Raw genomic sequence first — 57671 nt, forward strand, 5'->3', positions numbered from 1 at the left:
ACCACCTGCAACGGCATGTCCGGCGCACTGGACCCGGTGATCCAGCAAGAGATCATCGACCGCGACCTGTACGCCACTGCCGTGTTGTCCGGCAACCGTAACTTCGACGGCCGGATTCATCCGTACGCCAAGCAAGCGTTCCTCGCTTCGCCGCCACTGGTGGTCGCTTACGCCATCGCCGGCACCATCCGTTTCGACATCGAAAAAGACGTGCTGGGCGTGGTCGACGGCAAGGAAATCCGCCTGAAAGACATCTGGCCGAGCGACGAAGAAATCGACTCGGTGGTGAAGGCCTCGGTCAAACCTGAGCAGTTCCGCCAGGTCTACATCCCGATGTTCGCCATCCACGAAGACACCGGCCCGAAAGTCGCGCCGCTGTACGACTGGCGTGAAATGAGCACCTACATCCGCCGTCCGCCGTACTGGGAAGGCGCGCTGGCCGGCGCTCGTCCGCTCAAGGGCATGCGCCCGCTGGCGGTACTGCCGGACAACATCACCACCGATCACCTGTCGCCATCCAACGCCATCATGCTCGACAGCGCCGCCGGCGAATACCTGGCGAAAATGGGCCTGCCGGAAGAGGACTTCAACTCTTACGCGACTCACCGTGGTGACCACCTGACCGCGCAGCGTGCGACCTTCGCCAACCCGAAACTGTTCAACGAAATGGTTCAGGAAGACGGCAAGGTCAAGCAAGGTTCGCTGGCCCGCGTCGAGCCGGAAGGCAAAGTGATGCGCATGTGGGAAGCCATCGAGACCTACATGGATCGCAAGCAGCCGCTGATCATCATTGCCGGTGCCGACTACGGTCAGGGTTCGTCCCGCGACTGGGCAGCAAAAGGCGTGCGTCTGGCCGGTGTCGAAGCGATTGCCGCCGAAGGCTTCGAGCGCATTCACCGCACCAACCTGGTGGGCATGGGCGTGTTGCCGCTGGAGTTCAAACCAGGCACCAACCGCCATACCCTGGCGATTGATGGCAGCGAAACCTACGACGTCATCGGTGAGCGCACCCCGCGTGCCGAGCTGACGCTGGTGATCCATCGCAAGAACGGCGAGCGCGTCGATGTGCCGGTGACCTGCCGCCTCGACACCGCTGAAGAAGTGTCGATCTACGAGGCCGGCGGCGTGTTGCAACGCTTCGCCCAGGACTTCCTCGAAGAATCGGCGGTTGCCGTCTAAAACGCTGCACAGGCATGGGACTTTGAGTCCCATGTCTGTTTCTGGATTAGGAGTAACGAGCACCATGGTTCACGCACCGCAGATCAAAATTCCCGCCACCTACATGCGCGGCGGCACCAGCAAAGGCGTGTTTTTCAGTCTCAAGGATTTGCCTGAAGCGGCCCAGGTTCCAGGCCCGGCCCGCGATGCCTTGTTGCTGCGCGTGATCGGCAGCCCCGATCCGTACGACAAGCAAATCGACGGCATGGGCGGCGCGACCTCCAGCACCAGCAAAACGGTGATCCTGTCGAAAAGCACCCAGGCTGATCACGACGTCGATTACCTGTTCGGCCAGGTTTCCATCGACAAGCCTTTCGTGGACTGGAGTGGCAACTGCGGCAACCTGACCGCGGCAGTCGGTTCGTTCGCCGTCAGCAACGGTCTGGTCGATGCCAGCCGCATCCCGCACAACGGCGTGGCCGTGGTTCGCGTGTGGCAGGCCAACATCAGCAAGACCATCATCGCCCACGTGCCGATCACCAACGGTGAAGTGCAGGAAACCGGTGACTTCGAGCTCGACGGCGTAACCTTTCCGGCCGCCGAAGTACAGGTTGAATTCCTCGATCCAGCAGCGGATGAAGAGGGCGGTGGCGGTTCGATGTTCCCGACCGGCAACCTCGTGGATGACCTCGAAGTACCTGGCGTCGGCACCTTCAAGGCGACCCTGATCAACGCCGGCATCCCGACGATTTTCGTTAATGCCGAAGACATCGGCTACAAAGGCACTGAGCTGCAAGGCGCCATCAACGGCGATCCGAAAGCCCTGCTGATGTTCGAAACCATCCGCGCTTACGGCGCGCTGCGCATGGGCCTGATCTCGAACGTCGACGAAGCGGCCAAGCGGCAGCACACGCCGAAGGTGGCCTTCGTCGCCAAGCCGGCGGATTACGTATCGTCCAGTGGCAAAGCCATTGCGGCGGGTGATGTCGACCTGCTGGTGCGTGCGCTGTCGATGGGCAAGTTGCACCACGCGATGATGGGGACTGCGGCGGTGGCAATCGGCACGGCGGCAGCGATCACCGGCACGCTGGTTAACCTCGCGGCAGGCGGTATCGAACGCAACGCGGTGCGCTTCGGCCATCCGTCCGGCACTTTGCGCGTCGGCGCAGAGGCCAGCCAGGTCAATGGCGAATGGACCGTGAACAAGGCGATCATGAGCCGCAGTGCGCGGGTGTTGATGGAAGGGTACGTTCGTGTACCGGGTGATTCTTTCTAACCAACACAAACCCTGTAGGAGCTGCCGAAGGCTGCGATCTTTTGATCTTGATTCTAAAAAACAAAGTCAAAAGATCGCAGCCTTCGGCAGCTCCTACAGTTGATCTGATTTCAAAACAAGAAAGCAGTGATACACCGAGATTCCTGAGCCGAGGTCCCATCAACGACCCACTTCATAGAGTGAATCGAACATGAGTGCCAACGTCGACCTGAACAACCGCCCCGACTACGACAAGGTCCTGCAGGACATTGCCGATTACGTCCTCAACTACAGGATCGAGTCAATTGAGGCGCTGGATACCGCGCGCAACTGCCTGATCGATACCTTGGGTTGCGGTCTGCTGGCCCTGCGTTTTCCCGAGTGCACCAAGCATTTGGGGCCAGTGGTAGAAGGCACTGTCGTGCCGTTTGGCGCCCGGGTGCCGGGGACCAGTTATCGACTCGATCCGGTGAAGGCGGCGTGGGACATCGGCTGCATCGTGCGCTGGCTCGACTACAACGACACATGGCTCGCGGCGGAGTGGGGGCATCCGTCGGACAACCTCGGCGGTATTCTCGCGGTAGCCGACCATTTATCACAAAAGCACCTGGCGAATGGCGTAGCACCGCTGACCATGCGTACAGTGCTTGAAGCGATGATCATGGCCCACGAGATTCAAGGCGTGATTGCCCTGGAAAACTCGTTCAACCGTGTCGGCCTCGATCACGTCATTCTGGTGAAAGTGGCCTCGGCCGCAGTCACCGCCAAGCTGATGGGGGCCAATCGCGAGCAGTTGTTGTCGGCGTTGTCTCACGCCTTTGCTGACGGTCAGGCATTGCGCACGTATCGGCATGCACCGAATGCCGGTTCGCGTAAATCCTGGGCGGCGGGGGATGCGTCCAGTCGTGGCGTGCGTTTGGCGGACATGGCGATGCGCGGCGAAATGGGTATACCCGGTGTGTTGAGTGCCAGGCAGTGGGGGTTTTACGACGTATTGTTCAGCCACAACAACAATGATCTGGCGCTCAAGCCTGAAGACAAACGTGCGTTCAGTTTCTCGCGACCGTACGGCAGTTATGTGATGGAAAACGTGTTGTTCAAGATCAGTTTTCCGGCCGAGTTCCATGCACAAACGGCCTGTGAGGCGGCGGTGATCCTGCACCCGCAGGTGCGCAATCGCCTGCATGAAATCGACAGGATCGTCATCACCACTCACGAGTCAGCGATTCGCATCATTTCCAAGGTCGGCCCACTGGCCAATGCTGCTGATCGCGATCACTGCATCCAGTACATGACTGCTGTACCGCTGGCTTTCGGCAATCTGGTTGCCGAGTACTACGAGGATGATTTTCACAAGGCGCATCCGATCATCGATGTGCTGCGCGACAAAATGGTGATTGTTGAGGAATCGCGGTTCACCCGTGAGTATCTGGAGCCCGATAAACGCTCCATTGCCAACGCGGTGCAGGTGTTTTTCAAGGATGGTTCGAGCACGGAAAACGTCGTCGTGGAATACCCGATTGGGCATCGTCGGCGTCGGGCTGAAGGTATTCCGTTGCTGGAGGAGAAATTCAGGGCGAACTTGCTGACACGATTCGCGGGGCAGCGCAGCGAGGAGATTTTCGCGCTGTGCAAGGATCAGCAGAGGCTTGAAGCGACAGCGGTGAACCGGTTTGTGGATTTGTTTGTGATCTAGGAGACCGCGTTATCGTTCTTCGCGAGCAAGCCCGCTCCCACAGGGGATCTGCTGTGAACACAAAATTTGTGTATGACAGAAATCCAATGTGGGAGCGGGCTTGCTCGCGAAAGCAGTAGATCAGGCGCCGGAGAGCTACTTGAACCGCCGCTCGACGCCTTTCTCCACAAGTATTTTCGCGGAGATTTCTTCCACCGAAAAATGCGTGGAGTTGATGTGCGGGATGTTTGCGCGGCGGAACAGGTTCTCGACCTCACGCACTTCGAACTCGCACTGGGCGTAGCTCGAATAGCGGCTGTTGGGCTTGCGCTCGTTGCGGATCGCGGTGAGGCGGTCGGGGTCGATGGTCAGGCCGAACAGCTTGTGCTGGTGGGCGCGCAGGGCGGAAGGCAGTTGCAGGCGTTCCATGTCGTCTTCGGTCAGCGGGTAGTTGGCTGCGCGGATGCCGAACTGCATCGCCATGTACAGGCACGTCGGCGTCTTACCGCATCGCGACACGCCCACTAGTATCAGGTCGGCCTTATCGTAATAGTGCGTGCGGGCGCCGTCGTCGTTGTCGAGGGCGAAGTTAACGGCCTCGATACGCTCCATGTAATTGGTGTTGGCGCCGATGGAGTGGGACTTGCCCACGGTGTAGGAAGAATGCTCGGTCAGTTCCTGTTCAAGCGGCGCCAGGAACGTCGAGAAAATGTCGATCATGAAACCATTCGAGGTTGCGAGAATCTCACGAATGTCCTGATTGACGATGGTGTCGAAGATAATCGGACGGAAGCCGTCGGTTTCGGCGGCTTTGTTGATTTGTTGTACCATGGCCCGCGCTTTGTCCACGTTGTCGATGTACGGCCGCGTGACTTTGCTGAAGGTAATGTTTTCGAACTGCGCCAGAAGGCTTTGACCCAGGGTTTCGGCGGTAATGCCGGTACCATCGGAGATAAAGAAAGCAGATCGTTTCATTTGCACCTTGGGCCTTAAGCTAGTGACGAATCTTGGATATGATAGGCGCGATTTGCCGGCCGCCATTGGCCCGCATTCTCACTTATTTTCCAGGTCCAGGCCATATAACCGGCAAATGCTCACTTAAGCAGCCGGTTTCTGAGCTTTTCCAACACAGTTAGTGGAGAGATCACCTTGGTAGAGTACGTAGTTTCCCTCGATAAGCTCGGCGTCCATGATGTAGAGCATGTGGGGGGCAAGAACGCATCCCTGGGCGAGATGATCAGCAACCTTGCAGGTGCCGGTGTATCGGTGCCCGGCGGCTTCGCCACAACCGCTCAGGCTTATCGTGATTTCCTGGAACTGAGCGGCCTGAATCAGCAGATTCACGATGCGCTCGATGCCCTGGACGTCGATGACGTGAATGCCCTGGCCAAGACCGGTGCCCAGATCCGCAAATGGATCATGGAAGCCGAGTTCCCTGAAAAATTGAATGCCGAAATCCGTACCGCGTTCGCCACGCTGTCCGCCGGCAACCCTGAGATGGCCGTGGCCGTGCGTTCTTCCGCCACCGCCGAAGACTTGCCGGACGCATCCTTTGCCGGCCAGCAGGAAACCTTCCTGAACATCCGTGGTGTCGAAAACGTCATTCGCGCCGCCAAAGAGGTGTTCGCCTCGCTGTTTAACGACCGTGCCATTTCCTATCGCGTGCATCAGGGCTTCGACCACAAGCTGGTGGCCCTGTCCGCTGGCGTGCAGCGCATGGTCCGCTCCGAAACCGGCACCGCCGGCGTGATGTTCACCCTCGATACCGAATCGGGCTTCCGTGACGTGGTGTTCATCACCGGCGCCTACGGCCTGGGTGAAACCGTCGTACAAGGCGCGGTGAACCCGGATGAGTTCTACGTCCACAAGGGTACGCTGGCTGCCGGTCGTCCGGCCATCCTGCGTCGCAACCTGGGCAGCAAGGCCATCAAGATGATCTACGGCGACGAGGCCAAGGCCGGTCGTTCGGTCAAGACCGTCGACGTGGACAAGGCTGAACGCGCACGTTTCTGCCTGACCGACGCCGAAGTCAGCGAGTTGGCCAAGCAGGCGATGATCATCGAGAAGCACTACAAGTGCCCGATGGACATCGAGTGGGCCAAGGACGGTGACGACGGCAAGCTGTACATCGTGCAGGCCCGTCCGGAAACCGTGAAGAGCCGCACCCAGGCCAACGTCATGGAACGCTACCTGTTGAAAGAGACGGGTACCGTGCTGGTGGAAGGTCGTGCCATTGGCCAGCGCATCGGCGCCGGCAAGGTCCGCATCATCAAGGACGTGTCCGAGATGGACAAGGTCCAGCCAGGCGACGTACTGGTTTCCGACATGACCGACCCGGATTGGGAACCGGTCATGAAGCGCGCCAGCGCGATCGTCACCAACCGTGGTGGCCGTACCTGCCACGCGGCGATCATCGCCCGTGAGCTGGGTATTCCTGCGGTAGTGGGTTGCGGCAACGCCACCCAGCTGTTGAAAGACGGCCAGGGCGTGACCGTTTCCTGCGCTGAAGGCGACACCGGTTTCATCTTCGAAGGCGAACTGGGCTTCGACATCAAGAAGAACTCCGTGGACGCCATGCCGGAGCTGCCGTTCAAGATCATGATGAACGTCGGCAACCCGGACCGCGCCTTCGACTTCGCGCAGCTGCCGAACGCCGGTGTGGGCCTGGCCCGCCTGGAGTTCATCATCAACCGCATGATCGGCGTGCACCCCAAGGCATTGCTGAACTACGACGGCCTGCCGCAGGACATCAAGGACAGCGTCGACAAGCGCATCGCCGGTTACGACGATCCGGTCGGCTTCTATGTCGAGAAACTGGTTGAAGGCATCAGCACCCTGGCGGCTGCGTTCTGGCCGAAAAAGGTCATCGTGCGCCTGTCGGACTTCAAGTCCAACGAATACGCCAACCTGATCGGCGGCAAGCTGTACGAGCCGGAAGAAGAGAACCCGATGCTGGGCTTCCGCGGCGCCTCGCGTTACATCAGCGAATCGTTCCGCGACTGCTTCGAACTCGAATGCCGCGCTCTCAAGCGTGTGCGCAACGAGATGGGCCTGACCAACGTCGAAATCATGGTGCCGTTCGTCCGTACCCTGGGTGAAGCGAGCCAGGTGGTCGATCTGCTGGCGCAAAACGGTCTGGCCCGTGGCCAGAACGGCCTGCGTGTGATCATGATGTGCGAACTGCCGTCCAACGCCATCCTGGCTGAAGAGTTCCTAGAGTTCTTCGACGGTTTCTCCATCGGTTCCAACGACCTGACCCAGCTAACCCTGGGCCTGGACCGTGACTCCGGCATCATCGCCCACCTGTTCGACGAGCGTAATCCGGCGGTGAAGAAGCTGTTGGCCAATGCCATTGCCGCGTGCAACAAGGCCGGCAAATACATCGGCATCTGCGGTCAGGGTCCTTCGGACCACCCGGACCTGGCCAAGTGGCTGATGGAGCAGGGCATTGAAAGCGTATCGTTGAACCCGGACTCCGTACTGGAAACCTGGTTCTTCCTGGCAGAGGGTCAGGCGCAGGCTTGATCCTGTAGGAGCGACGGTGCGGCGATCTGACCTGCTCGCGATGGACTGCAGAACAGCGCGTTTTTTCAGCATGAACGCGTTATCGTTGGCGACCATCGCGAGCAGGCTCGCTCCTGCAATGATTGGCAGTGTGGTCGGTGAACGCTGCCTTTGAGATTCAAGCAGGGCGGGCTCCATCTGGATGCCGCCCTTTTTTGTGCAAGAGATTATGCAAAGCAGCAGCAACCTATTTCCTGTCGCCCTGATCAGTGCCGAACGGCGCGGTGATCTGAGCGAAGATGTCTATCGATTGAAACCCGGTAACAGCCCCGACTTCACTGTCGAACTGGCTGTGACACGCCTTGGCATGGCCGATGAGTCATCCTCCCGTGGCGTGCCGGTGATCCTGCTGCATGGCAGCTTTTCCAATCGCCGGTTCTGGTTCTCTCCCAAGGGCCTGGGATTGGGCGCTTACCTGGCTCGCCTGGGGTTCGACGTCTGGATTCCGGAAATGCGCGGTCACGGCCTGTCCCAGCGTAACCACGACTACCGCAAGAACCGTGTCGCCGACTACGCGCGCTATGACCTGCCGGCCATTGGCGCGTTCGTGCGCGAACAGAACGGGCAGGTGCCGCACTGGATCGGTCACTCGCTGGGCGGTACTACACTGGCCGCAGCGCTGGGTGGCGAGTACATCGGTGAGCCGGTCGTGGCCTCGGCGGCGTTTTTCGGTACACAAGTCAGCCGCACCTACTGGCCATTGAAGATTCCGCCAGTGGAGTGGAGTGGTCGCTTCATTCTCAAGCGCTTTGCCCAGTTGTCCGGCTCAAGGCTCAAGCGCGGTCCGGAGGACGAGCCTATCGGCCTGGCCCTGGAAAGCATGCGCTGGTTTGGCCTGTTCGGGCGCTTCGGTGATGCCGACAAGGACTGGTGGGCAGGCCTGGCCGAGGTCAAGTTGCCCGTGCTGGCGGTCAGTGCCGCGGGCGATCATCAGGACCCGGCGTGGGCGTGTCGCAAATTGTTCGAGCAGTTCGGCTCCGAGCACAAGCAATTCATCAACCTGGGGCGCGAGCAGGGCTTCGGCGACAATTTCGGTCACGTGGAAATGCTCGTCAGCAAGGCAGCCCAGGCTGAAGTCTGGCCTTTGGTGACGCGCTGGTTGGCTGATCAGCAGACACCTTTGCCAGGCGCGCAACAGGATTTGGCCGCGGCAATCTGAGCCTGACGCTCTAACAAGGGCATTTCGCTCCGGTCGGCTTGCGGCTAAGATATGACGCATTGAGCTGTTCCGGTCACAATGCGTGACTGAGCCATCACCGATGTTCGTGCTGTCTTCCTCTTCACAGGAGTTTCTCGATGATCCATTACCTCACGCCTGACCTGTGCGATGCCTATCCGGAACTGGTGCAGGTGCTGGAACCGATGTTCAGCAATTTCGGCGGCCGTGATTCCTTTGGTGGCGAAATCGTGACCATCAAGTGCTTCGAAGACAACTCGCGGGTCAAGGAGCAAGTCGAGCTCAAGGGGAATGGCAAAGTGCTGGTGGTAGACGGTGGCGGTTCCCTGCGTCATGCGTTGCTGGGTGACATGCTGGCCGAGAAAGCCGCGAAAAACGGTTGGGAAGGGCTGGTGATCTACGGTTGCATCCGTGACGTCGATATCATCGCACAGACCGATCTGGGCGTTCAGGCCCTCGCCAGCCACCCGAGGAAATCCGACAGGCGCGGGCTCGGCGATCTCAACGTTGCCGTGACCTTCGCCGGCGTGACTTTTCACCCGGGCCATTACATCTATGCGGACAACAACGGCGTGATCATCTCGCCCAGCCCGCTGCAAATGCCTGAATAAAGCGCTGGTCGACCAAAGGAGTGCGGATGTTCGAGGAAGAAAACGCGCAATGGGGGCTGGTGCATGCCCTGGTGCTGGACGGTAAAGGCGGCGCGCGTTCGATTGCCCGGACTGAACTCGATGACTTGCAGCTGCAGGCCCATGAAAGCCTGTGGCTGCACTGGGATCGCAGTCATCCGCAAACCCGGACCTGGTTACGCAAATCCAGCGGTCTGAGCGAATTCAGCTGTGACCTGTTACTCGAAGAAAACACTCGTCCGCGACTTTTACAGCTTTCCGACAGCGAACTGCTGCTATTTTTGCGCGGGGTCAATCTGAACCCCGGTGCTGAGCCGGAAGACATGGTGTCGGTGCGGATCTTCGGCTCTGCCCAGCGTGTCATTTCCCTGCGTTTGCGTCCGTTGCGTGCCACTGACGAGTTGTTGGTGCAACTGTCCGAGGGCAAGGGGCCGAAAACTGCCTCCGAACTCATCCTTTGCATGGCGCAGTACCTCACCAACAAGGTGCAGGATCTGGTCAGCTGTCTCTCGGAAGTGGTCGATGAGGAAGAAGAAAAGCTGGATGCCGACGAACGGTATACTCCTGAGCACGGATCGGTTTTGCAGATTCGTCGCCGGGCGGCTGCGTTGAAGCGCTTTCTTGCTCCGCAGCGGGATATTTTCGGTCAACTGACGCGGATCAAGTTGCCCTGGTTCGTCGAGGACGATGGCGATTACTGGAACGAATTGAACAACAGCCTGACTCGTTATCTTGAAGAGCTGGAATTGACCCGGGAGCGGGTGGGGCTGGTCCTGGAGGCTGAGGACCGTCGCTTGAACGTGCGTATGAACCGCACGATGTACCGCTTCGGGATCATCACCGGGATCTTTTTGCCGATGAGTTTTCTGACCGGGCTGTTGGGGATCAATGTCGGTGGAATTCCTTTCTCTGCCAGCCCCTACGGCTTTCTGATCGCCTGCCTGATGATGGTCTCGGTGGCACTGGGGCAGTGGTGGTTGTTCCGACGTTTGCGCTGGGTCTGAGGGAAGCCATGTGACCAGACCAACTCTGACCGCGTCTCCCACAGACATCACGAGAGGTGCGTATGCACGATCCGTTTGAACAGTCTTTGCGCGACATGCTCAACGCCTCACCGTCTACCCGGGACGACGATGCGTGCCTGGGGCGTGTGCTGAAAACCGCCAACCGCCAGGTCGGCGCCGGTGATTTGTTCAGTCTGCTGGGGCGCTGGTTGCCCGCACTGATGATCGCCCTCAATAACGGATCGGCCCATGTCGCGCCGGTATCCCGTCTTCGTAAACCTGCTGCCCGCACTGCTGATAAGGCTGATTGAATATGGAACTTGATCTCTGGACTCAGAGCCTCGTCACTGCAATGACTGCGTTGTGGACCAAGGTTGCGAACTTCATTCCGAACCTGTTCGGCGCACTGGTCGTGCTGCTGTTGGGTTTCGTCGTGGCCAAGCTGCTCGACACCCTGCTGTCGAAATTGCTCGCCAAATTGGGCCTTGATCGCTTGATGGGTGGCACCGGCCTGACCAAGTTGCTGTCCCGCGCAGGGTTGCAAGTTCCTATTTCGACCCTGATCGGCAAGATCGTCTATTGGTTCGTTCTGCTTATTTTTCTGGTTTCTGCCGCAGAATCCCTTGGCCTTGAGCGAGTTTCAGCTACGCTGGACATGCTTGCGTTGTATTTGCCGAAGGTGTTTGGCGCGGCGCTGGTGTTGCTGGTAGGTGTCTTGCTGGCGCAACTGGCCAACGGTCTGGTGCGTGGAGCGGCAGAAGGCGTGGGTCTGGACTATGCTTCAGGGCTTGGGCGGATTGCTCAGGGCCTGGTGATCATAATCAGTATTTCGGTTGCGATCAGCCAGTTGGAGGTCAAGACTGACCTGCTGAACCATGTGATTGTGATTGTGTTGATAACCGTTGGTCTGGCGGTAGCGCTGGCCATGGGGTTGGGAAGCCGGGAAATTGCCGGCCAGATTCTTGCGGGAATCTACGTGCGTGAGCTGTACCAGGTTGGGCAACAAGTGCGTGTTGGCGAGGTCGAAGGCCAGATCGAAGAGATCGGCACGGTTAAAACCACATTGCTGACCGATGAGGGTGAGCTAGTCTCTCTTTCCAATCGGATCCTCCTTGAGCAGCATGTGAGTAGCCGCTAACCCGGCAAACCCTGCTAATGTATGCCGCCGCAAAATGCCTGCTCACGCTGGCTGCGGCGGACATTGACCTGACTGTCGGCCCGACTTGTTTTGAATAAAGCCCAATCGTTATCCATGCGCTACGACCCCCGCGAGCTCTCTGATGAGGAGTTGGTCGCGCGCTCGCATACCGAGCTGTTTCACGTAACGCGTGCCTATGAAGAACTGATGCGGCGTTACCAGCGAACATTATTTAACGTGTGTGCACGATATCTTGGGAACGATCGCGACGCAGACGATGTCTGTCAGGAGGTCATGTTGAAGGTGCTGTATGGCCTGAAGAACTTCGAAGGTAAATCGAAGTTCAAGACATGGCTATATAGCATCACGTACAACGAGTGCATCACACAGTATCGAAAGGAACGGCGAAAGCGTCGCTTGATGGACGCATTGAGTCTTGACCCCCTCGAGGAAGCGTCCGAAGAAAAGACGCCGAAACCTGAGGAAAAAGGTGGACTTGATCGCTGGCTGGTGTATGTGAACCCGATTGACCGTGAAATTCTGGTGCTACGATTTGTCGCAGAGCTGGAGTTTCAGGAGATCGCAGACATCATGCATATGGGTTTGAGTGCAACAAAAATGCGGTACAAACGCGCTCTAGATAAATTGCGTGAGAAATTTGCAGGCATTGCTGAAACTTAGTTCAGCGCAAATATCTCTTACGCGTAGGCAAGTTCTGTTAGACTTGCCGCCGAGTTGTCCCCCGGTTTGCGGGACTGCTTCACAATCACCAGATGGGGATTTAACGGATGAAACTGAAAAACACCTTGGGCTTGGCCATTGGTACTCTTATTGCCGCTACTTCGTTCGGCGCATTGGCACAAGGCCAAGGCGCAGTTGAAGGCGAGCTCAACTACGGGAAGAAGTACAACGACAGCGTTAACAACGTTGAAGACGGCTACACTCCTGGCGCCTCCATCGGTTACTTCTTGACCGACGACGTATCGTTGAACTTTACCTACAACAACGACGACTACACCCGTTCGAACAACGGTACTGGCAATCAGAAAATCGAAGGCGACCAGTTTGGTCTGAACGCTCAGTACCACTTCAACAACGCTGGCGACGCTCTGCGTCCTTACGTTCAAGGTGGTGTTAAGCACGGCAGCATGACCAACGTAGCCGCTGACGGCCACACCGGTCGTGACCAGTCGACTTTCCTGACTGCTGGCGCTGGCCTGAAGTACTACTTCCTGGAAAACGTCTACGCTCGTGCTGGCGTAGAAGCTGACTACAAGCTGGACAACGGCCGTTGGGACTACATCCCGTCCGTAGGTCTGGGTGTTAACTTCGGTGGCGGCAACAAGCCTGTCGCTGCAGCTCCAGCTCCAGAAGTTTGCTCCGACAGCGACAACGACGGCGTTTGCGACAACGTTGACAAGTGCCCGGACACCCCGGCCAACGTAACTGTTGACGCTGATGGCTGCCCAGCTGTTGCTGAAGTCGTTCGTGTAGAGCTGGACGTGAAGTTCGACTTCGACAAGTCGGTAGTCAAGCCAAACAGCTACGGCGACATCAAGAACCTGGCTGACTTCATGAAGCAGTACCCATCCACCACCACTACTGTTGAAGGTCACACTGACTCCGTCGGTCCTGACGCTTACAACCAGAAACTGTCCGAGCGTCGTGCAAACGCCGTTAAGCAAGTTCTGACCAACCAGTACGGTGTTGAGTCGTCCCGCGTTCAGTCCGTTGGCTACGGCGAATCCCGCCCAGTTGCTGACAACAAAACTGAAGCTGGTCGCGCTGTTAACCGTCGCGTAGAAGCGCAGGTTGAAGCTCAAGCTAAGTAATTAGCTCGCAGCTCTGAAAAGCCCGGCTCAGGCCGGGCTTTTCTTTGTCTGCGATTTGGTGAAACGGGTGAAACTACGCTGACTGATCTGCCGTCATCACAGACAAATCATGCTGCCACAGGGATTGAGTTGCACTGGCTGCCACTGCACCGATCACCATTATGGCAGGGCTTTTCAGTTGGAATCTGTAGGCAGCTTCATCCATGTCTGTGAGAGTGCTCCGACATTCCCGTTGATGGGGCAAGGAGGCGTTTTCAATCATGGCCACGGGCGTATCCGTCGCCATGCCGCCGGCCAATAGCTGTTCCCGGATTTCACCGAGCTTGGCCACTCCCATGTAAATCACCAACGTCGTTCCGCCTTGGGCCAGTGCCTGCCAGTTCAATTGGCTGTCGTCCTGGGTGTGTGCGGTGACCAGCGTGACACCACGGGCGACACCGCGCAAAGTCAGCGGAATATCGCATTGCGTTGCCCCCGCCAGCCCGGCAGTGATGCCGTTGACCAACTCGGCTTCGACCCCACGCTCACGCAACCACTGCGCTTCTTCTCCACCGCGACCGAAAATGCATGGATCGCCGCCCTTGAGCCGTGCCACGCATTTACCTTGCCGGGCATAACGAAGCATCAGGCGATGGATGAACGCTTGCGGGGTGGAGCGGCAGCCGCCGCGCTTGCCCACCGGGATGATCCGCGCCCCGGGGCAATGCTCGAGTACCGCGACATTGACCAGGTCATCGATCAGCACCACATCTGCCTCGCGCAAGGCGCGTACCGCTTTCAATGTGAGCAACTCCGGATCACCCGGGCCCGCACCTACCAGCCAGACTTTTGCACTCATAGTGTTTTCCTCACGAGAAGACGGTGACTGGCTGCGCCGTGGCAGCCAGCAGGCGTTTGATTTCCGGAACGCAGGACCCGCATTGCGTGCCGCAACCCAGTTCTTGCTTGAGTCCCTGCAAGTCCAGGCCACGGCTGATGCCGGCGCAGATCGCGTTCTGGCCGACGTTCTTGCAATTGCACAGGATCTTGTTCGCGTTGACGGGCGCGTCGAGGTTGCCCGGTGGTGCGCTCAGCGGCGCAAGCAGCCAGCGCCGCAGTTGCTGGTCCGCGCGACCTTCGAGCCACAACCCCTGCAACCAGTGCTGGGCAAGGGTTTCCCCGGCCAGTCGAATGGCAGTGATCCGGCCATTTTCGATTCGCACGCGCTTGCCAATGGCCCGCCGAGGATCGTCGTAAGCCAGCACCGGGCCATCATCGAGTGCCAGGTTTTTATCGATTTCGCTTAGCAGCTCTGCCGCAGGCGCTGAAGTATTGGCCGCCCTTATAAGCAGGGCCGGGCGCTCACGACCAACCAGGCTGAGGCTGACGTAGGAAAACGCCTCACAAAGCGGCCGTAGCGTCTCAAAATGCCGTTGAACATCACCCTCGATCAGTGCGAACAGTTTCCAGGGCAGATCCACCGGATCCAGGCGAACGCCGCTGTGTTTAAGTTCGGGCTGTTTCGACAAAGGATCGAATGCGGGCAGGGTGAGGCTGTTCACCCCGCCCTTGAGAAAACGGTCGCCCCAATGCATCGGCAAAAAGGCCTGGCCCGGACGCACGCTGTCATCGCTGGCAACTGCGACGATGACTGCGCCACGCCGACTTTTCAGGCTGACCAGATCCCCCGGCTGCAGGCGATGGCGACGCAGTTCGTCCGGGTGCAGGCTCAACTCCGCTTCGTTGACATGGCCGAACAACTGCGCGGCGGTGCCGGTGCGGCTCATGCCGTGCCATTGATCGCGCAGGCGGCCGGTGATCAGGGTCAGCGGGAAGCGTGCATCCCGTTGCTCTTTGGCGGCGCGGTAGGGATCGGCCACGAACTGTGCGCGCCCATTGGCAGTGGCGAATACCCCGTCGACGTACAGCCGGGCCGTGCCTTCAACGGCACCCGCAGGGAAGGGCCACTGCTGTGGGCCGAGACGATCGAGCAGTGCATGGCTGATACCGGACAGATCCAGGTCGCGACCTTGAGTCAGTTGTTTGTATTCGTCAAAGACCTGAGCGGGATTATTAAATTCAAACAGGCTGGTTTGGCCGGGGCGCAGATGTTTTTCCAGGCGTTGTGCGAAATCTACGGTGATTGCCCAGTCCGGCCGCGCCTCACCCGGTGCGACAATTGCCTGGCGTACGTGGGAAATGCGCCGCTCGGAGTTGGTCACGCAACCTTCCTTTTCCCCCCAGCTGGCGGCGGGCAGCAAAAGGTCGGCGAACTTCGCGGTTTCAGTGGTGCTGAAGGCTTCCTGCAACACCACGAACGGGCAGGCTTGCAGCGCTGCGCGCACGGCCGTCTGGTCCGGCATGGATTGCGCGGGGTTGGTACAGGCGATCCACAACGCCTTGATCTTGCCATTGCGCACTTGCTCGAACAGTTCGATTGCGGTGAGCCCGGGATTTTCCGGCAGTTGCTCGATGCCCCAGTAGGACGCCACTTGCTCACGGTGTTGCGGATTGGCGGCGTCACGGTGGCCGGGCAGCAGGTTGGACAAACTGCCGGTTTCCCTTCCGCCCATGGCATTTGGCTGACCGGTGAGGGAGAAAGGTCCGGCGCCGGGACGACCGATCTGCCCGGTGGCCAGGTGCAGGTTGATCAGTGCACTGTTTTTCGCGCTGCCGGCGGTGGACTGGTTAAGCCCCATGCACCACAGCGACAGAAAGCTCGGTGACGTGCCGATCCACTCGGCACACTGCTGCAATTGCCCGAGACTGATTCCGCAGAGCTGCGAAACCATTTGCGGCGTGTAGTCACGCACCAGGCTTTTCAGCTCGGCCAGGCCTTCGGTGTGGTCGCGGATGAAGTCACGATCGATCCAGTCTTCCCACAACAGCAGATGCAAAATCCCATGGAACAGGGCGACATCGGTGCCCGGCAAGATCGCCAGGTGCAGGTCAGCCAGATCGCAGGTGTCTGTGCGACGCGGGTCAATGACGATGACCTTCATCTGTGGCCGGCGGGATTTGGCGGCTTCCAGCCGGCGAAACAGCACCGGGTGGGCGTAGGCCATGTTGCTGCCGACGATCATCACGCAATCGCTCAGCTCCAGGTCTTCGTAGCTGCAGGGCGGGGCGTCGGCACCCAGGCTGCGCTTGTAGCCGACGACTGCCGAGGACATGCACAGGCGCGAATTGCTGTCGATGTTGTTGGTGCCTACCAGGGCACGTGCCAGCTTGTTGAAGGCGTAGTAGTCCTCGGTCAACAGTTGCCCGGAAATGTAGAACGCCACGCTGTCCGGGCCATGCTCGGCAATGGTTGCGGCAAATACACTGGTGGCATGATCGAGGGCGGTATCCCAATCGGTGCGGTGACGGGCCAGGCCTTTACCGAGGCGCAGTTCGGGGTACAGCGCCCGCGCCGTCAAGTCGCCGGTCAGGTGCAGGGTCGAGCCCTTGCTGCACAGTTTGCCGAAATTGGCCGGGTGCGCCGGGTCGCCGCTGACGCCGAGGATGCGTGAACCGTCGTGCTCGATCAGCACGCCGCAGCCGACCCCGCAGTAACAGCAGGTGGATGCAGTGATCTGGCGGTCCATCAGCCTGCATCCCGCAGGGCCAGCATCACCCGGCCATTTTCCACCCGGGCGAGATGGTGGTGGGCACAGCCGATGTCCGGGGCCAGGGCTTCGCCGCTTTCCAGGTCGATTTGCCAGTTGTGCAACGGGCAGGCCACCCGCTTGCCGTAGACCAGGCCTTGGGACAACGGGCCGCCCTTATGCGGGCAGCGGTCGTCAAGGGCGAACACTTCGTCGTCGCTGGTACGAAAAATCGCGATGTCTCCCTTTGGCCCGGCGATGATCCGCGAGCCCAGGGCATTGATCTCTTCCAGTGCGCAGATATCCAGCCAGTTCATGCCAGCACCTCCAGGTTTTTCACGGGGATGACGTCGAATTCTTTTTTCAGCTGGGGCTGTTCCAGGCGCTCCTTCCACGGGTCCTGTTCGAACGACAGGGAGAATTGCAGGCGATCATTGAGCGCCTTGCGCCGCTCCGGATCTTCCAGCACGGCTTTCTTGATGTGTTCCATGCCGACCCGTTGCAGGTAGTGCACGGTGCGTTCGAGGTAGAAAGCTTCTTCGCGATAGAGCTGCAGGAATGCACCGTTGTATTCGCGCACTTCTTCGGCGGTCTTGAGCTTGACGAAGAACTCCGCGACCTCGGTCTTGATCCCGCCGTTGCCACCGATGTACATCTCCCAGCCGGAGTCCACACCGATAATTCCCACATCCTTGATACCGGCTTCCGAACAGTTGCGCGGGCAACCGGAGACAGCCAGCTTCACCTTGTGCGGCGACCACATGTTGAACAGGTCATGTTCCAGTTCAATGCCAAGTTGTGTGGAGTTCTGGGTGCCAAAGCGGCAGAACTCGCTGCCGACGCAGGTTTTCACCGTGCGGATGGATTTGCCGTAGGCGTGGCCGGACGGCATGTCCAGGTCTTTCCAAACCCCTGGCAGGTCTTGTTTGCGAATGCCCAGCAAGTCGATGCGCTGGCCACCGGTGACCTTGACCATCGGCACGTTGTACTTGTCGGCGACGTCGGCAATGCGCCGCAGCTCTGAAGGATTGGTCACACCGCCCCACATCCGCGGGACTACCGAATAGGTGCCGTCTTTCTGAATGTTGGCGTGGGCGCGTTCGTTGATCAGGCGCGATTGTGGATCGTCCCTGGCTTCCCCTGGCCAGGTGGAAATCAGGTAGTAGTTGAGCGCCGGGCGGCAGGTGGCGCAGCCGTTGGGTGTGCGCCAGTTCAGGTAGCTCAGGGTGCCGGCGATGGTCAGCAGGTGCTGCTCGCGGATGGCCTGGCGGATTTGCCCGTGATTGAGATCGCTGCAGCCGCAGATGGCCTTTTCGCTTTTCGGCTTGACGTCCGCCGCGCCGCCCACGGTATTGATCAGGATCTGTTCGACGAGCCCGGCGCAGGAGCCGCAGGAGCTGGCAGCCTTGGTGTGTTTCTTGACGTCGTCGACACTGAACAGCCCGTGTTCCTGAATGGCCTTGACGATGGTGCCCTTGCACACGCCGTTGCAGCCGCAGACTTCGGCGGTGTCGGCCATGCTCATGGCTTTGTCCTGGCCTTGATGTCCTACGTCGCCTAAAGCGTTTTCGCCAAACATCAGATGATCGCGGATCTCGCCAATGGCGTGATTCTCACGGATCTGCCGGAAATACCAGCCGCCGTCTGCCGTATCGCCGTACAGGCAGGCGCCGACCAGCACGTCATCCTTGATCACCAGTTTTTTGTAGACCCCGCCGATCGGGTCCGAGAGGGTGATGGTCTCGGTGCCTTCACCGCCCATGAAGTCGCCGGCGGAGAACAGGTCGATGCCGGTAACCTTCAATTTGGTCGAGGTCACCGACCCCTTGTAGGTGGCAAAACCGAGTTGGGCGAGGTGGTTGGCGCAGACCTTGGCCTGTTCGAACAGCGGCGCCACCAAGCCATAGGCGATGCCGCGGTGGCTGGCACACTCGCCGATGGCATAAATCCGTGGGTCGTAGGTTTGCAGTGTGTCGTTGACCAGAATCCCGCGGCTGCACGGAATGCCGGATTTCTCCGCCAGTTCGGTATTGGGGCGGATGCCGGCGGCCATCACCACCAGGTCGGCGGGGATGATGTCGCCGTTCTTGAATTGCACCGAACCGACCCGGCCGTTGCCCGCGTCGTGCAAGGCCTGGGTTTGCTCGCACAGGCGAAAATGCAGGCCGCGAGATTCCAGCGCGGATTGCAGCAACTGGCCGCTGGTCTTGTCCAGTTGCCGTTCCAGCAACCACTCGCCGATATGCACCACGGTCACGTGCATGCCCCGCAGCATCAGGCCGTTGGCGGCTTCCAGGCCGAGCAGGCCGCCACCGATCACCACGGCGTGCCGATGGGTTTTCGCGGTGTCGATCATGGCCTGGGTGTCGGCGATGTCGCGGTAGCCGATCACGCCTTCAAGGGTATTGCCGGGAATGGGCAGGATGAAAGGTGTCGAGCCGGTGGCGATCAGCAGGCGATCGTATTCGGCTTCGCTGCCGTCTTCGGCAATGACCCGGCGCTTGACCCGGTCGATCTCCACCACCTTGCGGTTGAGCAGCAGCTTGATGTTGTTTTCCAGGTACCAGTCCAGGTCGTTGAGCACGATCTCTTCGAAGGTTTGTTCGCCCGCCAGCACCGGCGACAACAGGATGCGGTTGTAGTTGGTGTGCGGTTCAGCACCGAAGACCGTGATGTCGTACAGCTCAGTGCTCAGTTTGAGCAGCTCTTCCAGGGTCCGGACCCCGGCCATGCCGTTGCCGATCATCACCAGTTTTAGTTTTTTCATCAGGTTCTCCGGGGAGCTCAGGCCTGCCTCATCAGGGTTCAGGCCATGCTCGACAAATTTTGCGCAAACAAAAAAAGGCGTCCCGCTAGTTGCCTAGCGAGGACGCCTTTGTCCTGGTCCCGTTCTCTCGGGAAGTGCAACCTTCGTCGTTGAAGCCTGCGCTGTATGTCTGTTGCAAGAGGTAATGCAGCGGTTATGCCAAGTCGCTCAAAACCCGTGTTTGTTGGCTTTTTCCCCGTTCACAAGGGCGGATACCTGAGGGAATGCACCGATTCAAGGCGCTTTGCCCGCTAATGGAGCGCAACCACCAGCAGCACCAGGTTCAGCAGCAAGGACACCAGCGCCAATGTCCGCCAGACTTTCAGTGGCTCGCGTTCCAGCAAGGGCTTGGGACGCACGCTCAAGCTGCGGCGTTCGCCCTGTTCCATCAGCAGCAGCCATTCTTCCGCCGTTTCGAAACGCTGGTCGGGGGCCGCCGCCACGGCGCGTTCCAGGCTATGGGCGATCCAGTCCGGCAGGTCGGGCCGGTAGCGGCTGGCGTTGACCGGGAGGCCAAACCTGGGGCGTTGGAACGCTTCGATTTCGCCATAGGGATAGTGCCCGGTGAGCAGGAAATACAGGGTCACACCGACGGCGTACAAGTCCTGCCGTGGCGTCGGTACTTCGCCGCGAAAGGCTTCGGGTGCAATGTAACTGGGTGTACCCGGCAGCGCCCAGGGCAGGTCTTGCGAGAGACCGGGGCAGTAGGCCAGGCCGAAATCCAGCAGGCGCAACTCGCCATCGTCCCCCAGCAGCAGGTTCTCCGGCTTGATATCGCGATGCAGGATCTGCCGCCGGTGCAACAGGCCGACCGCTCGCAGCAAGCGTTCGGCGATGTCTTGCCACTGGGGCAGCGGCAAGGGGCCGCTTTGCTCATGCCGTTGGGCCAGGGTAGCGCCCGAATATTCTCGCATCACGTAGTACAAATGCTGACGCTGACTGGCGGCATGGACTTCAGGAAAGTGTCGACCGGCCACGCGTTTGAGAAACCATTCCTCCGACAGTAATGCTTGCCCGGCCTGGTGATCGTCGTGCAGGCGCCCGGGCAGGGTTTTCAGCAGCCAGGGTTGTTGCTGGCTGTCGCGAACGCGATAAAGCAGCGATTGCTGGCTCTGTGCGACGATCCCCTCGACCTGCCAGCCCTCGAACGCCTGACCCGGTTTCAGGGCGGGCGGCAGTGGCCATTGCTGCAAGTGCATCAATGCATCGCCAATGCTCGCTTCGCCCAAGGCATCGACCCGTACCAGCAAGGCGCTGGCGTTGTCCTGGCTGCCCGCCAGGTGCGCGGCATTGACCAGGGTTTGCGCAGCGCTGTGCAAGTCCGGTTGGTCCCGCAGGATCGCGGCAATGGCGGTATCGCCCATGACGGCCCAGACGCCGTCGCTGAGCAGGACGAAGCTTTCATCGGGGCGCAACTCACCGTCGAGAAAATCCAGCACCAGGTGTTGATCGAGCCCCAGTGCCCGTTTCAGCACATGCTGCATGCCCGGCTGGTCCCAGACGTGATCCTCACTGATTCGCTGCAATTGGTCGGCGTGCCAGCGATACACCCGGCAATCGCCGACATGGGCCAGGGTAAAACGCCGGCCACGCAGGACCAGCGCACTGAGGGTGGTCAGCAGCGGTTGTCCGCCGCCATTGGCCTGCAACCAGCGGTTCTGCGCCAGCAACAGACGATCGAGCGCCTGTGCGACGCTCCAGGTTTCCGGCGTGGCGTAGTAATCCAGCGCCAGGGCCTGCAGCGTCGAACGGGCGGCCAGACCGCCATCGACGCACTGGCTGACACCGTCGGCAATCGCGAACAGGTAACCCTTGCTCGCGGCCAGCGCCGGAGCCGGCGTGACCAGGCGCAGGGCATCCTGGTTTTCCTCGCGGGGACCGATGGCACTGGCTTCGGCGAAACTCAGTTGCAGGCTCATCGAGGCCTCAGACCCGCGCAGCCGTCACGGCGGCCGAACCCCAGGTGGTTCTCCAGCGACGTTTCACGCCGTGCAGACCGAACCAGGCCAGGACGCCGAGGCTGGCGAACAACCACAGCGCCAGTTGATAGCTGCCGGTGCTTTGCTTGATCGCGCCCATGCCGGCCGCGAGGGCAAACCCGCCGATACCGCCGGCCATGCCGATCAGGCCGGTCATCACGCCGATTTCCCGGCGAAAACGCTGGGGCACCAACTGGAATACCGCGCCATTGCCTGCGCCCAGACCGAGCATGGTGCAGACGAAAAGTGCCAGGGCGGCGTAGGAACTCGGCAGGTTGAAGCCGACCACGGCAATGCAGGTCGCCGCGACGGTGTACATCGCCAACAGGGTCCGAATGCCGCCAAACCGGTCAGCCAGTGCACCACCCAGGGGGCGCATCAGGCTGCCACCGAACACGCAGGCAGCGGTGTAGTAGCCGGCAGTCACCGGGTTCAGGCCGTACTGGTCGTTGAAATAACCGGGCAGGGCGCTGGCCAGGCCGATGAAACCGCCGAACGTCACGCTGTAGAAAAACATGAACCACCAGCTGTCACGATCACCCAAGGCCTTGAAGTAGTCGGCCATGGATTTGGCTTTTGGCCGCTCGGGGGCATTGCGGGCCAGCCAGGCGAAGACGACCAGGGTCAGGATCAACGGAATCAGGGCAAAGCCGAACACGTTGCTCCAGCCAAACGCCGCCGCCAGCACCGGGGCGATCAATGCCGCGAGGACCGTGCCCGAGTTACCCGCGCCGGCGATGCCCATGGCCTTGCCTTGATGCTGCGGCGGATACCACTGGGAGGCCAGGGGGAGGGCGACGGCGAACGAAGCGCCGGCCATGCCGAGGAACAGGCCCAGCAGCAAGGCTTGCTCGTAGCTGTGGATCCCGAGTTTCCAGGCGCCGAACAGGGCGCAGATCACGATGACCTGGCCGATCAGGCCGGCGGTTTTGGGCGACAGGCGATCAGCCAGCATCCCCATCACGAAGCGCAACACCGCCCCGGCCAGAATCGGCGTGGCGACCACCAGCCCCCGTTGCTGTGTCGTCAGCTGCAGGTCAGCGGCGATCTGCACCGCCAAAGGACCGAGCAGGTACCAGACCATGAAACTCAGGTCGAAATAGAGGAACGCTGCGAACAATGTGGGTGTATGGCCGGATTTCCAGAAGCTTGAATTCATTGCGCACCTCAGCTGTGAAGAGTCTCGAAAGGAGTCATGAGCTTGCAGGTGGGGCGCCGATACGGCCGCACCACCGGCCCCGTGCTCTGGGGCCAAAACGAAAAAACGCCGCCACCCGATCCGCCAAGGGCAAATGAGGTGAGCGACGTCTTTGTCGTAGGTGGGGCAACCGCCGTTGGTTACCTGTAGTGATTACCTAGCCAGATCTGTGCCATATCGGAAATTTGTGTAAAGCAAAAAAATCGCAGCCTTCGGCAGCTCCTACAGGGGAATCTGTGCACCCCGTAGGAGCTGCCGAAGGCTGCGATCTTTTGTTGTTCAACCCAATAATTCACTCATGGCAATAATCTGCTCCGCCACTTGAATCAGCTTCTGCTGGCGGCTCATCGCCTGGCGGCGCATCAGTGTGTAGGCCTCTTCCTCGTTGCAGTCCTTCATTTTCATCAGCAGCCCCTTGGCCAGTTCGATGCGCTTGCGCTCGGCCAATTGCTGGTCGCGGGCATGCAACTGGGCGCGCAAGGCCTGGTCACTCTCGAAGCGTGCCATGGCCACATCGAGAATCGGCTGCAGGCGTTGTGCGTGAATGCCTTCGACGATGTAGGCACTGACCCCGGACTTGATCGCCTGGCGCATCACATCGGGGTCGTGTTCGTCCGTGAACATCACAATCGGGCGTGGCTGGTCGCGCGTCACCAGCACCACTTGTTCCATGACATCGCGGCCCGGTGACTCGGTATCGATCAGAATTACATCCGGACGCACCGTTTCGACGCGTTCGGGCAAGTCGATGGTCAGGCCGGATTCATCGATCACTTCGAATCCGGCTTCGGTCAGGGCGGCCTTCAGGCGTCCGACTTTTTTGGCGGTGTCGTTGATCAGCAGGATACGCAGCATGTTCGTGGTCTCCTGTCAGCGGCTGGCGGATCGGTGCGAGCTGTCGCTCATTGCATGCAGTTTGAAACTGCGGGCATAACCGGCCGGGTCCGAGCCGTCCCAGATTTTGCCGTCGATCAACTGACTGCTGCGCATTTCCCCGGCTGACGAAGCGACGCCGACGGCACGGGCGGCTTCACGGTAGAGGTCCAGTTGCTGGACCTGCCGGGCCACCGCGAGATAGTCCGGGTCATCGCGCAACAAGCCCCAGCGGCGGAACTGGGTCATGAACCACATGCCGTCGGACAGGTACGGCAGGTTGACCTCGCCGTCCCCGTGCAGGCGCAGCGCGTGCGGGTCTTGCCAGCGGTGGCCAAGGCCGTCGGCGTATTCGCCCAGAAGGCGCGGTTCGATGCAGTCCAGTGGTGCGTCAAGGTACTGCGCGGCACTGAGCAGTTGTGCGGTGCTGCGGCGATTTTCGGTGCTTTCTTCGATGAAGCGGCTGGCTTCCAGAATCGCCATCACCAACACCCGGGCGGTATTGGGGTATTGCTCGACGAACGCACGGGTGCAGCCGAGGACCTTTTCCGGATGATCGGGCCAGATGGTCTGGGTCGTGGCCAGGGTGAAACCGAGGTCCTGTTGCACGGCGCTGGCGGACCAGGGCTCGCCGACGCAGAAGCCGTCGATACGCCCGGCCCGCAGGTGCGCGACCATTTGCGGTGGCGGTACCACCACGCTGTCGACATCCAGCAGTGGGTGAATGCCCTGGCTGGCGAGCCAGTAATACAACCACATGGCGTGGGTGCCGGTGGGAAACGTCTGGGCGAAGGTGAGTTTTGAGCGAGTTTGGTGCACGTGCCGATCCAGTGCTTCAGGACTGGTCACTCCAAGCGCCTGCAGGCCGTGGGACAGATTGATGCTCTGACCGTTCCGGTTCAGGCCCATCAACACGGCCATGTCGGTCGCGGCCACGCCACCGATGCCCAGGTGAACGGCGTAAATCAGGCCATAGAGGCTGTGGGCGGCATCGAGTTCGCCGCTGACCAGTTTGTCCCGCAGGTTGGCCCAGGACGATTGCCGCTTGAGGTTCAGGGTCAAACCGTGGGGCTGGGCGAAGCCCTGTGTGGCGGCGACAACCACAGAAGCGCAGTCGCTCAGGGCCATGAAGCCGAGATTGATTTCGGTTTTTTCCGGGGCATCGCTGCCATTGACCCAAGCCAGGGGGCCGGCTGACGGTTCGTTCATCGCGTGTTCACCTTGCAAAAAAAACGTCGTCCCGAGTTCTTGCTTGAGCAGGCCGGGGACGACGCCATTGTCTTTGCACACATTCGGTCGTTGGCATGGGTGCTGGTGCCCAGAGTGGTGCAAGGCATATGCCATTATCCGTTGATTTGATCACGCGCCTCGCTTGCCACCCCGTTGCCCGGCTATAATCGCCGCCTCAATTCGCCGCCAATCGAGTCAAATCCGCCCATGTACACCCTGGCCCGTCAGCTGTTGTTCAAACTCTCCCCGGAAACCTCCCACGATCTGTCCCTGGACCTGATCGGCGCGGGCGGGCGTCTTGGGCTCAACGGCTTGCTGTGCAAGGCCCCGGCGAAGCTGCCGGTGAATGTCATGGGCCTGGATTTCCCGAATCCGGTAGGTCTGGCCGCCGGCCTGGACAAGAACGGCGCAGCCATCGATGGTTTCGCCCAGCTGGGTTTCGGTTTTGTCGAAATCGGCACCATCACGCCGCGTCCGCAGCCGGGTAACCCGAAGCCACGTCTGTTCCGCTTGCCGGAAGCCGAGGCGATCATCAACCGCATGGGTTTCAACAACCTCGGTGTCGATCACCTGCTGGCCCGCGTGGCGGCGGCCAAGTACAAAGGCGTGCTGGGCATCAACATCGGCAAGAACTTCGATACGCCGGTCGAGCGTGCCGTGGACGACTACCTGATCTGCCTGGACAAGGTCTATGCCCACGCCAGCTATGTGACGGTCAACGTCAGTTCGCCGAACACGCCGGGCCTGCGCAGCCTGCAATTCGGTGACTCGCTCAAGCAGTTGCTGGCCGATCTGGCCGAGCGCCGCGCGGAACTGGCATTGCGTCATGGCAAGCATGTACCGCTGGCGATCAAGATCGCGCCGGACATGAGCGACGAAGAAACCGCACAAGTTGCGCAAGCGCTGATCGAAACCGGGATGGATGCCGTCATCGCCACCAACACCACCCTGAGCCGCGCAGGCGTCGAAGGCATGGAGCATGGCGAAGAAGCCGGTGGCCTGTCCGGCGCACCGGTTCGTGACAAGAGCACCCACACCGTGCAAGTGCTGGCGTCGGAGCTGGGTGGGCGTTTGCCGATCATTGCGGCGGGCGGCATTACCGAAGGCAAGCACGCGGCCGAGAAAATCGCAGCGGGCGCGAGCCTGGTGCAGATCTATTCGGGCTTCATCTACAAAGGCCCGGCGCTGATTCGTGAGTCGGTAGACGCAATCGCAGCGCTACGCTGATCCCCTGTAGGAGCTGCCGAAGGCTGCGATCTTTTGATTTTAGAAATCAAGGTCAAAAGATCGCAGCCTTCGGCAGCTCCTACAAGGTAATGGGGTATATGGGACAGGCATAAAAAAGGGCTCCTTGAAGGAGCCCCTGGGCCGGAGCCCGCCGTCCGGATGGGACGTGCGTGGTTAATTCAGTACAAAGTCAGATTGTCGTGTCGGAGTGTTGTGCCCTGTAATTAGCCGACGGCGTGAAGTTCGTTGAGTCTGTGGATTCCCGCAGTGCCGGTCATACCGTCCCAGTTGTCGCCGCGTCCTTCTCGCCAGCCGTTGATCCAGGCTTGACGTACCGACGGTAGAGTAAATGGGCAAAGCTCACGGGATTTACCACCAACGCCATATTGATATCCGCGCAAAAATGCTCTTTCCAACGGATCACGCTTAAGTCTTCTCATAGGGTGTTGCCCTCACTTGTTGACTGTATTTATCGCGTCGACCTCTATTGAGGTCTGGCAGAAAAACTCTGCCGTTGGGGGCTCGTTGCCGGCGTGACGAGCCAAGGTGTTGGCGTCATTGCGGCGCCAACCTGTATTGAGTTCTAACCAATGCGTCACATCGAGGGAATGATCGTTTTGTCATAAGGACGTAACCGTTCATGTGCTAACGCCATAAGTAACAGAGCAGTTGTAGCGTATTTATTGGCCAAACCCCGGTATGATCGGCTCTGCGCTGGATGATGGGCTTAATCCTTTACTGAGAATGGCTCCCGTTGCCGGGAAGCACTATTCGACGAAGGGTCGACTTATGACATTTTGTTGCATCAACTTTTTTATCTGTCCTTGCATCTAAGCTCATTTAACCCGGGCAGCAGGGGTGGAACGGCACACCTTCGTGCCACGCGGGCGTTCTTCGAGAAAAGCGCCTGATTGAAAACCGGACCGGCAATGCGTTGCCCGGTCACTCAGCTAAAGGTTCTGGAATTCCCATGTCCGATCGTTTCGAACTCTTCCTCACTTGCCCAAAAGGCCTTGAAGGCCTGCTCATCGAGGAAGCCGTCGGGCTTGGCCTTGAGGAAGCGCGGGAGCACACCTCTGCCGTGCGTGGCATGGCCACCATGGAAACCGCTTATCGCCTGTGCCTGTGGTCGCGCCTGGCCAACCGCGTGCTGCTGGTGCTCAAGCGCTTCCCGATGAAGGACGCCGAAGACCTGTACCACGGCGTGCTGGACATCGAGTGGCAAGACCACATGCTCAATGACGGCACCCTGGCCGTCGAATTCAGCGGCCATGGCTCGGGTATCGACAACACCCACTTCGGCGCGCTGAAGGTCAAGGACGCCATCGTCGACAAACTGCGCACCCCGCAAGGCGACCGTCCGTCCATCGACAAGCTCAACCCGGACCTGCGTATTCACCTGCGCCTGGACCGTGGCGAAGCCATTCTGTCCCTCGACCTGTCGGGTCACAGCCTGCACCAGCGCGGCTATCGCCTGCAGCAAGGTGCGGCACCGCTCAAGGAAAACCTCGCGGCCGCCATCCTGATCCGTTCCGGCTGGCCACGTATCGCGGCCGAAGGCGGCGCACTGGCTGACCCGATGTGCGGTGTCGGCACCTTCCTGGTGGAAGCGGCGATGATCGCTGCCGACATCGCGCCGAACCTGCGTCGCGAGCAGTGGGGCTTCACCGCCTGGCTCGGTCACGTCCCGGCGCTGTGGAAAAAATTGCATGAAGAAGCTTCTGAGCGCGCAGCGGCCGGCCTGGCCAAGACACCGTTGTGGATCCGCGGCTACGAAGCTGATCCGCGACTGATTCAACCGGGTCGCAACAACGTCGAGCGTGCCGGCCTGAGCGAGTGGATCAAGATCTACCAGGGCGAAGTCGCAACTTTCGAGCCGCGTCCGGACCAGAACCAGAAAGGCCTGGTGATCTGCAACCCTCCGTACGGCGAGCGTCTGGGCGATGAGGCGAGCCTGCTCTACCTCTACCAGAACCTCGGCGAGCGCCTGCGTCAGGCCTGCCTGAACTGGGAAGCAGCGGTGTTCACCGGTGCGCCGGACCTGGGCAAGCGCATGGGCATCCGCAGCCACAAGCAGTATTCGTTCTGGAACGGCGCCTTGCCGTGCAAGCTGCTGCTGATCAAGGTGTTGCCGGACCAGTTCGTCACCGGCGAGCGTCGTACTCCGGAACAGCGCCAGGTCGAGCGCGAGCAAGCCGCCTATGATCAGGCGCCGAACGAACCGCAAGAACGCAAGTTCAACAAAAATGGCAACCCGATCAAACCGACGCCGGCACCGGCTCCGGTGGTCGAGCAGCCGCGCCTGAGCGAAGGCGGGCAGATGTTCGCCAACCGCCTGCAAAAGAACCTCAAGGCCCTGGGCAAGTGGGTCAAGCGTGAAGGCATCGACTGCTACCGCGTCTACGATGCCGACATGCCGGAATACTCCATGGCCATCGACCTGTATCACGATTGGGTCCACGTCCAGGAATACGCCGCGCCGAAATCCATCGATCCGGAAAAGGCCTCGGCGCGCATGTTCGATGCCCTGGCGGCGATTCCGCAGGCGTTGAACATCGACAAGAGCCGTGTGGTGGTCAAGCGCCGCGAGCGTCAGAGCGGCACCAAGCAGTACGAGCGTCAAGCCGCTCAGGGCAAGTTCGTCGAAGTGAATGAAGGCGGCGTGAAGCTGTTGGTCAACCTCACCGATTACCTGGACACCGGGTTGTTCCTCGATCACCGGCCGATGCGCATGCGGATTCAGAAAGAGGCCGCTGGCAAGCGCTTCCTCAACCTGTACTGCTACACCGCCACCGCCAGTGTTCATGCGGCCAAGGGCGGAGCGCGCAGCACCACCAGCGTCGACCTGTCGAAAACCTACCTGGACTGGGCGCGTCGCAACCTTTCGCTGAACGGTTTCTCCGACAAGAATCGTCTGGAGCAAAGCGATGTGATGGTATGGCTCGACGCCTGCCGTGACGAGTTTGACCTGATCTTCATCGACCCGCCGACCTTCTCCAACTCCAAGCGCATGGAAGGTGTCTTCGACGTGCAGCGCGACCAGGTGCAACTGATCGACCTGGCCATGGCGCGCTTGGCGCCTGGCGGCGTGTTGTACTTCTCCAACAACTTCCGCAAGTTCGAACTGGAAGCCAATCTCGGCGAGCGCTATGCGGTCGAGGAGATCACCGCGCAGACCATCGATCCGGATTTTTCCCGTAATGCCAAGATCCATCGCGCCTGGAAAATCACGGCGCGTTGACACTTGATTTGATTGGATCCACAGAGCCTTGATTTTCAAAGGCTCCTGGATCCCATCAGTGCTGGTCAAGTTAGTGGCTAATGGCTATAACTCAACTCACGACCAAAGGGCTTTCCCGCACCTGGCGTTTTGAGTTGCGTTCTATGTCGTTGCATGCCGTGCGCCCCAGGATCCTGGGTTTTATCAGCGAAGATGCCTCGGCCTGGTTGGTCGCGCTGCTGGTATTGCTGGTCGGCGGGGTGCTCACCGGGTTGCTGGCGTGGTCGACACTTAATCTGTTTCACCATCAATTGCGGCAACGCTTCCAACTGCTGGCCAGTGAACGTTACAGCCGTATCGAAGAGCGTTTCGAAGATCAGGAGCAGCGCCTCGACGGCCTGCGCCGGTTTTTCGCCAATTCCGATTCGGTGTCCCGAGCGGAGTTCGATGGTTACACCCAACCTTTGCTGCTGCGAACCCAGGCGTATTCCTTTGCCCAACGGGTCACTCGTGATGAGCGGGCGGCGTTCGAGCGTCGGGTGCGTGACGAAGGCTTGAGCGGCTTCACCCTGAGAGAACTCAACGCCGCCGGCCAATTGCAACTGGCCGGCGAGCGAGATGAGTACGTAGCGGTGCTGTATAGCCAGACGCAAAGCAAACTCGGAGCACCCCTCGGTTACGACTTGCTGGCCCAGCCGCTACGGCGTGCCACGCTCGATCGGGCCGATCAACATGGCGCCATGGCGGTGTCGCAACCGATGCATCTGGTGAGTATCGAGCCGGCTTATGCGCGTGGTGTGCTGCTGGTTGCACCGGTCATGCAGCGCAACAGTCAGGGCCACAGCGCCATGAAGCCCTTCGGTTATGTCATGGCGGTGATCAGCATGCGCCAGTTGCTGGCGGATGGACTGCCGGAAGCGGGCCGCGACTATCTCTCGGTGCGCATCCTCGATTTGTCGATCGACGAGCAGCACGAGGTGCTGTTCGAGTCGCCCAACCCGCCGGCCATCAGCGACCTGTCGTCCACGCGCCTGTTGCGCATGGCCGACCATGACTATCAAGTCGATATCCAGCCCAGCGCCGCGTTCGTCAAGGCCAACCATTCCTCCGTCACCAGTGTGGTGGTGTTGGGTGGGTTGCTCAGCGTGATGCTCAGTGCCTTGCTGTATGTGTTGGTCAGCCAGCGGCAGCGGGCGTTGAAACTGGTCGAGCAACGCACCCAGGAACTGCGCGACCGAGAGCAGGAACTGCGTGGCACCCATGGTCAGTTGCGTGGCGTGCTGAATGCCGCCACCCAGGTCGCGATCATCGCCACCGACCTGCGCGGCGTCATCAGCACTTTCAATGCGGGTGCCGAGCAGATGCTTGGCTACTCCAGCGCCGAGGTGGTGGGGCATATGACCCTGGAGAGTCTGCACCTGCCCCGGGAACTGGTTGCTCGCTCGGCCGAGTTGAGTGCGCGCTATGGCAAACCGGTGCCGACCTGCCAGGCGATGCTGGTCGAAGGCGACGCGCAGGGCGACCATGAGGCACGGGAATGGACGCTGGTGCGCGGCGATGGCAGCCATTTGATGGTCAACATGCTCGCCACGCCGATGCTCGATGAACAAGGCCTGTGGGTCGGGCACCTGGCGGTGTGCATCGACATCACCGAACGCAAACGGGTCCATGAGGCGCTCGCGGCGCGGGATCTGTTGTTGAAGAAACTCAGCGCCCACGTCCCCGGCGGGATCTACCAATTCAAGATGGAGTTCGACGGGCGTTTCAGCGTGATCTATGCCAGCGACGGCATTCGCGAGATCTACGAGCTCGAACCCGACGTGCTGCTGCTCAATGCCGAAGCGATCTTCACCCGGATTCACCCCAAGGACACCACCCGTGTCCGCGCCTCGATCCGGGCCTCGGCCGACACCCTCAGCCCCTGGCGCGAGGAGTACCGCGTGCAATTGCCACAACGGGGTCTGCGTTGGGTACGTGGCGAGGCCACGCCGGAGGAACTGCCCGGTGGCGGTGTGCTGTGGCACGGCTACATCTCGGACATTTCCGATATGAAGCGGGTGGAAGAAGAGTTGCGCGCGCTGTCGGTCACCGACTCGCTGACCGGTATTCACAACCGGCGTTATTTCCAGGAACGCCTGACCACCGAAATGGCCCGGGTCGAGCGCGGCGGTGGGGATCTGTCGGTGATCATGCTCGATATCGACCATTTCAAGCGCATCAATGACCTGCATGGCCATGCCGTCGGTGATCGGGTGTTGCAGGCCGTGTGCCAACGGATCGGCCACCGGCTGCGTCGCACCGATGTGTTCTGCCGCCTGGGCGGAGAGGAGTTCATGGTGTTGTGCCCGGATAGCGGCGGCGAACATGCCTATATGTTGGCCCAGCAATTGTGGCAAGGCTTGCGCAGCTCACCGATTGAAGGTGTCGGTACGGTCACCGCCAGTTTCGGGATTGCCAGTTGGCGGGTCGGGGAGGGCGCCGATGCCTTGCTGTTACGCGCGGATTCGGGGGTCTATGCGGCGAAGCAGGCGGGAAGGGATAGGGTTGAGGGGGAGATGAATTAACCTGCGGTGAGCTGAAAAGATCGCAGCCTTCGGCAGCTCCTACAAGGTTATGTGTATACCTGTAGGAGCTGCCGAAGGCTGCGATCTTTTGATTTGCCGGGTTACAACACCGAAGCCGTTTGTGGCACTTTCGGTTGGCGGTACAGGTCCAGCAGCACCTGATCGAGCACCGAAGATGCGCCGAACGGAGCCTTGTCGTTGAGGATCGCCACCACCGCCCAGGTGTTGCCATTGACGTCGCGACTGAAACCGGCAATCGCCCGCACGGTGTTCAGGGTGCCGGTCTTGACGTGGGCTTCACCGCGCATGGCAGTGGTCTTCAGGCGTTTGCGCATGGTGCCGTCGGTGCCGGCAATCGGCATCGAACTGATGTATTCGGCGGAATACGGGCTGTGCCAGGCCGCTTCGAGCATCGAGGCCATTTCCCGGGCGCTGACACGCTCGGCACGGGACAGGCCGGAGCCGTTCTCCATCACCAGGTGCGGCGCGGTGATGCCCTTTTTCGCCAGCCACTGACGCACGACACGCTGGGCGGCCTTGGCGTCGTCACCATCGGCATCGGTACGGAAGCGTTGGCCGAGGCTCAGGAACAACTGCTGGGCCATGGTGTTGTTACTGTACTTGTTGATGTCGCGGATGATTTCCGCCAGGTCCGGCGAGAACGCCCGGGCCAGGACCTTGGCGTCTTTCGGGGTTGGCGCCAGCACATCCCTGCCCTGAATGCTGCCACCCAGCTCTTTCCAGATCGCGCGGACGGCGCCGGCGGTGTAGGTCGCGTGGTCGAGCAGCGACAGGTAAGTCTGCGAGCTGCAGCCTTCACCCAGTTGACCGCCGACCGTCACGGTCACACTGCCGTCGGCCTGTGCCACCGGGTTGTAACGCACGCCACCGGTGCATTGCCTGGAGTTGAGGGCCTTGACCTGGTTGTCGATGCGGATGCTCGCAATCGGCGGTTCCACCGAGACCAGCACCTTGCCCGAGTCATTGCGTGCGACGAAGCGCAGCGCCTTGAGGTTGACCAGCAGCGAGTCGGGTTTGACCAGGAACGGCTTGTTCTCGTCGTTGCCGTCGTCATTGAACTCCGGCAGTTGCGGTTGTACGAAGAAGGTTTTATCCAGCACCAGGTCGCCGGTGACCTGGGTGACGCCGTTGGCACGCAGGTCGCGCATCAGCAGCCAGAGTTTTTCCATGTTCAGCTTCGGATCGCCGCCACCCTTGAGGTAGAGGTTGCCGTTGAGAATGCCGCCGCTCAAGGTGCCGTCGGTGTAGAACTCGGTTTTCCACTGGTGGTTCGGGCCGAGCATTTCCAGCGCCGCGTAGGTGGTGACCAGTTTCATGGTCGACGCCGGGTTGACCGACACGTCGGCGTTGAACACCGTCGGGGTGCCGGGGCCGGTGAGCGGGATCATTACCAGCGACAGGGCGTTGTCCTGCAACTTGCTGGCTTTCAGGGCTTTTTCAACGTTGGGCGACAACGCGGTATTGACGGGAGCGGCGCAAACGGGAAGGGCCAGGGGGAGAAGAAAACCGGCCAACAGCAATGGACGCAAAGATTTGATCATCTGAAATAAAACCCTACAGCCGAGGGGAAAAAAGATGAGGGCATGGAGATAAATTCCCTCAATGGTCATGAAAGTGTCGGCATTATGCCCCAAGGTGTCACAGCTTGTGCCGTGCGCAGGCATTCTGATCGGCTATTTTTTTACCGACGGTAGGCGTGGTGGCCCAGAGAGTCAGGCAATCGGCGGCTTAAACTGCTAAAGTGCCGCCCGTTATTACTTAAGAGGATTGTTCCAATGGCGACTAACCGTTCCCAGCGTCTGCGCAAAAAACTGTGCGTCGATGAATTTCAAGAGCTGGGTTTCGAACTGAACCTGGATTTCAAAGAAGATTTGGCTGATGAAGCCATTGATGCTTTCCTCGACGCGTTCCTCAAAGAAGCCATGGAAGCCAACGGTCTGGGTTATGTTGGCGGCGACGACTACGGTCTGGTTTGCCTGCAGAAGCGTGGCTCGGTCAGCGCTGAACAGCGCGCTGCCGTTGAAGCCTGGCTCAAAGGCCGCACCGAGCTGACCAGCGTTGAAGTCAGCCCGCTGCTGGACGTCTGGTACCCGGAAAAGCCGATCAATCCGGTAGCTTGATGTTCCAGTAAAAACGGCGACCCAAGGGTCGCCGTTTTTTTTGGCCCGGTTTTGTGTATTTCAGGCCTTGCGCCAGTTCAGAATCACCAGCGTCACCACCCCGGCGACAATCCCCCAGAACGCCGAGCCGATGGAAAACAGCGTCAGCCCCGATGCCGTGACCATGAAGGTGATCAGCGCCGCTTCACGTTCCTTCACTTCGCTCATGGCGATGCTCAAGCCGTTGATGATCGAGCCGAACAGCGCCAGCGCCGCAATCGACAACACCAGTTCCTTGGGCAGCGCGGCAAACAACGCCGCGAGCGTCGCACCGAACACGCCGGCGATCCCGTAGAAAATCCCGCACCAGACCGCAGCGGTATAGCGCTTGTTGCGATCCTCATGGGCGTGCGGTCCGGTGCAGATCGCTGCGCTGATCGCCGCGAGGTTGATCCCGTGGGAGCCGAACGGTGCCAGCAGCAAACTGGCGATGCCGGTGGTGGTGATCAGAGGCGAGGCGGGCACCGTGTAACCATCGGCGCGCAATACGGCGATACCGGGCATGTTTTGTGAAGTCATGGCGACGACAAACAACGGGATGCCGATGCTGATGGTTGCCGCCAGGGAGAAGTGCGGCGTGGTCCAGACCGGCGTGGCCACTTCCAGGTGGAAATCGCTGAAGTCCAGCAGCCCCATGAAGCCTGACAATGCCGTGCCGATCAGCAATGCCGCCAGCACCGCATAGCGCGGCGACAGGCGCTTGACCACCAGATAAGTGACGAACATCCCCAGTACCAGGGCAGTGCGGTGTTGTGCCGCGACGAAAATCTCGCTGCCGATCTTGAACAAAATCCCCGCCAGCAGGGCGGCGGCCAGGGAGGCCGGAATCTTTTTCACCAGTCGTTCGAAGCTGCCGGTCATCCCGCAAATCGTCACCAGCACCGCGCAGGTGATGTAGGCGCCGATGGCTTCGCCGTAAGACACGCCGCCGAGACTGGTGATCAGCAGTGCGGCGCCGGGGGTCGACCAGGCAATGGTGATCGGCGTGCGATAGCGCAGTGACAGGCCGATGGAGCACACCGCCATGCCGATCGAGATGGCCCAGATCCACGAAGAAATCTGCCCGCTGCTGAGGCCCGCGGCTTGCCCGGCCTGGAACATCAGCACCAGGGAGCTGGTGTAGCCGGTCATCATGGCGATGAAGCCGGCGACGATGGCCGAGGGCGAGGTGTCGGCCAGCGGGCGGATTTGCGTGTGGGTGGCGTCGTTCATGACGGTGGTGTTCCTTTTACAGATGAAGATGTCCGCAGCAACGCTGAACTCTGTGGGAGCGGGCTTGCTCGCGAAGAGGACGTGTCAGTCAATATTGATTTAGCTGACAGACCGCATTCGCGAGCAAGCCCGCTCCCACAGGAATTACGTTACGAAGGCGGATTCTGCGAACAAGCCTAAACTCAAAAGTAATAAGGCGTTGCGATACAGCCGAGGCAACATTCAGCCGTACAGTCGTGTTGCCACCTTCCATTGTGTACAATCGCAGTGTTTTTTACGCGATACTTGCCAGCGACCCACTGTGCCGTATTACAGTCGCGGTCAATTCGCCGCAGTTCTTCCGACTCGAGTGCCCATGAACGAACAGTTGCAACCCCTAAAGAAACAACCGCGAGCAGGCAAAGCCGGCCGCAGCGGTACCCAGGACGATATTGTCTACGCGCATATCTTCGAGGCCATCCTCGAACAGCGTCTGGCGCCCGGCACCAAGTTGAGCGAAGAAGCGCTGGGGGAAATTTTCGGGGTCAGCCGCACCATCATTCGCCGTGCCTTGTCGCGCCTGGCCCATGAAGGCGTGGTGCTGCTTCGTCCGAATCGTGGCGCCGTGGTCGCCAGCCCGAGCGTCGAAGAAGCCCGCCAGGTGTTCATGGCCCGCCGTCTGGTGGAGCGAGCGATCACTGAGCTGGCCGTTCAGCACGCGACCGCCGAGCAGATTGCCGAATTGCGCCAGATGGTCAACGACGAACGCGACAGCTTCTCCCGTGGCGATCGTGGCGCCGGCATCCGCCTGTCGGGTGAATTCCACCTGAAACTGGCCGAAGCTGCGAAAAACGCGCCGCTGATCAGTTTCCAGCGCAGCCTGGTGTCCCAGACGTCGCTGATCATTGCCCAGTACGAAAGCGGCAACCGTTCCCATTGCTCCTACGACGAGCACACCCAGTTGATCGACGCTATCGAAAAGCGCGACTGTGAACTGGCGGTGAACCTGATGATGCATCATATGGATCACATCGACAGCAAGCTCAACCTCGACGAGGAAAGTGCTTCGGATGATCTGCATGCGGTGTTCTCGCATTTGCTGCAGACCAAGAAGCCGGGGCGATCGACCGCGAAGCTCTGATAGAAAAAGATCGCAGCCTTCGGCAGCTCCTACAAGGGTGTGCGTACACCTGTAGGAGCTGCCGAAGGCTGCGATCTTTTTTCAGGCAATAAAAATCCCCCGGGCTGAAAAGCGCCGGGGGATTTTTTTATGCCCGCAAAAAAACTAGCGCTGATGCACCAGATTTCCCGCCGCATACGTCTGCTGAACAGTCCGGTCATCCCCCAGGGTCATCAACACAAACAACGTTTCGGCGATGTTGTTGGCCTGCTTCAGGCGATAGCTCAGCAGTGGCGTGGCGTGGTAGTCCAGCACCAGGAAGTCGGCGTCGGTGCCCGGTTGCAGGGTACCGATCCTGTCTTCCAGGCGCAGTGCGCGGGCGCCGCCGAGGGTGGCCAGGTACAGCGACTTGAACGGGCTCAGGCGTGCACCTTGCAGTTGCATCACTTTGTAGGCTTCGTTGAGGGTTTGCAGCAGCGAGAAACTGGTGCCGCCGCCCACATCGGTACCGATGCCGACATTGAGCTTGTGCTTCTCGGCCATCGGCAGGTTGAACAGGCCGCTGCCGAGGAAGAAGTTCGAGGTCGGGCAGAACGAGATGGCCGAGCCGGTTTCCGCCAGTCGCGCGCACTCGTCATCGCACAGGTGCACGCCGTGGGCGAACACCGAGCGCTCGCCGAGCAACTGGTAGTGGTCGTAGACGTCCAGGTAGCCCTTGCGCTCCGGGAACAGCTCCTTGACCCACTCGATTTCCTTGAGGTTTTCGCTGATGTGGGTCTGCATGTACAGATCCGGGTATTCGGTCAGCAACTGGCCAGCGAGTGTTAGCTGTTCCGGGGTGCTGGTTGGCGCGAAGCGTGGGGTGACCGCGTAGTGCAAGCGGCCCTTGCCGTGCCAGCGCTCGATCAATGCCTTGCTTTCGACGTAGCTGGATTCGGCGGTGTCGGTCAGGTAGTCCGGGGCGTTGCGGTCCATCATCACCTTGCCGGCGATCATCCGCAGGTCGAGCTGTTCGGCGGCTTCGAAGAACGAGTTCACCGATTGCGGGTGCACGCTGCCGAATACCAGCGCAGTGGTGGTGCCGTTGCGCAGCAGTTCCTTGATGAAAATGTCCGCGACCTGATCGGCGTGGGCCTTGTCGGCGAACTGGCTTTCGCACGGGAAGGTGTAGGTGTTGAGCCAGTCCAGCAACTGCTCGCCATAGGCGCCGACCATGCCGGTTTGCGGCAGGTGGATGTGGGTGTCGATGAAGCCGGGGGTGATCAATGCATCCTGGTAGTGAGTGATTTCGACGTCAGCCGGCAGGGTCGGCAGCAGTTCGCTGGCGTGGCCCAGGGCGCTGATCTGGCCGTTATCCACAACCAGTAAGCCGTCTTCGAAATACTCGTAGGAGGCTTCGATGCCCACGACGGCTGGGTCGGCGATGCTGTGCAGGATGGCGGCGCGGTAAGCTTTGCGAGTCAAAGGCATGAGATTCTCAATTCGAGGCTTTCAAGTTTGCGGTTTGGCTGCGGCGTGACGCGGGCAGCAGTTTGGCAATCGGTTCGGCGCTGGACGTCTGCTGGCCGAAGTTCGCGTTATAGGTGGCGATGATTTCGCCGGCGATGGAGATGGCGATTTCCACAGGCAACTTGCCTTTGACTTCGCCGATGCCCATCGGGCAGCGCATGCGTTGCACGACGCTGTTGTCGAAACCGCGGTCGCGCAGGCGATGTTCGAACTTCACCCGTTTGGTCTTCGAACCGATCAGGCCGAAGTAGGCGAAGTCGTTGCGCTTGAGGATCGCAGCGGTCAGTTCGAGGTCGAGTTGATGGTTGTGGGTCATCACGATGCAGTAGCTGCCGGCCGGCAGGTCATCGATTTCATCCACCGGTTCTTCGCTGACGATCTTGCGCACGCCATGGGGGATCTGCTCGGGGAACTCATCTTCCCGCGAATCGATCCAGCGAACCCGGCAGGGCAGGCTGGCCAACAGTGGCACCAGGGCGCGGCCAACGTGGCCGGCACCGAACACGGCGATCTGCGCTTGAACCTGGCCCATCGGTTCGAACAGCAAAACGGTTGCACCACCGCAGCATTGGCCAAGGCTGGCACCGAGGCTGAAGCGCTCCAGATGGGTGTCCTGTTTGCCGCTGGCGAGCATCTCGCGGGCGATCTTCATGGCCTTGTATTCCAGGTGCCCGCCACCGATGGTGTCGAAGCTCTGGTTCGCACTGATGACCATCTTCGAGCCAGCGTTGCGCGGCGTCGAGCCGAGCTCTTCGATGATGGTCACCAGCACGCAGGGCTCACCCCGGTTTTGCAGGTCGGCGAGGGCGTCGATCCAGTTGTACATGTTCACCTCGACATCTGTGTGTCTGTTAGTCCGCCATCGCGAGCAAGCTCGCTCCCACATTGGATTTGTACAGGTCCATCAGTCAGCACATAACCCTGTGGGAGCGAGCTTGCTCGCGATAGCCGCACCTCGGTCTTAGAGCGAAGCCAACTCGGTCTCAGCCTCGACAGCCTTCGCCGCCTTCAACTGGCGCATCTGCTCACAGCCCCACAACACTCGCTCCGGGGTTGCCGGGGCGTCGATTTTCGGTTGATGTCTGTAATCGCCCAGGCTCGCCACGGCGTCCTTGATCGCACACCACGAGGCGATACCGAGCATGAACGGCGGCTCGCCCACGGCCTTGGAGTGGAACACCGTGTCTTCCGGGTTCTTGCGGTTCTCTACCAGCTTGACCCGCAGGTCCAGCGGCATGTCCGCCACGGCCGGGATCTTGTAGCTGGCCGGGCCGTTGGTCATCAGCTTGCCCTTGTTGTTCCACACCAGCTCTTCCATGGTCAGCCAGCCCATGCCCTGGATGAAACCGCCCTCGACCTGGCCGATGTCGATGGCCGGGTTCAGCGAGGCGCCGACGTCGTGGAGGATGTCGGTGCGCAGCATCTTGTATTCGCCGGTCAGGGTGTCGACCAGCACTTCGCAGCACGCGGCGCCGAAGGCGTAGTAGTAGAACGGCCGACCACGGGCCTGGCTGCGGTCGTAGTAGATTTTCGGGGTCTTGTAGAAGCCGGTGCTCGACAGCGACACCTGGGCAAAGTACGCCTGCTGGATCAGTGCTTCGAAGGTCAGGATGTGATCGCGGACCCGTACGTGGCCGTTGTGGAATTCCACGTCTTCTTCGCTGACCTTGTACTGGCGCGCCGCGAATTCCACCAGCCGTTGCTTGATAGTTTCGGCAGCGTTTTGCGCGGCCTTGCCGTTCAGGTCGGCACCGCTGGAAGCAGCGGTTGGCGAAGTGTTCGGCACTTTGTCAGTGTTGGTCGCGGTGATCTGCACGCGGTCCATTTCCACCTGGAACACTTCGGCCACGACCTGCGCGACCTTGGTGTTCAGGCCCTGGCCCATTTCGGTGCCGCCGTGGTTGAGGTGGATGCTGCCGTCGGTGTAGACGTGCACCAGGGCACCGGCCTGGTTGAGGAAGCTGGCGGTGAAGGAAATACCGAATTTCACCGGGGTCAGCGCCAGGCCTTTTTTCAGGATCGGGCTGTTGGCGTTGTAGCGACGAATCGCTTCGCGACGCTCGGCGTACTGGCTGCTTTCTTCGAGTTCGGCGGTCATCTCTTCGAGCATGTTGTGCTCGACGGTCTGGTAGTAGTGGGTGACGTTGCGCTCGGTCTTGCCATAGTAGTTGGCCTTGCGCACGGCCAAAGGATCCAGGGCCAGATGGCGAGAAATGGCGTCCATCACTTCTTCGATGGCGACCATGCCTTGCGGGCCGCCGAAACCACGGTAGGCAGTATTCGACGCGGTGTTGGTCTTGCAGCGGTGACCGTTGATGGTCGCATCGCCCAGGTAGTACGAGTTGTCCGAGTGGAACATCGCCCGGTCGACGATCGACGCCGACAGGTCAGGCGAGCAACCGCAGTTGCCGGCCAGTTCCAGGTTGATGCCGTGCAGGCGGCCGGTGCTGTCGAAGCCGACGTCGTACTCGACATAGAACGGGTGACGCTTGCCGGTCATCAGCATGTCTTCGACCCGTGGCAGTCGCATCTTGGTCGGCTGGCCGGTGAGGTGCGCGATCACCGCGCACAGGCACGCCGGGCTGGCCGCCTGGGTTTCCTTGCCGCCGAAACCGCCGCCCATGCGACGCATGTCGACGACGATCTTGTTCATCGACACGTCCAGCACTTCGGCCACCAGCTTCTGCACTTCGGTGGGGTTTTGCGTGGAGCAGTAGACGATCATGCCGCCGTCTTCGGTCGGCATCACCGAAGAGATCTGGGTTTCCAGGTAGAAGTGCTCCTGGCCGCCGATGTGCAGCGTGCCCTGGATGCGATGTTCGGCAGTGGCCAGCGCCGTGGCCGAATCGCCGCGTTGATGGGTGTGGCTGTCGAGGACGAAGTGGCGCTTGCGCAGGGCTTCGACCACGTCCAGCACAGGTTCCAGGTCTTCGTATTCGATGATCGCGGCCATGGCCGCCTTGCGCGCGGTTTCCAGATCTTTCGCCGCCACGGCGATCACCGGTTGACCAACGAACTGCACAGTGTCGATGGCCAGCAGCGGATCGCCCGGTAACAACGGGCCGATGTCTTTCAGGCCCGGTACGTCTTCGTGGGTGATGGCGATGCGCACGCCTTCGAAGGCGTAGCAGGGCGAGGTGTCGATGCTGATGATCCGGGCGTGGGCGCGGTCCGACATGCGCGCATAGACGTGCAACTGGTTCGCAAACTCCAGGCGGTCGTCGATGTATTGCGCCTCACCGGCCACATGCTTGGCGGCGCTGTCGTGCTTGACGCTGCGGCCGACACCGGTGGTCAGGTCCTTGGCGAACAGTTCAGCCAATTCGGCTTGGGTCTTCTCTACGGCGTGATGATTAGACATAAGCGGTCACCCGGGTCTCGATGTGCGGTGTTTGCAGTTCGATGAAGTATTTGCGCAGCAGGTTCTGCGCGCTGAGCAGGCGATATTCCTTGCTGGCGCGGAAGTCCGAGAGCGGCGTGAAGTCTTCGGCCAGGGCAGCGCAGGCGCGTTCGACAGTGGCGTTATTGAATGGCGAGCCGAGCAACGCGGCTTCGCAGGCAGCGGCGCGTTTCGGGATGGCCGCCATGCCGCCGAAGGCGACGCGGGCTTCAGCGACGATGCCGTTTTCCAGGCGAATGTTGAAGGCGGCGCAGACTGCCGAGATATCGTCGTCCAGGCGCTTGGAAACCTTGTAGGCGCGGAACAGTTTATCGACGCTGGCGCGGGGCACGATGATCTTCTCGATGAACTCGCTTTCCTGGCGCGCCGTGACGCGGTAATCGATGAAGTAATCTTCCAGCGCCAGGGTGCGGCGGGTCTCGCCTTTGCACAGCACGATCTGCGCACCGAGGGCGATCAGCAGGGGCGGCGAGTCACCAATCGGCGAGGCGTTGCCGATGTTGCCGCCCAGGGTGCCCTGGTTGCGGATCTGCAAGGACGCGAAGCGGTGCAGCAATTCACCGAAGTCCGGGTACTCGGCATTCAAGGCCTCGTAGCAATCGGACAGGGACGTGGCGGCGCCGATTTCCAGGCGATCGTCAAAACGGTCGATGCGCTTCATCTCGGCGACGTTGCCGACATAGATCATCACCGGCAGGGTGCGGTGGAACTGCGTGACTTCCAGCGCCAGGTCAGTGCCGCCGGCCAGCAGGCGGGCCTGTGGATAAGCGTCGTAGAGATCGGCCAGGTCGGTCACGGTCAGCGGCACCAGGCAGCGTTTGTCGCCGCTGTTGAGTTCGCCGATATCGGTCGGGGCAATGGTTTTGAGGCGTGCGATGGTGTCGGCCTCGCGGGCGTCGAACTGGTCCGGTTGCTTGGCGCAGCAGGACTGCTCGGCGGCTTCCAGGATCGGCCGGTAGCCGGTGCAACGGCAGAGGTTGCCGGCCAGTGCTTCGTGGGCCTTGGCATGATCCGGTGCATCGCTGTTCTTTTGCAGGGCAAACAGCGACATCACGAAGCCGGGGGTGCAGAAGCCGCATTGCGAGCCGTGGCACTCGACCATGGCTTTCTGCACGCTGTGCAATTCACCCTTGTGCTTGAGGTCTTCGACGCTGATCAGTTGTTTGCCGTGCAGGGACGACACGAAGGTCAGGCACGAGTTGAGGCTGCGATAGCGAATGTGTTCGCGGCCGTCATCATCGGTCTGCAATTCGCCGACCACCACGGTGCAGGCGCCGCAGTCACCGCTGGCGCAGCCTTCTTTGGTGCCGGGCTTGCCGACATGGTCGCGCAGATAATTGAGCACGGTCAGGTTCGGGTCCAGGGCGTGCTCGCTACGGAGTTCCTGGTTTAGTAAAAACTGGATCACGGAAGGCCTCGCAGACTCATTATTGTTGTTAACCGATAGGAACTGAATTTAGCAGGTCTGACTTTTCGGTCAATGGTTTTCTGACTTAAAGGTCAGGAAATTACAATTTGTCGATCAACCACCTGTTCCTTAATTATTGTCGCTGGTTCGATAGCCTGCCTTTTTGCTTGAATTTGCTTGAATCGTGCCAAAAACCTCCGGGCAGGCACTCCGCCCTGACGCAGCAATTGCGCTACACTGCGCCGCTTGTACAGATCAAAGAGTTTGAAGGACAACCATGACGTTCAAGGCGCCGGACAGCCTCGCCGAGCAAATCGCTCACCACCTCGCCGAACGCATCATTCGCGGCGAAATGAAGCCCGGGGAGCGCATCCAGGAACAGAAGGTCACGCTGGCCCTCAATGTCAGTCGTGGTTCGGTCCGCGAGGCCTTGCTGATCCTCGAGCGTCGCCATTTGATCGCGATCCTGCCGCGACGCGGTGCCCACGTTACCGAGCTCACGCCACACAAGGTGCAGAGCCTGTGCACGCTGATGAGCGAGCTCTATATCCTGCTCGGCAACTCAGTGGCCAGCGGCTGGAAAACCCAGGCCGACATGGCGCCTTTCGTACAGATCCAGCAACGCCTGACGGCCAGCTACGAGCGTCAGGACATCCGCACGTTCGTCGACGACAGCTTCAATGTGATGCGCGCCGCGTACCCGTTCGCCAACAACCCGTACTTGCAGGAGACCGTCGAGAATCTGCAGCCGGCCATGAGCCGTGCGTATTTCCTCGCGCTGGACCTGCGCAAAGCGTCGATGAGCGAATTCCTCGAGCTGTTCGAACGCTTGCTCGCTGCTGTGCTGGCCCGTGACTTTGTGCAGATTCGTGAAGTGCTGACGGCTTACGCCCAGCGCAGTTGCGATCTGGTGATCTCAGCACTGACGGACGCCTGAGGGTGCGGCTCAAGTGCATCAAGCTGGCGGGGTTCAAGTCCTTCGTCGACCCGACCACGGTGAACTTCCCCAGTAACATGGCGGCGGTGGTCGGGCCCAATGGCTGCGGCAAGTCGAACATCATCGACGCCGTACGCTGGGTGATGGGCGAGAGTTCGGCGAAGAACCTGCGCGGCGAGTCGATGACCGACGTCATCTTCAACGGCTCCACCAGCCGCAAGCCGGTGAGCCAGGCGAGCATCGAACTGGTGTTCGACAACTCCGACGGCACCTTGCTCGGGGAGTACGCCGCCTACGCGGAAATCTCCATTCGCCGCAAAGTGACCCGCGACAGCCAGACCACTTATTACCTCAACGGCACCAAATGCCGGCGCCGCGACATCACCGACATCTTCCTCGGCACCGGGCTTGGCCCGCGCAGCTACTCGATCATCGAGCAGGGGATGATCTCCAAGCTGATCGAGTCCAAGCCCGAAGACCTGCGCAACTTCATCGAAGAAGCCGCGGGCATCTCCAAGTACAAGGAACGCCGGCGCGAGACGGAAAACCGCATCCGCCGCACCCACGAAAACCTCGAGCGCCTGACCGACCTGCGCGAAGAGCTTGAGCGGCAGCTCGAACGCTTGCACCGCCAGGCCGAGGCCGCCAAGAAGTATCAGGAATTCAAGGGTGAGGAGCGTCAGCTCAAGGCCCAGCTGTCGGCCCTGCGCTGGCAGGCGCTGAATGATCAGGTCGGCCAGCGTGAAGCGATCATCGGCAACCAGGAAGTTTCTTTCGAAGCCCTTGTGGCCGAACAGCGCAATGCCGATGCGAGCATCGAGCGCCTGCGTGACGGGCACCACGACCTCTCGGAGCGCTTCAACCTGGTGCAGGGGCGCTTTTACTCGGTCGGCGGCGACATCGCCCGGGTCGAGCAGAGCATCCAGCACGGTCAGCAGCGTTTGCGCCAGTTGCAGGATGACCTGAAAGAGGCCGAGCGCGCGCGCCTGGAAACCGAATCGCACCTGGGTCACGACCGCACGTTGCTGCTGACCCTCGGCGAAGAGCTGGACATGCTCACCCCGGAGCAGGAAGTCACCAGCGCCGCCGCCGAAGAGGCCGCCGCCGCGCTGGAAGAGTCCGAAACCACCATGCACGGCTGGCAGGAGCAGTGGGATACGTTCAACCTCACCGCCGCCGAGCCGCGCCGTCAGGCCGAAGTGCAGCAGTCGCGGATCCAGCAGCTGGAAACCAGCCTCGAGCGCCTGGCCGACCGCCAGAAGCGTTTAGGCGAAGAGCGCGCCTTGCTCTCGGCGGACCCGGAAGACGCGGCGATCATGGCGCTCAGCGAGCAGCTTGCCGAATCCGAAGCGACCCTTGAGGATTTGCAGACCAGCGAAGAAGCCCAGGTCGAAAAGCTCGAGCAGTTACGTCAGGAGTTGCAGCAGGCGCTGACCGCGCAGCAGCAGGCACAAGGTGATTTGCAGCGCCTCAACGGTCGGCTGGCCTCCCTCGAAGCCTTGCAGCAAGCCGCGCTCGATCCGGGCACCGGCACTGCCGAATGGCTGCGCGAGCAGAATCTTGCGAATCGCCCACGCCTGGCCGAAGGCCTGAAGGTTGAGGCCGGTTGGGAGCTGGCGGTGGAAACCGTGCTCGGCGCCGACCTGCAAGCGGTGCTGGTGGATGATTTCAACGATTTCGATCTGTCGGGCTTTGCCCAGGGCGATCTGCGTTTGCTCAGCCCGGCCAGCGATGGCGTCCGGATGCCGGGCAGCTTGCTGGACAAAGTCGAGGCGCAACTCGATCTGTCGCCATGGCTGGGGCAGGTCAAGCCGGTCGACAGTCTGGAACAGGCCTTGGCCTTGCGGGGGCAATTGGCTGCCGGGCAGAGCCTGATCAGTCGTGACGGTTACTGGGTCGGACGGCATTTTCTGCGGGTGCGTCGGGCCAGTGAGGCGGAAAGCGGCGTGCTCGCCCGGGGGCAGGAAATCCAGCAACTGGGCCTTGAGCGTGAAGAGCGCGAAGCCGCTGTCGAAACCCTGGAAACCCGACTGCAGAATCTCAGGGCGCAGCAGCGTCAGCAGGAAAACGGTCGCGAACATTTGCGCCGTTTGCTGCAGGACGAAGCGCGTCAGCAAGGTGAATTGAAGGCGCAATTGTCCGCCGGCAAAGCCAAGGCCGAACAATTGACCCTGCGCCGTACCCGTCTCGACGAAGAGCTTGTCGAACTCGATGAGCAGCGCGCGCTGGAACACGAAAACATCGGTGAGGCGCGCCTGCAATTGCAGGAAGCCCTCGACAGCATGGCGCAGGACACCGAGCAGCGTGAGTTGCTGCTGGCCCAGCGCGACAGCCTGCGCGAGCGCCTGGATCGTGTGCGTCAGGAAGCGCGGCAGCACAAGGATCACGCCCACCAGCTGGCGGTGCGCCTGGGTTCGCTCAAGGCGCAGCATGATTCGACACGCCAGGCGCTGGAACGTCTGGAGATGCAGTCCGAACGCCTGACTGAAAAGCGCGAGCAACTGAGCCTCAATCTGGAGGAGGGCGAAGCACCGCTGGAAGAGCTGCGCCTGAAGCTCGAGGAGTTGCTCGACAAGCGCATGACCGTCGACGAAGAACTCAAGACCGCGCAGATCGCCCTTGAAGACGCCGACCGCGAATTGCGCGACGCCGAGAAGCGCCGTAGCCAGGCTGAACAGCAATCGCAGTTGATTCGCAGCCAGCTCGAAACCCAGCGCATGGAATGGCAAGCCCTGACCGTGCGCCGCAAGACCTTGCAGGACCAATTGCTGGAAGACGGCTACGATCTCCACGGCGTACTCGCGACCTTGACGGCCGAGGCCAGCGAGAAGGATGCCGAGGAAGAGCTCGAGCGCATCGCCGCCAGGATCCAGCGTCTGGGCGCGATCAACCTGGCGGCCATCGATGAGTACCAGCAACAGTCGGAGCGTAAACGTTATCTGGATGCCCAGAACGACGATCTGGTGGAAGCCCTTGAAACCCTTGAGAACGTGATTCGCAAGATCGACAAGGAAACCCGCAACCGTTTCAAGGATACCTTTGATCAGATCAATGGCGGTTTACAGGCGCTTTTCCCAAAAGTTTTCGGTGGCGGCCGCGCATATTTGGAACTGACGGGCGAAGATTTACTCGATACAGGGGTAACAATCATGGCGCAGCCGCCCGGAAAGAAGAACAGCACCATCCATTTGCTCTCCGGCGGCGAAAAAGCCCTGACCGCATTGGCCCTGGTTTTTGCGATCTTCAAATTGAACCCGGCGCCGTTCTGCATGCTCGATGAGGTTGACGCGCCACTGGATGACGCTAACGTTGGACGCTACGCGCGATTGGTAAAAGAGATGTCACAGACAGTGCAGTTCATCTATATCACCCACAACAAGATCGCCATGGAAATGGCCGAGCAACTGATGGGGGTGACGATGCACGAACCCGGTTGTTCACGCCTGGTGGCGGTGGATGTCGAGGAGGCGATGGCGATGGTGGACGCCTGAGTCGTAGTTGTAGGAAAGAGGCTTTACGGTGTGTAGGACTCTTTTCCTGGCTTCGACTTGCTGGCCAATCGACATATTCGCGTCAGCCAAGGCGGTAGACGGTGTAAAGTTGCCTTTGGTCGTGCTAGTTTAATGTCAATTTTTCGTATACGTGGGCAAAACGCCTGTCAGAACATAGAGTTGGCGCCACGTTTTAAAGCGGTTTGCAGGTTGTAAACCCCTTATTTTTCAGCATTTTTTATAGAGGCACGGGATTACATGGAAATCGGTCTGCGCGAGTGGCTGATCGTCATCGGCATTATTGTCATTGCCGGTATTCTTTTCGATGGCTGGCGCCGTATGCGCGGCGGCAAGGGAAAACTGAAGTTCCGTCTTGATCGAAATCTGTCCAATCTGCCGGACGAGGACAGCAGCGCCGAGTTGCTGGGCCCGCCGCGCGTGCTGGATGCACATAAAGAGCCGCAACTGGATGAGCAGGACCTGCCTTCGGTGAGCATGCCGGCCCGCGAGCCTCGCGAGTCGGGCTCCAAGCGCGGCAAGCGTGGCCACAGCGAGCCTTCCCAGGGCGACATGAACCTCAGCCTGGATCTGGACGGTGGCCCGAGCTTCAGCAGCCGCGACGACGATTTCCCGGACGACACCAAGTCCGCGCCAGCGGTCAACGACAAGGATCAGCCGCAAGCCGAAGAAGTGCTGGTGATCAGCGTGATCTGCCGCGACGCTGCCGGCTTCAAGGGCCCGGCGCTGTTGCAGAACATTCTGGAGAGCGGGTTGCGTTTCGGCGAGATGGACATTTTCCATCGTCACGAAAGCATGGCCGGCAACGGCGAAGTGCTGTTCTCCATGGCCAACGCCGTCAAGCCTGGCGTTTTCGACCTGGACGACATCGACCACTTCAGCACCCCGGCGGTGAGCTTCTTCCTGGGTCTGCCAGGTCCTCGCCATCCGAAGCAAGCCTTCGACGTGATGGTGGCTGCGGCACGTAAATTGTCCCAGGAGCTCAACGGCGAACTGAAGGACGACCAGCGCAGCGTACTGACCGCCCAGACGATCGAGCACTATCGTCAACGCATCGTGGAATTCGAACGCCGCGCCCTGACCCAGAAACGTTGACTGAAATGGTTATTCCCGCGCGGTGCGCGGAATAATCGGCAAAACAGATTGAGCAGCCTCGGCTGCTCTTTTGCTTTATGAGAGAACACCCATGACCGCCGCCAAGAACCGTATTTTAGAGCTGCGCGCAGAGCTGGATCAGCACAACTATCGTTACCACGTGCTCGACGAGCCGAGCATTCCGGACGCCGAATACGACCGCTTGTTCAACGAGCTCAAGGCTCTGGAAGCGGCCAATCCCGAACTGATCACCAGCGACTCGCCAACCCAGCGAGTGGGCAGCGAGGCGCTGTCGGCGTTTACCCAGGTGCGTCACGAAGTGCCGATGCTCAGCCTCGGCAACGCCTTCGAAGAAACCGACATGCGTGAGTTCGACCGCCGGGTGAGCGAAGGCCTGGATCTGCCGGCCGGCGATCTGTTCGGTGGCGGCGCAACCGTCGAGTACAGCTGCGAGCCCAAGCTCGATGGCCTGGCCGTCAGCCTGCTGTATCAGGATGGTATCCTGGTGCGCGGCGCCACCCGTGGCGACGGCACCACCGGCGAAGACATCAGCGTCAACGTGCGCACCGTACGCAACATCCCGCTCAAGCTGCACGGTACTGGCTGGCCGGCGACCCTGGAAGTGCGCGGCGAAGTGTTTATGTCCAAGGCCGGTTTCGAGCGGCTCAACGCCACGCAACTGGAAGTCGGCGGCAAGACCTTCGCCAACCCGCGTAACGCGGCGGCAGGCAGTTTGCGCCAGCTGGATTCGAAGATCACCGCCAATCGCCCGCTGGAGTTCTGCTGCTACGGCATTGGCCAGGTGTCGGCGGACATTGCCGATACGCACATCGGCAATTTGCAGCAGCTCCAGGCCTGGGGCATGCCGATCAGTCATGAGTTGAAGCTGGCGCACGGTATCGCCGAGTGCCTGGATTACTACCGCGACATCGGTGAGCGTCGCAGCGCGCTGCCGTATGAAATCGACGGCGTGGTGTTCAAGGTCAACAGCATTGCCTCCCAGCGCGAACTGGGCTTTCGCGCCCGTGAGCCGCGCTGGGCCATCGCCCATAAATTCCCGGCGATGGAAGAACTCACCGAACTGCTCGATGTGGAATTCCAGGTCGGCCGCACTGGGGCGGTGACGCCGGTGGCGCGTCTGAAACCGGTCAAGGTCGCCGGTGTCACGGTGGCCAACGCCACACTGCATAACATGGACGAAGTCGCGCGCCTGGGCCTGATGATCGGCGACACGGTGATCATCCGCCGCGCCGGTGACGTGATTCCGCAGGTGGTGCAAGTGGTCATGGAGCGCCGTCCGGAAAACGCCCGGCCGGTGCAGATTCCGGAACAGTGCCCGGTGTGCGGTTCCCATGTCGAGCGCACGCAACTGATCAAACGCAGCAAGGGTCGCGAGACGGTCAGCGAAGGTGCGGTATATCGCTGCGTCGGTCGTCTGGCCTGCGGTGCGCAGCTCAAGCAGGCGATCATCCATTTCGTTTCCCGTCGCGCCATGGACATCGAAGGCCTGGGTGAGAAGAGCGTCGAGCAACTGGTCGACGAAGGCCTGGTCAGCTCGCCGGCCGATCTGTACGCCCTGACCTTTGAGCAGATCGTCGATCTGGAAGGCTTTGCCGAACTGTCGAGCAAGAACCTGCTCGGCGCCATCGAAGACAGCAAGAAGCCGGGCCTGGCGCGGTTCATTTACGCCCTCGGGATTCCCGATGTCGGCGAAGAGACGGCCAAGGTCCTGGCGCGCTCCCTGGGTTCGCTGGAGCGGGTGCAGCAGGCCTTGCCGCAGGTACTGACGTACTTGCCGGATGTTGGCCTGGAAGTCGCGCACGAGATCCACAGCTTCTTCGAGGACGCGCATAACCGGCAGGTGATCGCTGATTTGCTCAAGCATGGCCTGCAGATTCAGGATCAGGGCGAGTTGGGTGCCGAGTTTTCGGCGAGCACCACCCTGGGCGGTTTCCTCGACAAGCTGCATATCCCCCTGGTCGGGCCGGGCGGGGCGCAGAAACTGGCGGACAAGTTCGGTTCGTTGCAGGCGGTGATTGGCGCGGATTGGCTGGATATGCGCCAGGCGCTGCCGGAGAAACAGGCCAATTCGGTGCGCGAGTTTTTTGCGGTCGAGGACAATCGCCAGCTGGCCGAAGCGGCGGAGAAGCAACTTGCCGATTTCGGCATGCATTGGCAGAGCGAGAAGAAAGTCGTCGAAGGTTTGCCGCTGGCCGGGCAGACCTGGGTGCTGACCGGCTCGCTGGAGCTGATGAGCCGCGATATCGCCAAGGACAAACTCGAAAGCCTCGGCGCCAAGGTCGCCGGCTCGGTGTCGGCCAAAACCCATTGCGTGGTGGCAGGGCCGGGTGCCGGTTCGAAGTTGACCAAGGCCAATGAGCTGGGGCTGAAGGTGCTGGATGAAGAGGCGTTTGTGGTGTTCTTGAAAGGTCACGGTATTCAGGTTTGACGCCCAGGATCGCAGCCTGCGGCAGCTCCTACAGGAGAACGCATTTCTCTGTAGGAGCTGCCGCAGGCTGCGATCTATTGATTTTTCCCACAATAAGCATGGGAACGATCATCTCTCGGGAATGATCTAGTCTCTGCAAGCCTCAGGGGGAGATCGCCATGTACCCGTTCTTCGAGCAGCTCAGCTCGCGCATCGCCGCGCCGTTCACGGTCGAAAATTCGCGCAACAGCAAGGTCTGGTCCTGTCGTTGCGGGCAGTCGCTGTTCTTTCGCAACAGCCAGTGCCTGGCCTGTTCGGCGGCATTGGGTTATCAGCCGGAGCGCAGTCGCCTGTCTGCGCTGCAACCGGGTGTGCAGGCGGACACCTGGCTGCTGGATGCCGATCCCGGGGCTGGCCTGTTTCGCCGCTGTGCCAACCTCGACTCCCCGGCGGCCTGTAATTGGTTGCTGCCGGCCAATGACCATGACGTCTTGTGCATTGCCTGCAGCCTCAATCGCACCATTCCTGATCTGTCGATAACCGACAACCACGAGCGCTGGCGCAAGGTGGAAACCGCCAAGCGACGTCTGGTCGCGCAACTGCTCAGCCTGGGGTTGCAGGTGACTCCCAAAACCGTCGATGAAGACACGGGCCTTGCCTTCGACTTCATCGGCGTGGACCTCGAAGGCAAACCGCCTACCACCGGACACGCCAATGGCCTGGTCACCCTGGATATCAAGGAAGCCGACGATGCCCACCGCGAACAGGTGCGAGTGCAAATGCACGAACCCTATCGCACGCTGCTCGGGCATTTTCGTCACGAAGTCGGGCACTACTACTGGGATCGATTGATCGCCAATGGCCAATGGCTTGAGCCTTTTCGCGGAGTGTTCGGCGATGAGCGCGCCAGCTATGCCGAAGCCCTCGAACGGCATTATCGGCAGGGCGCACCGCTCGACTGGCAGCAGCACTACGTCAGCGCCTACGCCACCATGCACCCGTGGGAAGACTGGGCCGAAACCTGGGCGCATTACCTGCACATGATGGACGCAGTGGATACCGCGCTGGGGTTTGGCATGAGCGCCCGGGAAATGGACTTCGACTATCAGCCGTTTCCGCTGGATACCCTCTACGATCCGCGGCATCCCGACGGCGCGGCGTTCCTGTCGTTCGTCAATGCCTGGATAGAACTGGCGGGCATGCTCAACGAATTGTCACGCAGCATGGGGCAGCCGGATTTCTATCCGTTCGTCCTGCCGCCAGCGGTCATTGCCAAGCTGCACTTTATTCACCTGGTGATTCAGCAGGAGGGCGGCAGGGCGGACGAGGTGTTGGCGCAATAGGATCAAAAGATCGCAGCCTGCGGCAGCTCCTACAGGTGTACGCCGATCCATGTAGGAGCTGCCGCAGGCTGCGATCTTTTAAGGCCAGCGCATGTCCTTGAAGCAGCTCATATTTTTTAATATCCCCGAACGGTTGTAACTTCGTCTCAGATAGGTACAATGGCGCGGCTCGCCGACAGGTGAGCGTCGTTATGGTGACCCCATCGGTCCCCCCGCAACGATTACCCGTGAACCTGGTCAGATCCGGAAGGAAGCAGCCACAGCGGGAACATTGTGTGCCGGGGTGTGGCTGGTGGGGTTACCACCTTAACGCCACGCGAGTGTTCTCTCGCGTTATCTTTCTGAAATCAGACTTTCGCTAGCTGCCAGGATCTTGTCCGAGGCGGTTTTTTGTCGTTTGCGGTTTATCCACAGCCGCAGGCTCGCCACCGATATACAGCCGAACAATCGCATCGATCTCCCCGGACATCTTCATCCGCCCCAGGGTGCGCAGGATGCTCTGCACCGGGATCTTCGGGTCGTTGCGAACGTAGCAACCGATATGGTTTTCCTGCAGCACTGCCACGCCCTGCAGTTGCTGCTCCGGCAACAGGCGGTGATTGAACCAGTCCAGGCTCCATTGATTGCTGACGGCATAGTGATTGCGGCCGGCCAGGAGCTTTTCCAGCACTTGTTCCTGATTGCGTGCGTCGTCGCGCTGCAGTTGGCCGGTGTCGAACAGCGGCTGCAGGGTCGGGTAGTTGTAGCCCAGCACGGTGCCAATGGACTGTTGCGGCAAGTCGGCGGGTTTGACCGCGCCGGGCGGCGCATGCAGGGTGATCAATACGTCCGGTTGAGTGAAGAGCGGGATGCTCCAGAGATAATCATCAGGCTGATCGGGCAGCCACGATTGCGTGACATAACAGCGGACATCGACCTCGCCTTGCTCCATGGCACTTTGTATGCGCCGGCGCGGCAATACATGGAATTCGGCCGGTACGCCGACCTGGGTCGCGAGGCTGAGCATCATGTCATACAGGATGCCCTGGGTCGGTTTGCCCCGTTCAAGCTGCACCATGGGCATGCTCCAGCTGTCGGGTATCACGAAGCGCAGCGGTGCTTGCGCAGCCACGCCGTCCAGGCTGATCAACAGCAATGCCCCCAAGGCCAGCCGCATAAACACTCCGTTAATAGCCCCCGATGTGCAGCTTAGCCACAATACACGAGCGCACCGGATGCAATTTGTCCCTTGCTCCGCTAGCATTAGCCGCTTCTGCTTCCTTCGCTGCGACGGTTTTCGATGAGTTATCAGGTTCTTGCACGTAAATGGCGCCCGCGCTCGTTCCGCGAAATGGTCGGCCAGACCCATGTGCTCAAGGCTCTGATCAATGCCTTGGACAGCCAGCGGCTGCACCACGCCTACCTCTTCACCGGTACCCGTGGGGTCGGCAAGACCACCATCGCGCGGATCATTGCCAAATGCCTTAACTGCGAGACAGGTATCACTTCAACCCCCTGTGGCGAGTGTTCGGTGTGTCGCGAAATCGACGAAGGCCGCTTTGTCGACCTGATCGAGATCGACGCCGCGAGCCGCACCAAGGTCGAAGATACCCGCGAATTGCTCGACAACGTGCAGTACGCCCCGAGCCGTGGGCGCTTCAAGGTCTACCTGATCGACGAAGTGCATATGCTCTCGAGCCATTCCTTCAACGCCCTGCTCAAAACCCTTGAAGAGCCGCCCCCCTACGTCAAGTTCATCCTGGCGACCACTGACCCGCAGAAACTTCCTGCAACGATTCTGTCGCGGTGCCTGCAGTTCTCCCTGAAGAACATGACGCCGGAACGCGTGGTCGAGCATTTGACCCACGTACTGGGCGTCGAGAACGTGCCGTTCGAAGACGATGCGCTGTGGTTGCTGGGCCGTGCCGCCGACGGGTCGATGCGTGATGCCATGAGCCTGACCGACCAGGCGATTGCCTTCGGTGAAGGCAAGGTCATGGCCGCCGACGTGCGTGCGATGCTCGGGACCCTCGATCACGGGCAGGTCTACGACGTGCTGCATGCGTTGATCGAAGGCGATGCCAAGGCGTTGCTCGAAGCCGTCCGCCACCTGGCCGAGCAAGGCCCGGACTGGAACGGCGTGCTTTCGGAAATTCTCAATGTGCTGCACCGCGTTGCCATCGCCCAGGCCCTGCCGGAAGGTGTCGACAACGGTCACGGCGACCGTGACCGGGTGCTGGCGCTGGCCCAGGCGTTGCCGGCCGAAGACGTGCAGTTCTACTACCAGATGGGCCTGATCGGTCGCCGCGACCTGCCGCTGGCGCCGGATCCCCGGGGTGGTTTTGAAATGGTGTTGCTGCGGATGCTGGCGTTCCGGCCCGCAGACACCGCGGATGCCCCGAGGCAACCGCTAAAGCCAGTGGGGATCAGCCAGGCCACAGTTGATTCCGCAAACTCAGTGGCTGCCGCGCCGGTTGTTGCGCCGGTAGTCGCTGCGGCCGTTGCGCCTGTAGCGGCTGCGCCAGTGGCAGCCCCAGCGCCTGCACCGGAACCGGAACCGGAACCGGTTGTGCCGGTCGTTGTGCCAGAACCTGCGCCGGAACCAGCGCCTGCGCCTGTGGTTGAAGCGGCCGTGGTCGAAGAGGTGGTCGACCTGCCGTGGAATGACCCGGTCGAGCCTGCGCCCATTCAGCAACCGGCGGTGGAGCCGGTGCTGGAAACCGCCAGCGAACAACCCGAATTGCCGCCGATGCCGTTGCCGACGCCGGACAGTGTGGTGCCGGACGCTCCGGAATGGGCCGCCGCGCCGATCCCGGAACCCTCGGTGGCCGCCGTCGATGCCGCGACGCCGGGCATGGACCTGGATGACGAGCCGCCGCTGGACGAGGACTACATCGAGCCGGACATGGATTCGGCCTACAGCTACCTCGACGAACTGGCCAGCGAGCACGCCGCCGACCCGGCTCCGGAGCCCGAACCCGAGCCCGCGGCAATGCCGGCTACCGGTCTGGCCCTGCAATGGCTGGAACTGTTCCCGAAATTGCCGATCTCCGGCATGACCGGCAGCATCGCCGCCAACTGCACGCTGATCGCGGTGGATGGCGACAATTGGCTGATGCACCTGGACCCGGCCCACAGTGCCTTGTTCAACGCCACGCAACAGCGCCGTCTCAACGATGCGCTGAACCAGTATCACCAGCGCACGCTGACCCTGAGCATCGAGCTGATCAAGCCCGAGCAGGAAACCCCGGCACAAGCGGCTTCGCGCCGCCGCGCCAACCGTCAGCGCGAGGCGGAGGAATCGATCCACGGTGATCCGTTCATCCAGCAAATGATGCAGCAGTTCGGTGCGGTGGTCCGTAACGATACTATTGAACCTGTCGACGCCCTGGTCACTCAGGGCTAATAACTGAAGGCACCCGGCCGCATGGGCCGGGCGCTGTTTTAATCCAAGTACTTTTGAGGTGATTACCATGATGAAAGGTGGCATGGCCGGCCTGATGAAGCAGGCGCAGCAGATGCAGGAAAAAATGGCCAAGATGCAGGAAGAACTGGCCAACGCCGAAGTCACCGGTAAGGCCGGTGGCGATATGGTCACCGTGGTGATGACCGGTCGTCATGACGTCAAGAGCGTGACCATCGACCCGAGCCTGGTCGAAGGCATGAGCGAAGACGACAAGGAAATGCTCGAAGCGGTCATCGCCTCCGCGGTCAACGATGCCGTGCGCAAGATCGAAGCCAACAGCCAGGACAAGATGGGCAGCATGACTGCCGGCATGCAACTGCCGCCGGGCATGAAGCTGCCATTCTGATTCGCCTTCAGGCGGCAGATGAGTTACAAAAATGCCAGGCATAGCGCCTGGCATTTTTGTTTCTGGCTGACAGATATGTGTGGCTGACATGCCGCCATCGCGGGCAAGCCCGCTCCCACAGGTTTTGTGAACGCCGCAAATCTTGTGGGAGCGGGCTTGCCCGCGAAGAAGTCGCCTCGGTTCACCTGAATAAACATCGAACGCCATACCGCCACAAAGGTCTGCTCCCTATATCACTGAACCTCATCGATCACAGGAGACGCTGCCATGTCCGACCCCATGACCCTCAATCAACGTATTGTCCTGGCCTCTCGCCCGGTGGGCGCGCCAACGCCGGAAAACTTCCGCATGGAACGGGTGGCACTGCCGGACCTGGCCGATGGTCAGGTGCTGCTCAAGACCATTTTCCTGTCGCTGGACCCGTATATGCGCGGACGTATGAGTGACGCGCCTTCCTACGCCGCGCCGGTGGAAATCGGCGAAGTCATGACCGGGGGCGCTGTCAGCCGGGTCGAGCGCTCGCTCAATCCGAAGTTTCAGGAAGGTGATCTGGTGGTCGGTGCCACCGGCTGGCAAAGCCACAGCATCAATGACGGTCGCAGCATCATTCCTATTCCCACGCTGCCAAGCCCTTCGATGGCCCTTGGGGTACTGGGTATGCCGGGCATGACCGCGTACATGGGCTTGATGGACATCGGTCAGCCGAAGGCCGGCGAAACCCTGGTGGTTGCAGCGGCGTCCGGCGCGGTGGGCTCGGTGGTCGGCCAGGTGGCGAAGATCAAGGGGCTGCGCGTGGTGGGTGTGGCGGGTGGGGCGGACAAGTGCCGTTATGTGGTCGACGAGCTGGGCTTCGACGCCTGCATCGACCACAGGAGCGCGGACTTTGCCGACGAACTGGCGCAAGCCTGTCCCAAGGGCATCGACATTTATTATGAAAACGTCGGCGGCAAGGTATTCGACGCCGTGGTGCCGTTGCTCAATCCCAAGGCACGGATTCCGCTGTGTGGCTTGATCGCTTCCTATAACGCCCATGAGGCGCCGAGCGGCCCGGATCGCCTGCCACTGTTGCAGCGCACACTATTGACCAAGCGAGTGCGCATCCAGGGCTTCATCGTGTTCGATGACTATGGTGATCGCCAGCCGGAATTCCTCAGTGCCATGGCGCCCTGGGTACGCGATGGCAAGGTGAAGTTCCGCGAAGATGTGGTCGATGGCCTGGAACAGGCGCCCGATGCGTTCATCGGCCTGCTGGAAGGGCGCAACTTCGGCAAACTGGTGGTCCGGGTTTCCCGGGACTGAGTAATTCACGCTGCAATTTGACGCTCAACCGAGGCGCGGGTATAAACCGCGTCTCGTTGTTTTGTCGGACTTTTCCACCATGAGCTTCAGCCCTTTGATTCGCCAACTGATCGACGCCCTGCGAATTTTGCCAGGCGTGGGTCAGAAAACCGCCCAGCGCATGGCGTTGCAGTTGCTCGAGCGTGATCGCAGCGGCGGCTCGCGCCTGGCGCTGGCCCTGAGCCAGGCCATGGAAGGGGTCGGTCACTGCCGCTTGTGCCGTACGCTGACGGAAGATGACCTGTGCCCGCAATGCGCCGATACCCGTCGCGACGACACCTTGCTCTGCGTGGTGGAAGGGCCGATGGACGTCTATGCCGTGGAGCA

42 protein-coding genes and 1 other RNA gene (2 of these 43 cut by a window edge) are annotated in these 57671 nt (G+C 60.6%); 26 read left to right on the forward strand and 17 right to left on the reverse strand.

Translation table 11 applies throughout. The annotated features are described in order from the left end of the window. From acnD to prpD, 3 genes are all read left to right on the forward strand, one after another. Nucleotides 1-1179, forward strand: partial view of a Fe/S-dependent 2-methylisocitrate dehydratase AcnD gene (gene acnD / locus AB4O40_RS26450; protein ID WP_460057316.1) — the final stretch only. It extends 1416 nt beyond the left edge of the window; the window shows 1179 of its 2595 coding nt (coding positions 1417-2595); its start codon lies beyond the left edge, outside the window; its stop codon occupies nt 1177-1179. A gap of 64 nt (nt 1180-1243) precedes the next feature. After that, entirely contained in the window at nt 1244-2434 is a 1191-nt protein-coding gene (prpF, locus tag AB4O40_RS26455) for a 2-methylaconitate cis-trans isomerase PrpF (RefSeq protein WP_223542329.1), read from the forward strand. 190 nt (nt 2435-2624) lie between these two features. Continuing rightward, nucleotides 2625-4109 carry a 2-methylcitrate dehydratase gene (prpD, locus tag AB4O40_RS26460; RefSeq protein WP_056721898.1) on the forward strand — a complete coding sequence of 495 codons (1485 nt, stop codon included), beginning with the start codon at nt 2625-2627 and terminating at the stop codon, nt 4107-4109. Between the two features lie 135 nt (nt 4110-4244). Here the strand turns inward: prpD and ppsR are convergent, their stop codons facing one another. Continuing rightward, on the reverse strand, nt 4245-5063 hold the full coding sequence (gene ppsR, locus AB4O40_RS26465; protein WP_056721900.1) for a posphoenolpyruvate synthetase regulatory kinase/phosphorylase PpsR: 819 nt from the start codon (nt 5061-5063) through the stop codon (nt 4245-4247). Between the two features lie 174 nt (nt 5064-5237). Between ppsR and ppsA the strand changes: the two genes are divergently transcribed. The 8 genes from ppsA (at nt 5238) to AB4O40_RS26505 (ending at nt 13432) form a co-directional block, all read left to right on the forward strand. After that, nucleotides 5238-7613 (forward strand): phosphoenolpyruvate synthase, encoded by a 2376-nt coding sequence (ppsA, locus tag AB4O40_RS26470; RefSeq protein WP_056721904.1) that lies wholly within the window; start codon nt 5238-5240, stop codon nt 7611-7613. A 208-nt stretch (nt 7614-7821) separates the two neighbouring features. After that, nucleotides 7822-8811, forward strand: a complete 990-nt coding sequence (locus AB4O40_RS26475) for an alpha/beta fold hydrolase (protein WP_056721906.1) — start codon at nt 7822-7824, stop codon at nt 8809-8811. A gap of 140 nt (nt 8812-8951) precedes the next feature. Continuing rightward, complete coding sequence (gene rraA / locus AB4O40_RS26480) at nt 8952-9440, forward strand: ribonuclease E activity regulator RraA (RefSeq protein ID WP_177336456.1); 489 nt, start codon at nt 8952-8954, stop codon at nt 9438-9440. Nucleotides 9441-9466: 26 nt separating this feature from the next. Then, nucleotides 9467-10462, forward strand: a complete 996-nt coding sequence (locus tag AB4O40_RS26485) for a zinc transporter ZntB (protein WP_056721910.1) — start codon at nt 9467-9469, stop codon at nt 10460-10462. Between the two features lie 62 nt (nt 10463-10524). Then, on the forward strand, nt 10525-10773 hold the full coding sequence (locus AB4O40_RS26490) for a hypothetical protein (RefSeq protein WP_008048593.1): 249 nt from the start codon (nt 10525-10527) through the stop codon (nt 10771-10773). A 2-nt stretch (nt 10774-10775) separates the two neighbouring features. After that, nucleotides 10776-11600 carry a mechanosensitive ion channel family protein gene (locus AB4O40_RS26495; protein ID WP_008048604.1) on the forward strand — a complete coding sequence of 275 codons (825 nt, stop codon included), beginning with the start codon at nt 10776-10778 and terminating at the stop codon, nt 11598-11600. A 90-nt stretch (nt 11601-11690) separates the two neighbouring features. After that, entirely contained in the window at nt 11691-12281 is a 591-nt protein-coding gene (gene sigX / locus AB4O40_RS26500; protein WP_015096065.1) for an RNA polymerase sigma factor SigX, read from the forward strand. A 107-nt stretch (nt 12282-12388) separates the two neighbouring features. Beyond that, on the forward strand, nt 12389-13432 hold the full coding sequence (locus AB4O40_RS26505) for an OmpA family protein (protein ID WP_056721911.1): 1044 nt from the start codon (nt 12389-12391) through the stop codon (nt 13430-13432). 73 nt (nt 13433-13505) lie between these two features. Here the strand turns inward: AB4O40_RS26505 and cobA are convergent, their stop codons facing one another. From cobA to AB4O40_RS26545, 8 genes are all read right to left on the reverse strand, one after another. Continuing rightward, nucleotides 13506-14270, reverse strand: coding sequence for a uroporphyrinogen-III C-methyltransferase (gene cobA, locus AB4O40_RS26510; protein WP_460057306.1), 765 nt, complete (start codon nt 14268-14270; stop codon nt 13506-13508). Nucleotides 14271-14280: 10 nt separating this feature from the next. After that, a complete protein-coding gene (locus AB4O40_RS26515; protein WP_460057303.1) occupies nt 14281-16998 on the reverse strand; it encodes a nitrate reductase in 2718 nt (905 codons plus the stop codon). Next, entirely contained in the window at nt 16998-17315 is a 318-nt protein-coding gene (nirD, locus tag AB4O40_RS26520; protein WP_046042889.1) for a nitrite reductase small subunit NirD, read from the reverse strand. The genes AB4O40_RS26515 and nirD overlap by 1 nt, the downstream gene beginning before the upstream one ends. Beyond that, entirely contained in the window at nt 17312-19765 is a 2454-nt protein-coding gene (gene nirB / locus AB4O40_RS26525) for a nitrite reductase large subunit NirB (RefSeq protein WP_056721916.1), read from the reverse strand. The genes nirD and nirB overlap by 4 nt, the downstream gene beginning before the upstream one ends. A 290-nt stretch (nt 19766-20055) precedes the next feature. Then, nucleotides 20056-21723, reverse strand: coding sequence for a protein kinase domain-containing protein (locus tag AB4O40_RS26530; protein ID WP_460057299.1), 1668 nt, complete (start codon nt 21721-21723; stop codon nt 20056-20058). Between the two features lie 7 nt (nt 21724-21730). Beyond that, nucleotides 21731-22942 carry a nitrate/nitrite transporter gene (locus AB4O40_RS26535; protein ID WP_056721919.1) on the reverse strand — a complete coding sequence of 404 codons (1212 nt, stop codon included), beginning with the start codon at nt 22940-22942 and terminating at the stop codon, nt 21731-21733. A 318-nt stretch (nt 22943-23260) separates the two neighbouring features. Then, entirely contained in the window at nt 23261-23836 is a 576-nt protein-coding gene (locus tag AB4O40_RS26540) for an ANTAR domain-containing response regulator (RefSeq protein ID WP_008048624.1), read from the reverse strand. 15 nt (nt 23837-23851) lie between these two features. Then, nucleotides 23852-25063 carry a CmpA/NrtA family ABC transporter substrate-binding protein gene (locus AB4O40_RS26545; RefSeq protein WP_056722302.1) on the reverse strand — a complete coding sequence of 404 codons (1212 nt, stop codon included), beginning with the start codon at nt 25061-25063 and terminating at the stop codon, nt 23852-23854. A 228-nt stretch (nt 25064-25291) separates the two neighbouring features. Here AB4O40_RS26545 and AB4O40_RS26550 point away from each other — a divergent pair, with 228 nt between their 5' ends. Further along, a complete protein-coding gene (locus AB4O40_RS26550) occupies nt 25292-26311 on the forward strand; it encodes a quinone-dependent dihydroorotate dehydrogenase (RefSeq protein WP_056721922.1) in 1020 nt (339 codons plus the stop codon). A 224-nt stretch (nt 26312-26535) separates the two neighbouring features. On the opposite strand, the gene rmf is transcribed toward AB4O40_RS26550, so the two are convergent. Beyond that, the gene (gene rmf, locus AB4O40_RS26555; RefSeq protein WP_003223300.1) at nt 26536-26751 is read right to left on the reverse strand and encodes a ribosome modulation factor; all 216 of its coding nucleotides are present in this window, start codon (nt 26749-26751) and stop codon (nt 26536-26538) included. 530 nt (nt 26752-27281) lie between these two features. On the opposite strand from rmf, the gene rlmKL reads away from it, so the two are divergent. After that, on the forward strand, nt 27282-29552 hold the full coding sequence (gene rlmKL, locus AB4O40_RS26560; RefSeq protein ID WP_056721923.1) for a bifunctional 23S rRNA (guanine(2069)-N(7))-methyltransferase RlmK/23S rRNA (guanine(2445)-N(2))-methyltransferase RlmL: 2271 nt from the start codon (nt 27282-27284) through the stop codon (nt 29550-29552). Between the two features lie 143 nt (nt 29553-29695). Continuing rightward, nucleotides 29696-32095, forward strand: coding sequence for a sensor domain-containing diguanylate cyclase (locus AB4O40_RS26565; protein ID WP_056721925.1), 2400 nt, complete (start codon nt 29696-29698; stop codon nt 32093-32095). A gap of 101 nt (nt 32096-32196) precedes the next feature. Here the strand turns inward: AB4O40_RS26565 and dacB are convergent, their stop codons facing one another. Continuing rightward, nucleotides 32197-33657, reverse strand: a complete 1461-nt coding sequence (gene dacB, locus AB4O40_RS26570; protein ID WP_056721926.1) for a D-alanyl-D-alanine carboxypeptidase/D-alanyl-D-alanine endopeptidase — start codon at nt 33655-33657, stop codon at nt 32197-32199. Nucleotides 33658-33891: 234 nt separating this feature from the next. Between dacB and AB4O40_RS26575 the strand changes: the two genes are divergently transcribed. After that, entirely contained in the window at nt 33892-34236 is a 345-nt protein-coding gene (locus AB4O40_RS26575) for a YggL family protein (protein ID WP_007971486.1), read from the forward strand. A 60-nt stretch (nt 34237-34296) separates the two neighbouring features. On the opposite strand, the gene AB4O40_RS26580 is transcribed toward AB4O40_RS26575, so the two are convergent. Beyond that, entirely contained in the window at nt 34297-35487 is a 1191-nt protein-coding gene (locus AB4O40_RS26580; protein ID WP_056721928.1) for a benzoate/H(+) symporter BenE family transporter, read from the reverse strand. Nucleotides 35488-35842: 355 nt separating this feature from the next. On the opposite strand from AB4O40_RS26580, the gene AB4O40_RS26585 reads away from it, so the two are divergent. Beyond that, nucleotides 35843-36607: a GntR family transcriptional regulator gene (locus tag AB4O40_RS26585; RefSeq protein ID WP_223542334.1), complete on the forward strand. Its 765-nt coding sequence runs from the start codon at nt 35843-35845 to the stop codon at nt 36605-36607. A gap of 144 nt (nt 36608-36751) precedes the next feature. Here the strand turns inward: AB4O40_RS26585 and guaD are convergent, their stop codons facing one another. The 4 genes from guaD to xdhA form a co-directional block, all read right to left on the reverse strand. Further along, nucleotides 36752-38056 carry a guanine deaminase gene (guaD, locus tag AB4O40_RS26590; RefSeq protein ID WP_223542335.1) on the reverse strand — a complete coding sequence of 435 codons (1305 nt, stop codon included), beginning with the start codon at nt 38054-38056 and terminating at the stop codon, nt 36752-36754. A 7-nt stretch (nt 38057-38063) separates the two neighbouring features. Next, nucleotides 38064-38921 (reverse strand): xanthine dehydrogenase accessory protein XdhC, encoded by an 858-nt coding sequence (gene xdhC, locus AB4O40_RS26595; protein ID WP_223542336.1) that lies wholly within the window; start codon nt 38919-38921, stop codon nt 38064-38066. A 135-nt stretch (nt 38922-39056) separates the two neighbouring features. Continuing rightward, entirely contained in the window at nt 39057-41456 is a 2400-nt protein-coding gene (xdhB, locus tag AB4O40_RS26600) for a xanthine dehydrogenase molybdopterin binding subunit (RefSeq protein ID WP_409078452.1), read from the reverse strand. Then, on the reverse strand, nt 41449-42903 hold the full coding sequence (gene xdhA, locus AB4O40_RS26605; RefSeq protein WP_460057284.1) for a xanthine dehydrogenase small subunit: 1455 nt from the start codon (nt 42901-42903) through the stop codon (nt 41449-41451). The genes xdhB and xdhA overlap by 8 nt, the downstream gene beginning before the upstream one ends. Before the next feature lie 277 nt (nt 42904-43180). Here xdhA and AB4O40_RS26610 point away from each other — a divergent pair, with 277 nt between their 5' ends. From AB4O40_RS26610 to ffs, 6 genes are all read left to right on the forward strand, one after another. Beyond that, entirely contained in the window at nt 43181-43840 is a 660-nt protein-coding gene (locus tag AB4O40_RS26610; RefSeq protein ID WP_056721937.1) for a GntR family transcriptional regulator, read from the forward strand. Between the two features lie 2 nt (nt 43841-43842). Next, on the forward strand, nt 43843-47331 hold the full coding sequence (gene smc / locus AB4O40_RS26615; protein ID WP_056721939.1) for a chromosome segregation protein SMC: 3489 nt from the start codon (nt 43843-43845) through the stop codon (nt 47329-47331). A 258-nt stretch (nt 47332-47589) separates the two neighbouring features. Beyond that, entirely contained in the window at nt 47590-48444 is an 855-nt protein-coding gene (zipA, locus tag AB4O40_RS26620; RefSeq protein WP_056721941.1) for a cell division protein ZipA, read from the forward strand. A 91-nt stretch (nt 48445-48535) separates the two neighbouring features. Continuing rightward, nucleotides 48536-50893, forward strand: a complete 2358-nt coding sequence (gene ligA, locus AB4O40_RS26625; RefSeq protein WP_460057279.1) for an NAD-dependent DNA ligase LigA — start codon at nt 48536-48538, stop codon at nt 50891-50893. A 158-nt stretch (nt 50894-51051) separates the two neighbouring features. Then, the gene (locus AB4O40_RS26630) at nt 51052-52215 is read left to right on the forward strand and encodes a zinc-binding metallopeptidase family protein (protein WP_056721946.1); all 1164 of its coding nucleotides are present in this window, start codon (nt 51052-51054) and stop codon (nt 52213-52215) included. A 201-nt stretch (nt 52216-52416) separates the two neighbouring features. Next, an RNA gene (gene ffs, locus AB4O40_RS26635) (signal recognition particle sRNA small type) lies at nt 52417-52513 on the forward strand. Nucleotides 52514-52573: 60 nt separating this feature from the next. Here the strand turns inward: ffs and AB4O40_RS26640 are convergent. Beyond that, on the reverse strand, nt 52574-53371 hold the full coding sequence (locus AB4O40_RS26640; RefSeq protein ID WP_460057276.1) for a substrate-binding periplasmic protein: 798 nt from the start codon (nt 53369-53371) through the stop codon (nt 52574-52576). Between the two features lie 123 nt (nt 53372-53494). On the opposite strand from AB4O40_RS26640, the gene dnaX reads away from it, so the two are divergent. From dnaX to recR, 4 genes are all read left to right on the forward strand, one after another. Beyond that, a complete protein-coding gene (gene dnaX / locus AB4O40_RS26645) occupies nt 53495-55600 on the forward strand; it encodes a DNA polymerase III subunit gamma/tau (protein WP_460057273.1) in 2106 nt (701 codons plus the stop codon). A 67-nt stretch (nt 55601-55667) separates the two neighbouring features. Further along, nucleotides 55668-56006: a YbaB/EbfC family nucleoid-associated protein gene (locus tag AB4O40_RS26650; protein ID WP_007971455.1), complete on the forward strand. Its 339-nt coding sequence runs from the start codon at nt 55668-55670 to the stop codon at nt 56004-56006. A gap of 267 nt (nt 56007-56273) precedes the next feature. Beyond that, a complete protein-coding gene (locus AB4O40_RS26655) occupies nt 56274-57305 on the forward strand; it encodes an NADP-dependent oxidoreductase (RefSeq protein WP_056721952.1) in 1032 nt (343 codons plus the stop codon). A 79-nt stretch (nt 57306-57384) separates the two neighbouring features. Continuing rightward, nucleotides 57385-57671, forward strand: partial view of a recombination mediator RecR gene (gene recR, locus AB4O40_RS26660; protein ID WP_008050204.1) — the 5' portion only. 316 nt of this gene lie beyond the right edge of the window; 287 of the gene's 603 nt are visible here — the first part of the coding sequence; it begins with the start codon at nt 57385-57387; its stop codon lies off the right edge, out of view.

The sequence above is a fragment of the Pseudomonas sp. S2_F07 genome (assembly GCF_054668325.1).

Bases quoted from the DNA above. Each gene is read 5' to 3' on its own strand.
- prpF (WP_223542329.1), top strand. From the start codon at position 1,244: ATGGTTCACGCACCGCAGATCAAAATTCCCGCCACCTACATGCGCGGC.
- prpD (WP_056721898.1), top strand. From the start codon at position 2,625: ATGAGTGCCAACGTCGACCTGAACAACCGCCCCGACTACGACAAGGTC.
- ppsR (WP_056721900.1), bottom strand. From the start codon at position 5,063: ATGAAACGATCTGCTTTCTTTATCTCCGATGGTACCGGCATTACCGCC.
- AB4O40_RS26475 (WP_056721906.1), top strand. From the start codon at position 7,822: ATGCAAAGCAGCAGCAACCTATTTCCTGTCGCCCTGATCAGTGCCGAA.
- AB4O40_RS26485 (WP_056721910.1), top strand. From the start codon at position 9,467: ATGTTCGAGGAAGAAAACGCGCAATGGGGGCTGGTGCATGCCCTGGTG.
- AB4O40_RS26490 (WP_008048593.1), top strand. From the start codon at position 10,525: ATGCACGATCCGTTTGAACAGTCTTTGCGCGACATGCTCAACGCCTCA.
- AB4O40_RS26495 (WP_008048604.1), top strand. From the start codon at position 10,776: ATGGAACTTGATCTCTGGACTCAGAGCCTCGTCACTGCAATGACTGCG.
- AB4O40_RS26505 (WP_056721911.1), top strand. From the start codon at position 12,389: ATGAAACTGAAAAACACCTTGGGCTTGGCCATTGGTACTCTTATTGCC.
- cobA (WP_460057306.1), bottom strand. From the start codon at position 14,270: ATGAGTGCAAAAGTCTGGCTGGTAGGTGCGGGCCCGGGTGATCCGGAG.
- AB4O40_RS26515 (WP_460057303.1), bottom strand. From the start codon at position 16,998: ATGGACCGCCAGATCACTGCATCCACCTGCTGTTACTGCGGGGTCGGC.
- nirD (WP_046042889.1), bottom strand. From the start codon at position 17,315: ATGAACTGGCTGGATATCTGCGCACTGGAAGAGATCAATGCCCTGGGC.
- nirB (WP_056721916.1), bottom strand. From the start codon at position 19,765: ATGAAAAAACTAAAACTGGTGATGATCGGCAACGGCATGGCCGGGGTC.
- AB4O40_RS26530 (WP_460057299.1), bottom strand. From the start codon at position 21,723: ATGAGCCTGCAACTGAGTTTCGCCGAAGCCAGTGCCATCGGTCCCCGC.
- AB4O40_RS26535 (WP_056721919.1), bottom strand. From the start codon at position 22,942: ATGAATTCAAGCTTCTGGAAATCCGGCCATACACCCACATTGTTCGCA.
- AB4O40_RS26540 (WP_008048624.1), bottom strand. From the start codon at position 23,836: ATGCTGCGTATCCTGCTGATCAACGACACCGCCAAAAAAGTCGGACGC.
- AB4O40_RS26545 (WP_056722302.1), bottom strand. From the start codon at position 25,063: ATGAACGAACCGTCAGCCGGCCCCCTGGCTTGGGTCAATGGCAGCGAT.
- AB4O40_RS26550 (WP_056721922.1), top strand. From the start codon at position 25,292: ATGTACACCCTGGCCCGTCAGCTGTTGTTCAAACTCTCCCCGGAAACC.
- rmf (WP_003223300.1), bottom strand. From the start codon at position 26,751: ATGAGAAGACTTAAGCGTGATCCGTTGGAAAGAGCATTTTTGCGCGGA.
- rlmKL (WP_056721923.1), top strand. From the start codon at position 27,282: ATGTCCGATCGTTTCGAACTCTTCCTCACTTGCCCAAAAGGCCTTGAA.
- AB4O40_RS26565 (WP_056721925.1), top strand. From the start codon at position 29,696: ATGTCGTTGCATGCCGTGCGCCCCAGGATCCTGGGTTTTATCAGCGAA.
- dacB (WP_056721926.1), bottom strand. From the start codon at position 33,657: ATGATCAAATCTTTGCGTCCATTGCTGTTGGCCGGTTTTCTTCTCCCC.
- AB4O40_RS26575 (WP_007971486.1), top strand. From the start codon at position 33,892: ATGGCGACTAACCGTTCCCAGCGTCTGCGCAAAAAACTGTGCGTCGAT.
- AB4O40_RS26580 (WP_056721928.1), bottom strand. From the start codon at position 35,487: ATGAACGACGCCACCCACACGCAAATCCGCCCGCTGGCCGACACCTCG.
- AB4O40_RS26585 (WP_223542334.1), top strand. From the start codon at position 35,843: ATGAACGAACAGTTGCAACCCCTAAAGAAACAACCGCGAGCAGGCAAA.
- guaD (WP_223542335.1), bottom strand. From the start codon at position 38,056: ATGCCTTTGACTCGCAAAGCTTACCGCGCCGCCATCCTGCACAGCATC.
- xdhC (WP_223542336.1), bottom strand. From the start codon at position 38,921: ATGTACAACTGGATCGACGCCCTCGCCGACCTGCAAAACCGGGGTGAG.
- xdhB (WP_409078452.1), bottom strand. From the start codon at position 41,456: ATGTCTAATCATCACGCCGTAGAGAAGACCCAAGCCGAATTGGCTGAA.
- AB4O40_RS26610 (WP_056721937.1), top strand. From the start codon at position 43,181: ATGACGTTCAAGGCGCCGGACAGCCTCGCCGAGCAAATCGCTCACCAC.
- zipA (WP_056721941.1), top strand. From the start codon at position 47,590: ATGGAAATCGGTCTGCGCGAGTGGCTGATCGTCATCGGCATTATTGTC.
- ligA (WP_460057279.1), top strand. From the start codon at position 48,536: ATGACCGCCGCCAAGAACCGTATTTTAGAGCTGCGCGCAGAGCTGGAT.
- AB4O40_RS26630 (WP_056721946.1), top strand. From the start codon at position 51,052: ATGTACCCGTTCTTCGAGCAGCTCAGCTCGCGCATCGCCGCGCCGTTC.
- AB4O40_RS26640 (WP_460057276.1), bottom strand. From the start codon at position 53,371: ATGCGGCTGGCCTTGGGGGCATTGCTGTTGATCAGCCTGGACGGCGTG.
- dnaX (WP_460057273.1), top strand. From the start codon at position 53,495: ATGAGTTATCAGGTTCTTGCACGTAAATGGCGCCCGCGCTCGTTCCGC.
- AB4O40_RS26650 (WP_007971455.1), top strand. From the start codon at position 55,668: ATGATGAAAGGTGGCATGGCCGGCCTGATGAAGCAGGCGCAGCAGATG.
- AB4O40_RS26655 (WP_056721952.1), top strand. From the start codon at position 56,274: ATGTCCGACCCCATGACCCTCAATCAACGTATTGTCCTGGCCTCTCGC.